The organism is Pseudomonas sp. PS02303 (assembly GCF_029959925.1).
GTDB lineage: Bacteria > Pseudomonadota > Gammaproteobacteria > Pseudomonadales > Pseudomonadaceae > Aquipseudomonas > Aquipseudomonas mandelii.
This window is the reverse complement of sequence record NZ_JASCOM010000002.1, coordinates 1-53,411: the sequence shown is the minus strand read 5'-3', so window position 1 is coordinate 53,411 and position 53,411 is coordinate 1. Positions and strand designations below refer to the sequence as shown.

Here is a 53,411-nt window from a genome sequence, read left to right as displayed (position 1 = left end):
TTGTTCCGGCTGGAAAACCACCCCCCTCTAGAGTCATCCCCAAGGCGATCAGCGAGCGAGGCCTGACCTCGGTCAGTTCAGTACTGCCTGCTTTTGTCACCGCAGAGACTATCGACTGATCCACGAGCCTCCCTTCGTCGAGCACTCTGAAAAATTCCCCCCGCACTTCCGGCCCGCGAAACGAGGAAACCTGGTCGCCAGTACTCCATCCGCCGTCCATGGAACGCTGTTTTTCCAGGTAAACCATTCCTGATCTTCGGGCGTGGTCCCAGAGCCATGGCCATTCATCTCGTTTTAAAAGCTGACCATTCAATGCGCCGTAACCGCCTGGGCTGAATTCAATCGTGGTCTCAAATACGGGACGCCCCAGCGGCGTGCTGTCGAAGCGCCCAACCGGCCACCAGCTTCCCGCTCCATCACTGCGCAAATGCCACCAATCCCCCGCGCCCATGAGCACCAGGAAGGGGTAGCCGGCGGGGTTCAGATGAGTATGGAATTTCAGGGTGTCTTTGCCTTTGGCCTTGATGACTAGGCGGTTGATGCTGTTGTCTTTGCGGTGAACTATCACATCACGTTTGCCTAGCTTCGCGTCAGCTGACGGAAGTTGAATCGTCAGTGCGCCCGCTGTGGCGTTGATCAACACCATTCCCATTTCTTTTGCGGTCAGCGTTCGTGATGACGACACCGATGTGAATACCGACCCGGCATTGATCGAGCGATCCACATAGTCGCGGGTGGCGAGCACCACGGAGGGGTCGATCTTGAGCTGAATGTTGGCGGTGCCATTGGTGATGATGTGCATCCGCACCACCTGGTTTCGCCCCGTGCCTTGAGACAGCAGTGGTTTGTAGCTGGGTGCGAGGTTCGCGACCGCTGAAAACACACCGTCCTTATCCTCAAGGGCCAGCTCGCGCATCCACCAGCCACCGACCTCCGGTGGCAACACCACTTCGGCAATCAACACGTTCGGGTCGGTGGGGGAGACGCGCAGTTGATTGAGGGGAGCTCGATGCACCTGATTGATCAATTGGGTCTGCGATGGATGGGGCACCGGATCGTCGTCGTCCGCGTCACCGATCAGCATGTAGCTCGGTTCCCAGGGGATGCCGAGGGCGTCGCAGTTGGTTTTTTTGGCGGCTCCGAGGTGGGTGAGCATGCCGCCGAAAAGGGTGTTCTTATCAACCATGAAGGTACACGTCCAGTTCGTCGAGGGTGTAAAGGCGGGCGCCACTGTAGCCTTGAATGAATGCGTCGATGTCCGGGTTGGCCCACGGATAGACGTCGATTTCGTCGCCGTCATCGATGGCCATTGCCGCATGGGAATCGACGCGGGTTTCCAGAATGATGTCGAGGCTAATCAGGTGGCGGGTGAGGGGCTTGGCGTCGTCGATGAGCCAGGTCAGCTCCTGGTACATCTGTTCGGTGATGCCGGTTTCGGACACGCTGATGTTCAGGGCAAATGTCGCGCGAGGGCCGAGCGGGAGGGTCTGCCACCATTCCACGACGTCAATCACATAACCCAAAGGCTCGACGATGCGGCGCAGTGAGCCAAGAGTGCCTTTGCGCGAGTGAATGTAGTACGCGGAGCGTATGGCTGAACGCTTGGCTGACTCGGGCCATTGGCTGTCCCAACGGTCTACCGAGAAGGCCCAGGCCAGGTAGGGCAATAGTGGAAGCGGGCAGAGGTCCGGGTTGTACAGTTGTCGTAGCGGAATGGGGACGCGTTGGATCTGGGCCAAGGCGCTAGCGGCTTGATGTTCCAATGGAGTGGCGTTGGACGGGAGCAGTGACAGGTCAGCCATCATCAAGCCCGAGTGACAGGTCGATGTGCGTGCAGTACGGCGCCTGGTAGGGAGTGGCGACAATGTTGGCCCAATCGTCCAGCACCACCTTGCGCACTCCCTCCACGTGTAGAGCGGCGTGAAGAACGGATTCGGAAATCTCCAGGCCCAAACGACGGCGTTGATGCACAAATTTTTGCAGCCGTTCTTTGGCCGCTTTCAGGATTAGCTCCGACTCGGGTCCCGAGGTCAGCAGGTAAAGCTCGGCGCTGATTTGATAGTTGATGATCTGCGCGCTCTGGACAGTCAGGCGATCACCTAACGGACGGCGGTCATCGTCGCTCAGGTAGGCTTTAACGGTGGTCAGCAGATCCGCCGACGCGCTGCCATTGCCCAGTGCCGATTGCACAGTGATGACCGCTTCTGCTGGTTCGGGACTTTCGGCGGTGGCGTCGGCCACGCGACCGTCGGCGGAGCGTGCGTGGAAGATGTAGCTGTTGCGCGGGCCTGCGGTGCTGAGACCTTCCCAGGCCATTTGGGCGCGTTCGCGCAGGCTGTCGTCGCTTTCCATCAGTTTCGGAATGGGCGGTACGGCTGATGGGTTGGCGACCTGAATGACCAACCGTTGAACGTTGTAATTAGCGGCCAGGTTTTCCAGATCGGCGCCCTTGGCCAGAGCCAGCATGTTGGCCACCGATGCTTCATTGACCCGCTGCCGCCAGATCATTTCGCGGTAGGCGTTCTCCTCGAGCAGTTTGGTGAGCGGCTCCGATTCCATGCTGAGGCGTGCGGCGATTTCTGCCTGTTCGTCGGCCGGCCAGAGACGGATGGCGTAGGCCTTGCGCTCGGCAAGGATCTGCTCGTAATCGATCTGTTCGACGATCTCCGGTGCCGGGAGTTGGTTCAGGTCGATGGCAACGAAGGTGTTCATGCGCTGCCCCCCAGTTGTAGGGGAACGCTGAGACTCAGCGGTTCGTTGGTATCGACGATGCTGCCCTCAAGCTCCAGGGTTGATTGGCCTGCCAATGTCGCGCCGAAAAACTGCACGCGGCTGAGGCTGATGCGAGGCTCCCAACGCATCAAGGCCATGACGGTGGCGGCGTAGACCTGCAATCGGGTGAAGTCGTTGAAAGGTTGGTCCACCAGCTCGGGCAGCAAGCTGCCGTATTCGCGACGCATGACGCGGGTGCCGAGGCGGGTGGTCAGGATGTCGGTGATGGACTGGGTGATGTGGTCGACCCGATTGATGGCGGCGCCTGTTTTTCGGTTCATTGCGGCTGGCCTGTGATACCGCTGCCAGGCATGACGCCGCCGTGGGGGTGTTTGACGAGGCTGATGCCGGCCGCGACCACGTCCTCGGATACGGTGACCTTACCGGTGACGGTCTGATTGCCGGTCTGGGTGTAGTCGCCTTCGTGGGTGATTGGGCCGACGATGTGGATGCCGCCCGTGCTGGTCAGGTTGGTGGTGCCACCCTCGACCAGCGTGACGTTGAGGTGGTGCGCGATGCTGTCGTACTCGATGACGGTACCGTCGCGGTAGGTACAGCGGTGCAGGCCTTCGCGGTCGCCGTTCGCCGGGACGTGGTCACTGAATAAGCCGGTCAGGACGACCCCATTTCCGAGCTGGCCGGAGGGGCTCAATAATATGACCTGCTCTTCGACCGAGGGAGGATTCCATTCTCGATCTACACCCGCTCGCGGGGCGATCCAAGGCAACCAACCAGTGGTTATCGATCCGGTTTTCACCTGTACACGCGAAGGCTTCATCTGCACAGCTGCGATGGTGCCGAGACGGATCAAGTTTTCGACGAGACGGGCGAGGGTGGCTAAATCGTTCATGCCTAAAGAATGGGGTTTTACGGGTATCCCACCAACTTTCTGGACTTGTAGCAGTTTGCTTTACATGGCCGAGATTTAGGCCTTTAATCGTGCTAGGCAGATTTTAATCTGCTGTTGCTCTCAATTATTCAAAGGATGTGAAATGTCAGGTATTTTGGAGATTTATGAGTTTGGGCAAAACTGGCGTGGCACTGATAATTTTCAGGTCATGCCAGTGGGGAATTTTCTTTTTGGTGCTCGTATTACGTATATCTCAGATAAACGTGGTACCGAAAGGGAAAGCTGTACGGTAATGATGGTAAGGAACGGAATTCAAGACGGTGAAATTAATATCTACGAGAAAGGCGTTCTCACTGCGAATACGCATCACCTTGGGTTGAAGTCGCAGTTTCAAAACTATATTTATGATAAAAATGATGGGGCTTTTGTGATATCTGGAGCATCAAAAAAAATGGGGGAGTACTCTATTAGAATTTCGCCGAATGGAACTGTTCCGAGTTTTACCTAATAGTTGGCGCGGCAAGGGGCAGATCCCGATTTCAAGGTGAAATCACGTCTATTCCTATTGTCGCGCTATTATCTCTTGGACATAGCTAGTGGTTGAGATGGAAGTGGGTTTTTTGGTTTCATAGTCGCTGCAGATTCTAATCTTATTGGGGTGATATAAAATGATAAAGACGACTCATTTTTCAATACAGTGTCCACAGTGCGGCGCCGTAGACTTTCAGCAGCCTGATGATGTTCAGGATGACGATCTCGTAACCTGTGATTTTTGTGGCCTTCAAATCAAACTTTCCGAATTAAAGGAGGTTGGGCTTGAGCAAGCTAAAAAAATTGCAATACCAGAAGCGAAAAAAGTCATTGAGGATATGCTAAAAAAAGCATTTAAGGGGCGGCTTAAATGAGTTTGTTCGAAACTTTAACGCTGCTAATTTCAGTATTGGCAATAGTGGTTTCAACGGTATCTCTCGTGAGAACACGTAAAATTAGCGAGGAGCAGCTTAAGCTGGAAAGGATTACGGCTGAGCTTTCGGCTCATCAGATCAAAGAAATTGAAGAGCAGCAGAGTCTCAAAAACAAGGCCGGTATTAACGTAAGAATTAATAAGCTCGGAGATAATTCTGAATTTGTTATAGCAAACAATGGCCAAGGCAGTGCCTATGATGTTGATTTTGAACTGGTTGATTGTGATGATAACCCGTTGTATGACGCGCAATATAAGCTCCCGCACCCGGTGTTGAAACCTCGGTCTGTTATTAAGCTGAGAGCGGCATTTCATATGAGTAGTGACATGAAGTATCAAGCAAAAGTAAGCTGGCGTGATGAAGAAGGTGCTATGCAAAACGAAATTTTTTGGGTCTCACGATAATTTTTATATCTGTGCTAGGGCTCGAAAAGATGCCCCTGTAATCCGTTGCGGATCAGATCAAGATCTGCCTTTTTAAATCCTAACACCTCCCGCTGCTCGTACTTCACATCCGGTGCTCCGCGTTCGGCACGCCCGTTCAGTCCGTACTGGTGAACTTTGGCAATCCGGGCGTTACGCCCGGTGAATCCAATGCTAAGCGTATTGCCATTGCTCTGTGTTTTCAAAAACCTCACCGTGCGCAGCCTCCGAAACATGTGCACCTTCCGCCTCACACGCCCCTGTAAATCCCGAAGATTGCGCCGTTTTCGTGGAGCGTACTTGCTGCCATCTCGATTTCGCTGGGTACTTATTCGTTGTTGCTGACTTTTCCGTAAAGCCCGGCCAAGGTTTTGGGCCAGTCTATTGCGCGATTCAGGTTCAAGTTGCTTGAGGAGGCCCGCCGCCCAGTATTCCAGCGCTTCCAGCTGATTGGTCATGTAGGCAAAACCCATTCTCTGCCGTTGCTATCGGTGGGGGGCATCCAGTTTTTGTCGAGGAATATGGCGACTCGCTGTGGTTCCCCCGGATGGCGAATTGTGGTGTTGCCTTGGTCGTCCTCGCCAATCACCACACGCTCAGTCAGCGGCAGCGTCAAACTCATATCCACTTTGCTGTTATCGAGAATGTCCGCCTCGAACTGGATGCCGTCGGCGGACTTGTTCAGGTTCTCCAGCAATTCAGACTGATGCACGCTCAGCCAACCGAGCAGCGGCAAAATGACGCTGTCGGGATGCCCGGCATAGTCGGTCAGGATGATCTGCAAATCAAAGCTGTATTCGAACGACAGGCTCGCCGCAGCAGTACAACGAACCTTGCCGTTGTCGATGAACATCAGCAACCGGTCAGGGTTGTGCTTGAGTTCGGCAATGGTGCTCAGCAGATGAGTACGCAGGCTATCGGGTTTGTTCATGGCAGCCTGTGGCGTTGATGTCTGGGTTAGCGATGGAGGATCGGATCATGCGGCCACCAACTGACCACAACCGCAGTTCTCATGTCGTTCGTAGGCGCGTTGAAGCTTGATGTCGTACAGGTTTCGCTGATAGTCAGGCCCATTGTAGAGCCTGGCGAACTCGGCCCATTTGCGTGCCTTTAGTGCCTTGTACAACGCCGATTCGGTTTCAATGAAACGCACGAACGCATCAAACTGCTGCGATTCATCCACACTCATGGTTGCAACGAAATCCTGCACGCTGGCATATCCCAGTCGTTCCCAGTGAAAGCCCATGATCTGAAAGGCGCCCCATGACGCGGATTCCAGGGCGGCAACGTCGTGAAGCACGCGAGCACTGCCCAGTCGCTGATGTTCGGCGCTACCGCCGACGTAGCCACCGGCTTTCGGGTTGACGATGGCCGGGTGAGCGGCGGCGAGTTGATCGGCGCGGCGTTTGAGGTCGGCGTGGTTCTCGCTTTCGTGTCGAACCTTCGACAGTTGGCGGTACATGATGTGGCGTTCGAACAGGATCACTGGTTTGCCGATGTCGAGAAAACCTCGGCCTTTCGACTCGACTTCGTTGACCGCGTAGATAGCTGCCAGCGGCACATCGAGACGTCGCGCGGCGTTGACCAAGTCGGTGTTTTTCAGCAGTTGCTGGCAGTCATTGCCGGCGAGCGCGCCCTGCGTTTTGTGGCCGGCGATGCCATCGGCCACCAGGCCGATGCGCAGCTGATAAGCCCGCACGGCCGCTTCGGTGGTGTCGCCGTAGTGCCCGTCAACGATCAGGCGGGCTCCGTTGTTGTTCAGGGTGGTTTGCAGATGGCGCACTGCTTGCGAGCGGTCGCCGTGACGTAATGGAATCATTGTGAGGCTTCCTTGCGAATGAAAAATTTCCTGGCTGCTGCGCGGGTTCCTTCCACGCCGAGCAGGCCGATAATACCGCCGAAAAAAGGCGCGGTGGACGCGGAAACACCGAGCAACGGAAGGCCGTGGCTGGCTGCCATTGCCAACGCGCCGCAGAGCGGGGCTTCAATGGCGATGCGGCGTAACGTGCCACCGCCGTACATGATTCGAAGGGCGGCGATGATTAGTGCCAGCAGGCCGGCGTACAGGGTGGGCCAGTGCTGTTCGAGCCAGGCAGCGAGCCAGGCCCAGGTGTCGGGGCGTTCAGGCATGGGGTTCCTTCCATGGTTCAGAGTGGGTTCAAGGACACGGTGCCAATGGGTCAATCCCACAGGTTCACCATCTGCCGTTGCGGGGCGCTTGTTTGTGCTTCGGGCATTTGCACAGCCAGGCCTTGGGGCAATGTCGGTCCGTGGTCGGCCAGACCGGGATTGGCTTCCAGTACGGCTTCGGTCACGCCAGCGGTGCGGCCGTAATGTCGCCAGCACAGGGCATCGACGGTGTCGTTTTGTTGGGCGCGGACGGTGACGGTCATCAGATCAATTCCACGGTGGTGCGACCGATGCCGAGGAAGTCGCGCACGGCCCAACGCTGGTCGCGGCGCAGTTCGTCGATGCTTGGGGTGAGGTCGTCGGCGTTCTGGTGGCCGCTGTTGGTGCTGTCATAGGAGCGGTAGCGCTCGCAGATTTCCGCACCGGCCGCAGCGTAGATCGCCCGCTGGTAAAGGTGGACGTAGTGCGACATGCCTTCGACCTGATCGGCCGGGACATCGATGAGGGTGGTGTGGCCCTCGGCTTGTCTAGTGCGGCGCCACTCGGCGAACTCGCGGTTAACGCTGATGGCGGCAGAGAGGGTTGCGGTTTTCAGTCGGATCGCCGTGACGCTGGCGTCGATCCTCAATGTGCCGCGCACGTCGTCCAGATTGATCGATGGCCAGAAAGCGTCGGTGTGGAGGTGGCCGGCGGGGGCTTTGCCGGTCGCTACGAATCCGCTCATGGTTCTGCGCTCTGTGGTAGGTCGCCGGTGGTCGGTTCTTCACGTTCAGGTGCGTGGCCTGGCCGATCCGCCCCGAGCCGGCGGGGTGCGTGGGGACGCTCGGTTAGCCGCCAGTGGCGGCGAGTTTGTTGAGCTGGCGTTCGGCCCGCTCCAGATCCTTTTTGCCACCGCAGGCATCGTGCCGTTCGATGGCTTTTTTCAGCAGGTCGATGCCAGCCTGAACTTGACCGGGTTGGCGGGGTAGTTCTTCTGTGATGCCTTCCAGCGTGGCGCGGCCCATGGCGAGGAACAGCTTGGCACGGGCCTGATCGGGCATGTCTTCGGCGTCGGTCAGTTCGGCGGCACGATGCAGGGTAGCCAGGTCGAACGGTTCGTTGATCTTCTGGGCACTCAAGGCCGCCGTGGCGATGTCTTCGGCGACCAGGCAACCCAACGTGCGGGCGAAGCGGTCAGGCATGACCATCTTGTGCTTCAGCACGTACTGGGCGATGTCGAGGCCGCCGTTAAAGTCGCCGGCATCGAAACGCCAGACCATGACGGTGGTCATCACTTCGTCTTGGGCGCCCAGACCAGCTTCCAGGACACCTTGCACATAGGGCACGTAGTCGGGCAGCAACTGGCGTTTGAGGTCGGCCTTGCCCTGATTCGACTGGATCTGTTTCAGGCGTAGGCGATCCTGCAGCAGTTGGTTGAGCTGATGTTCGTAGGCGGTGGCGCCGGCCATGGTTTGGTTGGGTTCCACCGCAGCCGCCTCAATGGCGGCCGTGACGCGCAGGAAGTGATGACGGCAGGGATTGGTCATGGGCGTCTGCCTTACGATGCGATTTCGATGTTTTCAGCGAGGGCCGCGCATTCCAGATCCTCGATCACATAGGCGTCGTTGACCGACTCGTAGTTTTCGATGCGGTCGCGTTTGGCGTTGTCGAGGACGGTGCGACGGCGGCTGCCTTCCTGCCAGTAGATCGACAGGTTTTCCAGCTTGGTGACCAGCAGGCCGCGCGCGGGGAAGTACGGCACACGCACCGCCGGCAAGTTGCCCAGGCGTTTCTGGCTGGTGACGATGTCGGCGGCCAGCATCTCGGTCGGGGCGTTGTCTTTGTTGATGATGGGGAAGTATTTGTCGGCGAGCAGTTGGCGGCCGCAGATGACGACCAGGTCCGGGTCTTCCTGATACCAAGGTGCGATGAATTCTTCGACCATGCTGAACACCAGGGCGTCGAGGTTGGTGAAGTCCTTGCCGGCACCGATGGCGATTTTGTCTGTGCCTTCTTTGATTTCCTTCATGACCCGCGCGGCATTTTCGGTGCGCATCTTTTGCAGCCAACCAATGTTGACGTCCTGGCGCAGTGGATTCGTCGCCGGGTTTGAGGTAGAGGCGCGGCTGGTGCCGTTCCAGCCGATCAGGATGCGGTCCAGTGCCTGGCGTTTCAGGATCGCGTCACGGATGCGTGCCTGGAAGTCGGGGAATTTGGCCCAGGCGTCCAGCTTGCTGTAACGCAGGTGGGTGTCGAAGTTGGTCTGTGAGCAGAAGTAACCGCGGTCATCTAGGGTAGTGATGTCGCTGGTTTCACGGTCTTTCTGGGTGGTATCGGTGGTGCCGGCGTTGGGTCCGCCGATCCCCATGCCGATCTTTTCGCCCATCTGTTCGGTGACGCCGTAGATGTTGATCGCGCTGAGGAACTGACTGGATTCCTGCATGCGGGTTTCCAGCGTTTGGGTGACGCTGGGCGAGGTGGCGAATTTGGTGGTGACGTCGGGTACGCCGTGCAGTTTGGTCAACTGGCCGAGGTAGGCGTTGAAGAGGTTGCGGGTGTCGTTGCGCATGGAGGTCGTCCTTGGTTACTCGGGGGTGGGTTCAGCAGTCGGTCATGACCTGGTTTCCGCCGCCGGTGACCGGAGGGCGTGTCTTTTGGTTGGGGTCTTGGGTGGTCGAGAGTCTGGTTTTCAGCTCGGTGAAGTCTTTGCTCAGTTGGTCGAGTTGGGTTTTCAGACTTGTCGAAAGCTGCTTCTCGGCGGCTAGTTGGTCGGGTAGGTCTTTGACGTGTTCGGCGAGGGTTTCGACGGCTTGGCCGAGCTGGGCGAATTCGCTGTCGTCCTTGGCCTGTTTGCCTTTGAGCAGGGTTTGGACTCGGCTAAAGAGTTGCGCGCCGAGGCTGGGTTTTTCTTCGAACTCTTCAAACGTGAGTTCGGCTTCGACGGCTTCGGTGAACATTGAGGTTGCGGAGTAGTGCCGGTCTTTGAAGGGGCTGACGTCGGGTTTCTGAGCCGAGAAGGCTAGGACATCGGTGCCGAGGCTGGCTGGGGAATCCGTCACTGCCAGGCCGACGATGTAGGCCTCACCGGTGTCGGCGAAGCTGTCGTCGATTTCGATGGATGTGTAGATCTTCTGCTTGGCCTTGTTCATGGCGATCAGTTCGAGGGTGGGCTCGACTTGGGCGAACAGGGCCAGTTTCTTCTGACCGTTGATGTCGATTTCTTCGGTCTTCACGGCGAGGACATCGCCGTAGGCTTTGAATGGACTGTCCGGCAGCAGGCTGCGGAAATGCTCGAGCCAGATGCGGGCGCCGTAGGTGGATGGGTTGAAGTTCTTGGCGGCCTGTTCCAGCCAGTCGCGTTTGATGGTGCGTTTGTCCGAGGTCGCGCCTTCGACGGCGACGCGGAACCAGTTGCTGCGAAATTTTTTCATGCCGGGAATGCTCAGTGCGTTGCAATGAGGGGCATGGTCGGGTCGCGCGCGGGTGGGGGCAATGAGGCGGGACTGTGGGAGGGCTGGTTACAAGGAGCTGCGGGTGAACTTCGTTTAGTGATGCTTATGTGCCATTATCAAGGCGCAAGAGTTGGGATAGGACTTCCGTAATATTTTTTTATCAGAAAGGGATTTTTAAATGGCCGCGTCAGTTAACTCAGAAAGCAATCGTATAAAATTCGCGTATTACCTACCTGGATGGGTATATGGGGTCGGGGACAAGACTGTTCTTCGTGCATCAGCTAAGTCAATTCTCACATCGGAATACCAAAACGAGATGAAGGGACATATTTTTTGCCCTGAGTGTTGCGTGGGTTTATTTCGATCTCCCGAAGAAGGCGAAAAGGACTCTAACGGTCGAGCGGCTTATTTTGCTCATAGCAGAAAGCACCGTCCACCTTGTGGCCTCCGTGTTAAAAAACGTGATGGACAGAGATTTACAAACGAAGAAGAGGCCAAGCAAGCTGTCGATGACGAGTTATTAGTAGTAGTCAAAAGTTTTATGAAGCAAAAGCCAGTTGTTCCCCAGTTACCAGGGCAAACCTACATTGGTCCTGTGGTCGAGGATATAGATGGTGAACTCGCCGATGTCCCGATTCACCGGCATAATGGTGAGCAAATAAAGCTTCCCAGCAGGATCACAACTGTGCGAGGCCTGTGTATAAAATTCGATAAAAACTACCATAAATATTACTTCCTGCCTGAGGCCCAGTATCCACAGTTGCTGAGTGATGCATTGGTCAATGTGTCAAAGGTTAAAGATGTTAATGAGAAGCCCAGGCTGTATTACGGGCGCATAAAAACAGTTAGGCGGATGGGGGAAGGTACTCCCTCGAATATCCAGATGACCAGGATTGAATATGAGAATGATAGCGAATATCAAGACTTTACGTTAAAAATGACGGTGCGCGATTCTGTCGAACATGGAATCACAGAGGCTACCGTTGGGCGAGTAGTAATGATGTATGGCGCTGTTTCGGAAAGTGGAACTGGATTGGCAATAAGTGGGTTGGGATGGGGTGAATTTGCATTGCTTCCGTCTAAATATGATTCGGTATTGTATCCTGTAGAGGGAGCGCGCCACCAAGAAACCTTCGAGGAACTGTTGGCTGATGCGACGGGACTTAGTGTTGAGAATCTTGAGGAGTGGATGGAAAGTGAAGAGCCAGAATATACACGTGATGAGATGCTAGTCGGGCATATCGTGAATTTTCGAGATGACACTCCAGAAAGTATAATGAGTCAGGTTTCGGGCAGAACCGGTGATTACACTGCCAATGTTGGAATTATTTATACGGATGATGAGGAGCCGGAATAATTTAGTGTGTTAATGCTTGCGAGGCTGGTCGGCATTTAAAATTAAGCGACTGTTGATATGTTGGTGATTGGCTTTGATGTATTTGTTAAGCCAAGAGCTACAAGAATCGGACTACTGGGTCGTGGTTGCGGGCGGCAACATCGCGGCCATGACTGTAACCGCGCTGTTGCCCATCGATCCCCGCCGCCAATCCAAGTTTTTGTACTGGATGGGTTGGCGTGTCTGCGAGATCGCTGACGCTACGGGGGAAAAGGAGAAGACGCTACATAGCTGGAAGGCCCGCGACGCCTGGGACCGGGCGGACAACGTCGAGCGTATCGGCGGAGCGCTGGAAGCGCGGTTGGTGCAGCTGATCCTCAAGGAAGGTAAGAGCAGCGGCGACTTCAAAGAGATTGATCTGCTGCACCGGCAACTGGAGCGGCAGGCCCGAATTCAGCGCTTCCAGGGTGGCGGTACCGAGACCGATCTCAATCCGAACCTGGCCAAGCGCAACGAAGGGCCAAAGAAGAAAACCCCGAAAAACGATATCAGCGAAGACCAGGTCGAGCTGCTGCGTGAAGCGTTTATTGATGGGTGTTTCGACTACCAGAAGGATTGGTATCGGGCAGGGAATCAGCGGACCCGCGTCATCCTCAAAAGTCGACAGATCGGTGCGACGTATTACTTTGCGCGTGAGGCGTTTATCGATGCCCTGGACACGGGGCGGAATCAGATTTTCCTGTCAGCTTCGAAGAACCAGGCCTACCTGTTTCGAGGCTACATTCTGGCGTTTGCTCGGGAAGTGGTTGGGGTTGATCTGACGGGTGACCCCATCGTCCTGCCCAACGGTGCCGAGTTGTATTTTCTCGGGACCAATGCCCGCACCGCCCAGGGTTATCACCGTAATTTCTACTTTGATGAGTTTTTCTGGACGTTCAAGTTCGAGGAGCTGAACAAGGTCGCCTCGGGCATGGCGATGCACAAGAAGTGGCGCAAGACCTACTTCTCCACGCCATCCAGCATGGCCCATGAGGCTTACACCTTCTGGACCGGGGAGCGGTTCAACAAGGGCAAGCCTGCGGCGCAGCACACGAAGGTGGACGTGTCTCACGGTTCGCTCCAGCAGGGGCGGTTTTGTGAGGACCGGTTGTGGCGGCAGATCGTCACGATCCTGGACGCGGAGCGGGGTGGCTGTGATCTGTTTGACATCGAAGAGCTGCGCCGCGAATACAGCCCTGAGGCCTACGCCAACCTGCTGATGTGTGAGTTTGTCGATGACGGGGCGAGCATCTTTCCGCTCGCGTTGTTGCAGTCGTGCATGGTCGATAGCTGGGTTGAGTGGGCTGAGGACTACAAGCCGTTTGCCATGCGGCCGTTTGGTGACCGGCAGGTGTGGGTGGGGTATGACCCGGCTGAGACGGGCGACTGTTCGGGGTTGGTGGTGGTGGCTCCGCCACTGGTACCTGGCGGGAAGTTTCGGGTGCTGGAGCGGCATCAGTTTCGCGGGATGGACTTCGCGGCGCAGGCGGCTTTTATCAAGGGTGTGTGCGATCGGTATTGGGTGACTTACATCGGCATTGATGTCACTGGGCTGGGTAGTGGTGTGGCGCAGTTGGTGCGCCAGTTTTTCCCGGCTGTGACCACTTTCAGCTATTCGCCCGAGGTCAAAACCCGGTTGGTGCTGAAGGCCTATGACGTTATTCACAAGGGGCGGCTGGAGTTTGATGCTGGTTGGACTGATATGGCGCAGGCGCTGATGGCGATTCGAAAGACGGTCACCGCTGGGGGGCGTCAGTACACCTATACCGCTGGGCGGAATGACAACACTGGGCACGCTGATCTGGCGTGGGCGCTTTTTCATGCATTGCATAACGAACCGCTTGAGGGGCAGACGGCTGCCAATACTGGGCGGATGGAGATTTATTGATGGCTAAACAGCCCGATAACCAGACACTACTACTCGCGACCGCTTCTGACGGTGCAGGAACGCAGGTTTTTAGCTTCGGTGAGCCGACGCCGGTTTTGGGTGGTCGGGAGGTGTTTGACTATCTGGAGTGCTGGTTTAACGGGCGTTGGTATGAGCCGCCGTTGTCGATGGATGGGCTGGCTCGGTCGGTGGGGGCGAGTGTGCATTTGCATTCGGGGTTGATGTTCAAGCGCAACTTGTTGAGCAAGATGTTTATCCCGCATCCGATGCTGTCCCGAGCGGCGTTTGAGCAGTTCTCGTTGGATTTTCTGTGCCTGGGGAATGGTTACCTGGAGCGGCGCCGCTCGGTATTGGGCGGCACTTGGCAATTGTTACCGCCGCTGGCGAAGTACATGCGGGCGGGGAGGGGCGGTTCTACCAGGTGCAGGGGTTCAAGAGTGAGCACGCGTTTGAATCGGGTAGCGTGTTTCATCTGAGAGAGGCGGATCTGCACCAGGAGATTTATGGGGTGCCGGAGTGGATCAGTGCGTTGCAGTCGGCGTTGTTGAATGAGTCGGCTACTTTGTTTCGTCGGAAGTACTACGAGAATGGGAGTCATGCGGGGTTCATTTTGTACATGACCGACGCGGCGCAGACGGAGGCGGATATCGATGCGTTGCGTAAGGCGCTGAAGGATTCGAAGGGGCCGGGGAATTTTCGGAATTTGTTTGTCTATTCGCCGACTGGCAAGAAGGATGGGATTCAGCTGATTCCGGTCAGCGAGGTGGCGGCGAAGGATGAATTCAACTCGATCAAGAATCAAACACGTGACGACGTGTTGGCCAGCTTGCGGATACCGCCACAATTGATGGGCATCGTGCCTCAGAATGCTGGGGGCTTCGGATCGATCAGGGATGCGTCGCAGATCTATGCGGCCAATGAGCTGGGGCCGGTTCAATCGCGCATGACTCAGTTGAATGACTGGCTGGGGGAGGAGGTGGTGAGGTTTAAACAATATGAGATCGCTGAGAGCGAATAAAGTCCTGCGCGCAAACAAGGCGACGGACCGGTGTTTCAACACGCGGGCGACGCCTTTAATTTTATACTGTCTATTTAGTTGCTTTATAATTCGACGTTGTCTGAAGGTTTCCAAAGTTCAGTAATGTTTTCGAATTTTACTGTCTTCCAGTTTTCCGACCATTTGGTGAAGAACTCAATATCAACGGAGTTTGGTTTTGTTATGCACTTGTCTATTTTAACCATGGAGGGAATGATAATTGCGTCGCCAATTATGAGTGCCTCTCCAGACTGTAAAGTGGGGAGGTTGGATATTAAATCTCCAGATGTGTCGGGGAGCAGCTTACGAACATAGCTTTGATCATCGGGGTTGGTGAGTCGCATCGCAATAAAATTGCTACATTGTGAAAATATAGTCTCGGAGACTTCGGATGGCCGCTGGCTAACGATAGCAAGAGTTACGCCATATTTTCGACCCTCTTTTGCGATCCTTTCAATTGCGTTTTTGGACGCGCGATAGCGGGTTAAGTCACTTCGGGGAACATATTTGTGCGCTTCTTCATAAACAAGAAGTATTGGTGTTTCACAGTCGGATACTTCGGATAAAAGCCTTTTGTAGTAATATCCGAACTCAAAAAGAATTCGAGAGATTAAGGATACAGTGATGCTGAGTACTTCAAATGGAATACCGCTAAGGTCGATTATAGTAACGTTAGCTTCTTTGTTCTCCTGATAGCCTAAAAACTGCTGTAGTACACCTTCGATAGTTAGTTCGTCAACGTCTTTAAATAAAAAGTCCAATCTTGAGTTGCTGATTGTATTATCTAGTCGCATCAGAAACCTTTCAAATTCTCCTGTATATGGGCCGTTTACAAAATCAGCAGTGAGCTTGTCGAATTCGTACTCTTCGTTGAAATACTCAGGAATTCTTGACTCAAACACCTTGTTGTCTTTATCTTCCGGTTTACGGGATTTCTTTTTATTGACAAGTTCGGCGTTAATATTTTTAACGTAACGAATGACCTCATGGATGTCAAAGCGAAGTGGCGAGTCAAAAAATACTTTTTTCCCTTTGTTGTGAGATTTTTTATTTTCTATAACGGCATGTCTGAACTGTGAAACTTGATTGTAGGAGTTGTTTTCTGAACTCTCAATGAAGAGTTCACTCAATTCATCTCCGTCAAATAGCCAGTATGGGATTTTTAGTTTTTCAGAGTTTAAATAGTTGCATCCAGGGAATGCGCTTTTATATTCGCCATGGATGTCAAATATGACAATGTGGGAGTTGTTAAGGCCGTCAAAGCTTTCATGTTTTGAGTCGGTTGCGGCTTGCAATAATTTCGCGACAGTGTGAGATTTTCCTGACCCTGTTGAACCTACAATAGCAAAGTGTTTGTTGAAGAATTTATTGCCGTTAATAGGCACTCGAGTGTTGTGGCTATTTACAAGTGATGAAAAAGTCAGCTTGTCTTTTTTTGTTAGGTCGGTGGAATAAATTTCATCAAGTTCATTTGATTCTAATATGCGTATGCTGTTGTTTGGAGGTAGGGGTATCCCGTGCCCACCTCTCTTGAAAATCATTCCCGTATCGGTCTCGTGAAGCATGCCAATTAATTTTACATCTAATAAAAAGGATGGCGATCTTGCAGGGGCATTGAAATCGCTTATATAGTGGTCTTTAACCTTGTAATTATCTATAACGCCGACCACATGCTGACCTGCATGCTCTCTACATGGCACACCAACATAACTGCCGATACTGAACTCTCCAGAGAATTTAGATGGATCGACTATTTCAATGATCAAGGCGTCTGAGGAGACACTTACAATTTTGAAGTTTTCCGAGTTCATATTCACCTCTTGAGTAACTGCCAGATCTCATCGCACGTGAGATCATTGATTTGAAAGGATGGGATGTCGGTGTACTCTATCAATGTATCGGTGTCGAAATAGTAAGCTCTGTCTGGAGTCGCACAGTCGGCAAAGCATCTATTGAAATTTGAGAGTGTGATGATGCGCACTTGGTATGAAATCTGGCCTAGTGACTCCAGCGCCCTGCCGTTGGCGTTGGTTTTCCTTAATGAAATATGTCGCCTGTTAAATTGCTTGCTGTTAAATTGAATGGCTTCATACCCATCGTTAAAGGTTATGTTTCTAAGTAGTAGGCCTTTTTTTATGTCAATGATATTGTCTAGGTTGATTACAAAAGTAATTGGGTGTACGTCGTAGGTTGGCTTCTTAAATTGCTGCTCAATCGTGGATGTTATTAAGTGGGTAAGTGGAAGTGTTTCTCTAGCTAGCTTGGTGCCTATGAAACAGACAACGTTTTGCTGGGGTGGCGGTTTTGGGAAATGTCTTTTTAATGTTTTTAAAAGTAGCTCTCTGCCGCTCATGTAAGCCAGCGTTGAGTAAAATATCTGATGTTTTTTGTCTGTAAGGACGGCGACTAACTCTTTTCTAGTGCATGTTCTTAGCTCAGGGTCTGCGTTTGAGATTACCAGTCGGCGTAAGTGATCTGCTAAATAACAGTAGTAGAACGATGCATCTGACGGAGAAGTGCAGAAGTGTTGGTCTGTAATGATTTGAAGGGCTCGTTCAAACTGAGCAGTATGGTTTGGGGCGAAAATAAGTTGAAAGTTGGCTGAGAATGAGTTCTTTACAGCGCTAGGGATGGATTTAATAGAGTCATATTTCTTCTGGTGTGCATCAGAACAGTTCTTGTGAAGCTTTATTTCTAGAATGTTTTCGATTCCAGTAATGTCAAAAGTTTTGATGGTTTCTTCTTGGTCTGAGAAGTAACAATAAAGAATGTAAATTTTTTTTGTTATGGCGGTAGTGAACTCATTGATAGGTTGTACTACAGGATCCCTTATTTTTGAGGCCGAGTATGTCTGCGTTTCTTTATATTTTACTTGGGTGACAAATGCGTCCGAGTTTAGATCCTGAATTCTCTCAATAGAGATCTCTTCTGTATCTAAGGAGGCAGAGAAAATCTCAATTATGGTTTTGTCTATTTGAAAGTCAAAGCCCTTGAGAGCGTAGTACCCGCCATCTTCCATAATTACTACCTTTTGATAGTCTCAGTGGCAAAATAATGGCACACAAACTGTCTGCGTTGAAGGTGCTATGCATTCTTTTCTCCCTGTTTTTCGACAGAGGGCATTATGGTCGCGCTCATAGCCAGTGAAAACTGGCGCGCGCCGTCATCCCCCCACCTCGCCTGCGTGCTAAATAGGCCTTCTTTTCTGCACTGCTGCACCAAACTCAGCGTGGCCAAGGCAGGGCGGAGCTATGATGTTCGGGGGTGGATAAAAACCTGCGAATCCCTGCATCGGGTAGTTAAAAAGCACTGGATCGCTGCGGCAGTCCAGAGCGTGCCCTGCGATGTCTGTCAGGAAAACATCGTTTTTCAGGAGGCTATCGGAAAAACGTAATGCTCTAAAACAAGACAGGCGAAATCTTTGATGACGCCGCATAGATTGACCTAGCGGGATTACGTCTAAAGGTAATCTAGAGTAATCGGAAACGTAATGTGATTATAAGTGATTGATTTATAAGGCATCTACGAAAGAGAAAATTACCTATCCGATAGGTAATGGTCTTACCTCAACCTTACTAACAAATTACTATTTGCCATTGCGCCGAAAGCCAATGAAATCGGGGCTTCGACGAAGGACAGGTTAGGGTGATACCAACATTACTGGTTTCCGAGGAGTTCCCGTAACCTGGCGGGTTCTGTGTGTCCGCGTGAAATTGATGCTCAAATGTACTAACAGACAATCTATCACTGGAATTGTCACCAGTCGCTATTGAATTTCCGTGAACTGCGCTGGAGGTTCTGAAATACGTGGAGCGGGCGAAGGGGATCGAACCCTCGATATCAGCTTGGGAGTTTTTTGGTTTTAGTTGGAGTATGCCTTATTAGACAGACGCCAATTTTAGATCATCTAACCATATCGGATAAGGGCGGGGGATAGTACGCACCGGGGCAGCTCGATATCTTTTCTTGCAGAGAGTAGATATCGAGCTATTCAATGAACGAATTACATATTAATCGAAGTCCGCCATAAATCGAGCAACGTCACGTTCAGCATTGTTGGCATTGAAAATTACTTCCTCATAAATAACTCTCATGTAGTTGTATTCATTTTCGTGATCGTATACTGAGAAAGGTGTTGAGCCATCACTTCCGTTCAGTCGAAACCAGAAACTACCAATTTCTCGATCAGGGTCGTATTCGGAGGAAATGTAAAGGCTCATATCGCGGTGAGATGCTATGAAAGAGCCGGACTCCCCATGCATCCATCTCAGCTTTCCGCTCCGTGTCTGAGTCAGCACAAATTCCATAAAAGTTTGAAACTGAACAGGTATCATACAACCTTCCTTTTATAGTCATTTTTCAATGCGGAATATCTTGAAAGATCGTCATGCATTCGGTTTAAAGTATCAATGGTCATCTGGTATGGATGCTCTTTCGCTCCCAGTTTTTCTAGTGGGTATTGAGGATTAATTATTTGGGTAGGGGCTTGGGTCTTGGATTTTCTTGGAGTAGTAACGTATTCGTACGAGTTTAATCGTAGAATGTTTTGCTTGTGGTCTTCAGTGCTTTCTTCGCCTGGAAATACCGAAAGATATACGTGTTTTATTCTTGATAAAAATATTACTGGAATTGCTTTTTTGTTTCTAAGCTCTGAAACAGAAGAGTTTATGATCTCTTGGCAGGATTTGACTTCTTGAAGCTCCATCTGAAGCTTAAGTCCGTTGTATGAGTTGTTTGCAGCCCTTAATGTACTGTCTGATACACTGCCTATTCTGGCGATCTCGAAAATAGCTACAGATAAACCATACAAGGTAACCCAGAAGCCCACAAATGCTAATATGTCGGTGGGCTTTTCAGTCAGATTTGGCCAGATTGATCTGGTAGTAACCGCTAAAGCAATAACAATAATAAGTGCAAATAGATGAACAAATCGACTCTGCAGTTTTTGTTTCATTTGTTGTTTTCTGCCCGCAGCAAGATTTGTTTTGTCTCGAATGAGATGCTCTTGGCCCTTTTTCTGAGAAATAGGGGGAGGAAAACTAATTTATCCATCGATTAACATGCTCCCTTTATAAACCGAACCGGTGAATTCCATGAGTGCGAGGCTATACGCCGTTCATTATAGGTATATTTACTCGTAAAATCTACTTTCGTACAAAACCTTACTTGAGCTAAATAAAGCGGCATATTTTTATGCCTAGACTGTCGGAGTTGAGCGCACGCTGCTCAAAATTGTGGCGGTATCGGAATAACTCCTACGGCCGTTTCGTGCGCTCAGGTTCAATTCCGTTACGTTTGTGGGGCCGGCGGGTTCTGCTTGGTATTCACGCCGAAAAACAGGTTGGGACGTCGTCGACGTGGCCAGTTTTAGCACTGTATGGTAACGGTTGCGACTTGGGTCATTGCAACCGAATCGGGGCGGGGTGGCCTATGCGCCAGGGTTCAGGGCAGTAGCGACAGTGCTCGGAGTTGGACCCGAAAACGGTTGTTTAGTATTTACTACGGATGTGAGGAGGTGGCGGAATTTAGAGGCGCGCGAATATTACTGATACGGAATTGGTACGGCGGATTCAGAACAGACCTGTTGGCCTTTATTTGCCGCGGCGGGACCGTTAGCACGCACAATCCATCATCGGACAGCTGGATTCTGCCGCTCACATTGGCATCAAATTTTTGCTCCGCAACCATCCTACTGAGCCCCGGAGAACAGGGCGTCTTAAAGGATTTTTTAACGTAGGCTTACGTAGCATTTAGTGAAATAAGTGTTTGAATAATAAAGAAAAATACCCGGACTTAAAATCCCCCGCTCGTAAGGGCGTGCCGGTTCGATTCCGGCTTCGGGCACCATACATATCAAAGGCCTGCATGAGGAAACTCATGCAGGCCTTTGTCGTTTCTGCTCCGCAATTCTTGATAGATGATCCTCGTCAACCTCAAGCCTGGTTCTGCCAGATTTTTGTAGCAGCGGTGCGCCGAACATAATCGCTGAAGTCGCGCGCGGGCCGGCCAAGTGCGCGCTGAACGCCATTGGCTAACGGCGTGTTGCGACCGTCGAGCACCGTGGTGAAGAGATAAAGCACCAGGTCAATCAACGGCGCAGGAAGTTGTGCCTGCTCCAGTGCCTGACGATATGCATCCGGCGGTACGGCGACGAAACTGATCTCGCGCCCGGTCCCTTGAGCAATCTCATCGACCGCTTGGGCAAAAGTCAGTGCCCGTGGCCCGGTCAATTCATAGAGTTGGCGTGAATGCCCCGGTTGGGTCAGTGCCTGGACTGCAATTTCGGCAATGTCCTCCACATCGACGAAGGGCTCCGCGATATTGCCGACGGGAAGGGCCAGTTCTCCTTCAAGAATGGGCTCCAGAAAATGCGCCTCGCTGAAGTTCTGGAAGAACCAGCTGGCCCGCAGGATCGTCCAGTCGACACCGCTGTTTTGAATGACGCGTTCGGCTTGTTCCGCTTCAACCTCGCCACGTCCGGACAGCAGAACCAATTTGCCGACGCCACGATCGACGGCCAGGTTGGTAAACGCCTGGATAGTATCGAGGGCGCCCGGAACGGCGAGGTCCGGTTGATAGGAAATGTAAACAGCGTGAACGCCATCAAGCGCCGCATCCCAGGTCCGTCGATTTTCCCAGTCAAAGGGAGGATTCGCGCCGCGAGAACCCAAGCGCACGGGCAATCCTGCGGCCTGGAGATGCTGGGTGATCCTGCGCCCTGTTTTACCGGTCGCACCGAGAACGAGGAGGGTGTCCTGAGTGGTTTTCATCGCGTTCATCTCCATCGGGTTAATGTGAGGAATACTCACGTTAAGAAGATGATAAACGCTCATGTTCTACCGTCAACCAATGTTAAGGAGGAAACCGACATACGGATGCAACCACTTGGGAGCGTTCGCGGGTGGTGCTAAGGTGAGTGCTTGTCATGTTATTGATCGGAATCACGCCAGTGCCAAAGAAAGCTGCCACCGGGCTCGAGCAACCTGTTACGGAGCCGACCCGCCGCAATCCCACGCAGCAACGCAGTCGCGAGCGGCAGGAGCGAATCCTGGCGGTGGCGAAGCAACTGATCGCAACCAAGGGCAGCGACCAGGTAAAAATGAGCGAAATTGCCGAATGCTCGGAGATCTCGATCGGATCGCTTTATCAGTACTTCCCTGACAAGAGCTCGGTCATTCGCACACTGGCCGAGCGCTATAACGCGGCAAGCCGTCGTTGTATCGAAGAGGCGCTGGTGACGGTGCAAGATGCGCAAGGGTTGGCGGATGCCTATTCGGACCTGCTGGATCAGTATTACGAGATCGTTCAGGCCGAACCTGCGATGCGTGATATTTGGTCAGGCATGCAGGCAGACAAGCAGTTGCTGGCGTTGGAGCTGGAGGAGAGTCGTGTGGCGGGCGGCTTGCTGGCCGATGCGATGCTGCGGGTGTTTCCAGGCAGCGATGCGCAGCGGGTTGCTGATTCTGCCTTTCTGATCTGGCAGCTAGGTGAAGCGACTATGCGACTGGCCATTTCTTGTGCGCCCGAAGAGGGCCGGCGGTTGTTTGAAGCCTTCAAGCGCATGTCGCTCGCTGAAATCATGGAGCCGGCGAACCTGAACACGTGCGACTCATCAACAGACCTGTCAGGGCCAATCCCCCGGTGAGAGCGAGCCGGCTCGCGATGGTTGAAGGTCAGTCACATCAATGTTGAATGTGCTGCCCTCATCGCGAGCGGGTTCTCTCCCGCATGAGATCTTTCCTGGCGCAGTTTTTAAACGAAAGGCTGGCCGGTAAAACCACGGGGTAACCTTTGCAATCCGGCCATGGCGGTCAACCGTTGTACCCAGGCGGCGCGCCAGTCATTGGCGGTGTGAGTGACTTTGGCCTTACGCGCAGCACGGCGTGCTGCGTTACGTTCGGCTTTGCGCGCGTCCTTGAACGCGTCGGTGTTGCGGCAGCTTCTGCACTTTACGCGGGTCAATTCGCTGGTTGATGTGAGATTGCTGCCTTTGTGACCGCAGGCCAGATGCCCGCTGACTTTGAAGTGAGTGACCATGGGACGTCTCCTTCGTGACGTGTGACTGTTTGACCTCCATCTAATGAAGACGTTCGTTGGCTGCCCAGCGGGCAAAAAAATGGCCTGCATGCGGGCAGGCCAAGGGGTTCATCAAAGGAGTGAACCCACTGTAGGGTGTGTGTTGTGAACGTTACGTGAAAAGAAGTCACAAAAAATCCCGGCGTCAGGCCAGGTGGGGTTTGGAGAAAAAGATAATCAGACAGGCAAGGACGCGCTGACGATGAAGTCGCCGTTCACACGTCCTGGATCAGGCCCTGTTCTTGAATCGCGCGCCCAGATCGAATCATCTGAACCGTGGAAGAGGCGGGTCGACAGGTTTTAACGAAGACAGAGTGTTTCGAATCAGTGGCGCGTCTTTTTCAATGTCGTTCAGGCGGTCACGAATTCTGAGGGCTGTCGGATGCCCTCCTTGATGGTCTACCCAATCGGCAATCTCCTTGCACGCAGCGGCAAGTCGAGCCTGGCGGGAGTCGAGCAGGGTAAGCAGGGTGGTGATGGACTCTTTTTCGGACATGGCAAACACCTCCGTTCAAGAAACCTGACAAATAGCAGCAAAAAGCCCGCTGGGTGCGAGCTTTCTGCCGATGGGGTCGCTGGTCCTTCAGCTGATTTCAGTATAGACCCGGACTTCAGGCTTGTCGGGCCGTCACTTGTGACCTGGTATTGAGCTGCCGGCATTCACGTCGGGCATCTTCTTCAAGATCGAAGCCGTCACCAATAAAGCCACGGGTGCGGGTATCTTCAATGCGATACCAGACGGCGGCGTCGGGTGGCGGGTGGCCGGCTTCTCCGGCCCGGCGGCCATGAATGATGATCTTGTTGCAACGCTTCACAACGAAAATGTCTTCCATGGCGTCACCGCAGCTGATTCATGTCCACATCAACTATAGAAGTTCTTTGCAATCGTGCAAAAAATGGACGGGTCATTTTGTCGATTCTGCCTCAGCGATCATTTTCTCCAGATACATGGCGAGCCCGACTTCTTCTGCCCTGAGACCTTTACGCAGTCTCGGCCGCGGCAGTTGGGCCAAGGCACCGAGCATAAAACCTTCGAGCACCGCCGGGTGGATGTAGCACTTGCGGCACACGGCCGGGGTGTTACCGAGTTGCCTGGCAACGTTCTTGACCATCTCGACCACATGCCGTTTCGCGTCCGACTCAGGCTCCCACTGCAACTCACGCAGCACCGACAACGCCAGGACGCTCCCGGCCCATGTCCGATAATCCTTGGCCGTGAAGTCGGCGCCGGTGAGGCTTTGCAGGTAGGCATTGACATCTGAGGAGCTGACGGTGTGTCGCTCGCCATTTTCGTCCAGGTATTGGAAAAGGTCTTGCCCGGGAATCTCCAGGCAGCGCTTGATAATTCGCGCCAGGCGTCGGTCTTTCACGGTGATCTGGTGTTCGACACCACTCTTGCCGCGAAACTGGAACAGGATCGCGCTGCCGTTGACCTCGACGTGACGGCTGCGCAGGGTGGTCAGGCCATAGGAGCGATTTTCCCGGGCGTATTGCGTGTTGCCGACTCGGATCAGCGTCGCATCGAGCAAGGTAATCACGGTGGCCATGACTTTATCTCGGCTGAAACCCGGAGCGTCCAGCAGCGTTTCAAGCTGTTTGCGCAGCTTCGGCAGTGCCAGGCCAAAGTCCCGCAGGCGTGAGTATTTATCGGCATCGCGCACTTCGCGCCAACGCGCGTGATAACGGTATTGCTTGCGACCGCGAGCGTCACGGCCGGTGGCTTGCAAATGACCACGTGGGTCGGCGCAGATCCACACATTGGTATAGGCCGGCGGCACGGCAAGGGCGTTGAGGCGCTTGATTTCGTCGGGATCGGTAATGCGCTGGCCCGCAGGATCGAAGTAGCAGAATTTGCCGCGCAAGCGTTTGCGGGTGATTCCAGGCTGCGTGTCGTCGACGTAGTGCAGGTCGGGTGGCAGCACATCGGGCAGCGCGGTATCGGGCATGGCAAAAAATCCTTGGCGACGAAGTCAGGGGGCCTGTACAGCCATTGACCGCGTCCATTCGCCGTGGTGCCGACGAATTTACGCCAGCACGGCCACCGCTTTGATCTGCGCCCAGAGTTGCTGGCCGGGGTGCACGCCCAGTTGGTCCCGGGAGTAGCGGGTGATGCGTGCCAGCAGCGGTGTGCCGGCCGCATTCAGGCGGATCAGCACGTGGGCGGCGTTATCGGCGCCGATTTCGCTGATCACCGTCACCGGCAAGCGATTGAGGATGCTGCTGTGCTCGACGCCTTGCAGGCTCAGGCTGACATCCCGCGCCTGGACCTTGCAACGCAGCGCCTGGCCTTGGGTCATCGGAGCGTGCGCCACGCGAATGCTCAGATCGGTATCGGGCAGCTGCAGCGTCAGCAACTGATAGTGCGGGTCATAGGCGCTGACATGGCCTTCAATCACCACGCCCGCATCGTCGCCCAGCGCCAGGGGCAAATCGAGACGCGCCAGGGTTTCACCGATTGGTCCGCTGGCCAGCGCCTTGCCGTCGCTGAGCAGGACGATGTGGTCGGCCAGTCGGGCGACCTCATCCTGTGAGTGGCTGACGTACAGCACCGGGATATCGAGTTCATCGTGCAGGCGTTGCAGATAAGGCAGGATTTCGTTTTTGCGCTGGCTATCCAGCGCCGCCAGCGGTTCGTCCATCAGCAACAGTTTGGGGCTGGTGAGCAGCGCGCGGGCGATGCCGATTCGTTGCCGTTCGCCTCCGGACAGGTGCTGCGGATGGCGGTCCAGCAGATGACCAATGCCCAACAGTTCAGTGGCATGCGCCATGTCAACCCGGCGTTGCTGCCTGGGGATGCGCTTCAGCCCGAACTCCAGATTGGCCAGCACCGAAAGGTGAGGAAACAGGCTGGCCTCCTGAAAAACATACCCCAGCGCACGTTTATGCGGCGGTACGAAAATCTTCTTGTCACTGTCCTGCCAGACTTCATCGTTGACCTGAATAAAGCCCTGTTCGGCCTGCTCCAGACCGGCGATACAGCGCAGGCACGTGGTCTTGCCTGACCCGGAATGGCCGTAAAGTGCCGTTACACCGCGGCCGGGCAATTGCAGATCCACCTCCAGGGTGAATCCTGAATAAGTCAGTTTAAGGCGCATATGAATCATCGATCAGCTCCAGCCCGCTTTGGTTTTACGGCTGGAATAGAGCGCCAGCAATACGGCAAAGGAGAACACCAGCATTGCCCCGGCGAGCCAATGGGCCTGGGCATATTCCATGGCTTCAACGTGATCGTAGATCTGCACCGAGACCACGCGGGTCTTGTCGGGAATGTTGCCGCCGATCATCAGCACCACGCCGAACTCGCCGACAGTGTGGGCGAAACCGAGAATGGCCGCGGTGATGAAGCCGGGGCGAGCCAGCGGCAGAATCACGCTGAAAAAGGTGTCCCATGGATTGGCGCGCAAGGTGGCGGCCACTTCCAGCGGGCGGGTGCCAATGGCGGAAAAGGCGTTTTGCAGCGGCTGGACCACGAACGGCATCGAGTACAGCACCGAACCGATCACCAGTCCCGCAAAACTGAATGTGAGCGTGCCGAGCCCCAGTGACTGGGTGAATTGGCCGACAAAGCCGTTAGGGCCGAGCGCCAACAACAAATAAAAGCCAATCACCGTGGGCGGCAGGACCAGGGGCAGGGCGACAATTGCCCCGACCGGGCCGCGCAACCACGAGCGGGTGCGCGACAGCCATAACGCAATCGGAGTGCCGATGATCAACAGGATAACCGTCGTCAGGGACGCCAGTTTCAGGGTCAGCCAGATGGCGGAAAAGTCGGCACTCGTCAGCGTCATTTAGAGTTGGTAACCGTAGGACTTGATAATGGCGGCGGCTTTCGGCCCCTTGAGGTAGTCAGCCAGTGCCTTGGCGGCCGGGTTGTCCTTGCCCTTGTTGAGGATCACCGCGTCTTGTTTGATCGGGTCGTGCATGTCGGCCGGGACGATCCAGGCCGAACCGCCGGTGACTTTGCCGTCTTTGTAGATCTGCGACAAGGCCACGAAGCCGAGTTCAGCGTTGCCGGTGGAAACGAACTGATAGGCCTGGGTGATGTTCTGGCCTTCAACGAGCTTGTCTTTGACCTTCTCGGTCAGGCCCAGTTTGGCCAGCACCTGAGTGGCGGCAAGGCCATAAGGCGCGGCTTTCGGGTTGGCGATGGAAAGGTGCTTGTATTCGTTCCTTTTCAACACATCGCCCCTGGCATCGACGTAATCCTCCTTGGCTGACCACAGTGCCAGCGTGCCTACGGCGTAGGTGAAGCGCGAACCCTTGACGGTGTCGCCTTCAGCTTCGAGTTTTTGCGGGGTGGTGTCGTCGGCAGAGAGGAACACTTCGAACGGCGCGCCATTCTTGATCTGGGCGTAGAACTGACCGGTTGCACCAACGGAGGTGACCAGTTTATGCCCGGTGTCTTTTTCGAAATCGGCGGCGATGGCCTGGATCGGCGCGGTGAAGTTGGCGGCGACGGCCACCTGGACTTCGCCTGCCTGAGCGGAGCCGAACGCGAAGACGGCGAGCAGGCTTGCGAGGCAGGCCGGGGCAAAACGTGAGGCACGCATGGGCATGAAACGGCTCCGTGATAGGCGAATGCAACGAGGGGGCGAAACGCTATATATCGAAATATATAGCGTAATGCCCGCAAACGGAATGTGTTGGAGCCGAGTCTGTGAAATTGCGTGATCCTGGAGCAGCAGGCTACAGCAGCGTGCTTCAGCGACGGAGCAACTTGGCCAAACCTTCCTCCGCCAAACGCCGAGTCAGCTCTGCCGTACTCACTTCAACGCCCAACGTGAATGCCTGCCCAGCCCAGAGATTGCTGAAATCCGCTTCGCCCTTGGCCCGCAACGGCATCAACGCACCACCGGCCAACGGGAAGGCCGGGGCTTTATCGCTCATGGGGCCGAGTTCGCGCATCACCCGATTGAGGATTCCTCGTGCTGGGCGGCCGGTGAAAAGATTGGTCACCGCCGTCTCGCTTTCCTTGGCCGTGCGCAACGCCTTGTGGTGAGACGCGCTGACCTTGGCCTCTGGCGTGAACAGGTAAGCCGTCCCCACCTGCACCGCCGAAGCGCCCAACAGAAAAGCTGCCGCCACCCCCCGCGCATCACTGATCCCGCCCGCTGCAATCACCGGCACTTTCACCGCATCGACGACCTGAGGCACGAGGGCGAATGTGCCGACCTGACTGCTCAAGTCATCGCTGAGGAACATTCCCCGATGTCCGCCTGCCTCGTAGCCCATGGCGATGATCGCGTCGCAGCCATGTTGTTCCAGCCAGACGGCTTCTTCGACGGTGGTCGCCGAGGAAAGAATTTTCGCCCCGGTGGCTTTTACCCGATCCAGCAGTGATTGTTCCGGCAGGCCGAAGTGAAAACTCACGACTTCGGGACGGAATTCTTCGAGCACTTCGCAGGCGGCGTTATCGAACGGCGCGCGATTGGATACCGGTGTGGGGGCCTCGAAATCGACGCCCAGTTCTCGATAATACGGTTCCAGAAGGTTTTTCCATTCCCGAGCCCGTTGCTCATCGGCAGCCGGGGGCTGATGGCAAAAATAGTTGATATTGAACGGACGCTGGCTCTGTTGGCGGATCGTCTTCAGCTCTTCGCGCAACTGCTCGATGCTCAGCATCGCCGCGGGCATCGAGCCCAGGCCGCCAGCGTTACTCGCGGCGATAACCATGGCCGAGCCGGTAGCGCCGGCCATAGGAGCCTGGATGATCGGCAGTTCGATGCCGAGCAGGTCAAGAATACGGGTGTCTGGCCATTGGCTCATTTCAATGATTCTCCGGCGGATAGAACCGGTTTTTTACCAGCAATGGTTGATGCAGAGCCAGTCGACTTTTGTATCCGGGACGTTTTCCGTTATTCAAGGGCCTTAAAAAAAGGCGTAACCGCACGTCATGGTAGCGCTCGGTGCATCGTAGGTTTGGCTAAAGTCTTGTACGGCGAGATGTTTCTTTGTGGTATTTCAATGCCCCCACAACCGGATCGATTGCATTGAGAGGCAATGATGTTCAAAGGTATTTTGATCGACAAAGACGACAGCGGTTACCGGGCCACACTGCAAGAGATCAATGACGATCAACTGCCCGAGGGCGATGTGACAGTGCGGGTCGCGTACAGCACGTTGAACTTCAAGGATGGCCTGGCGATCACCGGCAGCAGCCCGGTGGTCAGGAAATTCCCCATGGTGCCGGGGATCGACCTGGCCGGTACGGTCGAAGTCAGCGGGCATCCGGACTACAAGGTCGGTGACCAGGTCTTGCTCAATGGGTGGGGCGTAGGCGAAGGGCACTGGGGCGGGCTCGCCCAAAAAGCACGTCTGAAGGGCGACTGGCTGATCCCGCTGCCCAAGGAATTCACCGCGGCTCAAGCCATGGCAATCGGCACGGCCGGTTACACGGCGATGCTGTGCATCCTGGCGCTGGAACATAATGGTGTCACGCCTGAGCAGGGCGAAGTCCTGGTCACCGGGGCCAACGGCGGCGTAGGCAGTTTCGCCATCGCGCTGCTGAGCAAGCTTGGCTATAAAGTCGTAGCGTCCACGGGCCGCACCGCCGAGCACGATTACCTCAAGCAACTGGGCGCCAGCGAGATCATTGATCGCGTCACTCTGTCCGAGCCGGGCAAACCGCTGGCCAAGGAACGCTGGGCGGCGGTGATCGACTCGGTCGGCAGCCACACGCTGGCCAACGCCTGCGCCAGCACCAAGGCCAATGGCACGGTCGCCGCCTGTGGTCTTGCACAAGGCATGGATTTCCCTGCCTCCGTCGCGCCGTTCATTTTGCGTGGCGTGACGTTGGCCGGGATCAACAGCGTGACCCAGCCCAAAGCCAAGCGGATGGAAGCCTGGAATCGGCTGGCCAAGGATCTGGACTTCGCGTTGCTGCCACTGATCAGCCATGAAATCGGCTTGAGCGAAGCCATCGATGCCGCACCGCGCTTGCTCGCCGGACAATTGCGCGGGCGGGTGGTGGTCGATGTGAATCGCTGATTACACGGTTTCGCGTTCCAGCAACTGACGCTTGCGCTCGACACCCCAGCGATAGCCCGAGAGGTTGCCGTCGCTGCGCACCACGCGGTGGCACGGGATCGCCACTGCAATACTGTTCGCGCCGCAGGCCTGAGCCACGGCGCGCACGGCTTTGGGCGCGCCGATACGCTGAGCGATATCGGCGTAGCTGGCGGTGCTGCCTGAAGGAATCTCCCGCAGCGCCTGCCAGACCCGCTCTTGAAAAGCGGTGCCGCGCACGTCCAGCGGCAAATCCAGGCCAATTGCCGGGGCTTCGATAAAACCGACAACCTTGGCAATCAACTGCTCGAACGCGTGATCGGCGCCAATCAGATTCGCACGCCGAAACTTGTCCTGCAGATCGCAAACCAGTTGATGCGGATCATCCCCCAGCAGGATCGCGCAAACACCGCGTTCACTTTGCGCCACCAGAATGGCCCCCAGGGAACACTGGCCAACGGCAAAACGAATGTCGTTGTTCTGGCCCGCCGCACGGTAATCCCCCGGCTTCATGCCCAGCAGTTTATCGGCCGATTCATAGAAGCGGCTGTTGGAGTTGAAACCGGCGTCATACAGGGCGTCGGTGACTGAGCCGCCGTCGGCCAGGCGTTCGCGCACTTTGCGGGAACGATGGGCGGTGGCGTACCCCTTGGGTGTCAGCCCGGTCACGGCTTTGAACACGCGGTGGAAATGGAAGCTGCTCAGGCCCGCTGCCTGCGCCAGCTCACTTAACGCAGGCGGATTTTCGGCGGATTCGATGTGGCGGCAGGCGACAGCGACGGTTGCGGCGTGTTGTGCGGCGACATCGCTTTGATCCTTCGTGGCCCGTTTGCTGGGACGATAGCCCGCCGCCAGGGCTTGTTCTGCCGTGTCGAAAAATTCGACATTCTGCGGTTTCGGCAAGCGCGCCAGGCTGCTGGGGCGGCAATAGATTCCGGTGGTTTTCACGGCGTAGACAAACTGCCCGTCGGCACCGGGATCCCGTGCAACGACGGCGGCCCAGCGAGGATCGTCCTCGGTGGCAATCCTGGTCGAATGAGTTGTCATGGTTTCATGTCCGTTGCCCCGTTTTTTTCAGATTAACAAGCCCCCGACACCACAGCACTCCGAGTCTTGCGGTTGAATTCGAGGGCTTCATCCGGCGGTTCGAAAGGTGAAGTTGATCCGTTGTTCACCCAGGCGCGGGTGATGGCCGTCCTTGATCGGCAGCACGCCGTGATAACGCAAACGATCGACGCCACCCCAGACCACGATATCGCCATGCAGCAACGGTACACGCTGGCTTTTATCGCTTCGTTCAAACCCGCCGAACAGGAACATGGCCGGCAATCCCAATGACACCGACACGATCGGTGCGGCGTAGGAACCTTCGTTCTTGTCCTGGTGCAATGACATCTTGGCCCCGGGGACATAGCGGTTGATCAGGCAGGAGTCAGGGGCAAACCCGGCAAATCCCGCTTCCCGTGCCGCCGCTTGTGCCAGTTCGAAAAACACGTCGGGCATCTCGGGCCAGGGGCGTCCGGTCTGTGGGTCATTGCGCGTATACCGGTAGCCGCTGCGGTCGGTGGTCCAGCCCCAGGTGCCACAACTGCTCAAGGCCACCGACATGGTAAAGCCGCCGGGCGTGACCATCTGCCGAAACGGAGCGGCCGCCAGAACGGCTTCAAGTGCTGGCAACAATCGATCGAGCCGGGGTAGGGCATAGCCGCGCAAGACGAAGGACTGTTCACCGATCTGCTCACGTCTGGGCTCCTGCTCGGGTTCGGCATCGGCAAAAAGATCGAAAGTGGTCGGGCTCATGGGGTCATAACGCATCGTGAAAGATGATTCCAAGGGTATGCCGTTTTCCGCTGTGCAGGCGACTTACGCCGTGACGCATGGTCACTCGGTAATAGCCGCGAACGCCTTTGACCGGTCGCTGGCTCACAGCAAAGATCAGACCATCGCCTTTCTTCAGGCGGATCACCTGCGGGCGTGACTGCATCCGCGGGCGTTGTTCGGTTAGCACAAACTCACCGCCGGTAAAGTCTTCGTCCGGTTCCGACAGAAGAATCGCCACCTGCAGCGGGAACACGTGTTCGCCGTACAGATCCTGGTGCAAACAGTTGTAGTCCTGCGGGCCATATTGCAGCAATAACGGAGTTGGGCGTTCCTGACCGGCGGCATGGCAGCGTTGCAGAAATGCTTCGTGGGTTGCGGGGAAACGGGTTGGCAAGTCCATGCATTCATACCAGCGGTTGGCGATCGGCACCAGTCGAGGGTAGAGCGCACGGCGCAAGCGGGCGACTGTGTCCGGCAAGGGGTAGTTGAAATACTTGTACTCGCCACGGCCAAAACCGTGTCGCGCCATGATCACTTGAGAGCGGAAGGGCGCTGACTGGGTATAGAGCGCACTGACGTCATCGCACGCCTGCGCACTCAACAGCGACTTGATGACAGCGCAGCCATCCTGATCGATTTGTTGCCCCAGGGCTGCCCAGTCCAGCGCATCGAAGGTTTGCTCGCTCATCGCTGAGCCTCGCGATCCAGCAACTGCCGTTTGCGCTCCAGTCCCCAGCGATAACCGCCGAGGCTGCCGTCCTGGCGCAGCACCCGATGGCAAGGCACGATAACGGCCACCGGGTTGGCCCCACAGGCATTCGCTACCGCCCGGGAAGCGCTGGGCTGACCCAGACGCTGGGCGATATCACGGTAGCTGGCGGTTTCACCGACGGGGATTTTCCGCAGGACTTCCCAGACTCGCCGTTGAAATACGCTGCCGCTCAGGTGCAGTGGGAGATCGAGTGCGGTGTGTGGGTTTTCGAGGTGGCGCAGGGTTTGCTCCAGGGCCGGCATCAAACCTTCATCGCGCTGCGGCGGTGGCGGGCCAGGGAAGCGCCGCGCCAGATCGCGTTCGAGCGAGATCAAGTCTTCACCGAGCAGCAACGCGCACAGGCCCTCGGCGCTGAACGCCAGCAACAAGACGCCTAGGCTGGAAGTGCCGCTGATGTAGCGAATCGGGGAGGTAGACATGTTCTGACTCCTTAACCAAAGGTCGAGGTGGCCAGTCTAAGGGGCGCCAAGGGAGTGAACACTCCGGCGCTTGCGGTCGAATTCAAGACGGGCGCGGAGCATGACGTCCTTGTTGTCGCTCCGGGTGCCGGGTCGCGTTACAGTGCTTTGCTGACGGCAATGTCGCTGATGACGTCGTCGCTCGAACCATGAATGGCGTCCAGCGCAGCTTTGGCTTCTTCTTCAGTGCCTTTTTCGAGCTGGGCAAATTCGAAGCGGCGTTCGCCGTTGAGTTTGTATTTGATGACGTACTTGGTCGTTTGGGCCACGGTCATACCTGCTTTTATTCGTGTGGGAGCGTCACTCAGCTCAGTTTCGTGCTGGAGCGACGGATGATCTTGATCGAGTGCGTCAGGGTCGGTTTGCGGGTCACGCTGATCGGACGGCGGTTGACCGTATCGATGGTGATGTTCCAGAAACCGGTGCTCGGTGCAGTAATCCGGGCCGGGAAAGTATCGAACGCACCGCCGTGGTAAGTGTGACGGCCGCCGTTCTTGAAGCTGCGGAAGTTGGCGTCGTTCATCAAGCGGATGTTGCATGTTTGGGAGCACTGGATGACGACGATGTCGTCTTCGTTGAGGTGCTCGCGCTGGTGGATAAATTTCATGAGGCGCCTCCAGAAGGGCTTTTTCTACAAAATCAAAACGATAGCATGGGCGATTGGCGCAGTTTATCAGCCCGAACAGGTTATTATCCGGTCGTCGAGGTTCGCTTTGACAATTAAAAACAGTTATTCGGAATTCTATGAGCGATAAACGCAGCGAGCCTCGGAGAAAATCAGCATTTGTGCTGTCGGAGGGTCTTTATCGGAGGTTTTGTATGAAGTGGGGTGTGTTGGCCTTGCCGTTGGCATTGGTGATGAGTGGCTGTGCGAATGTCTCGGAGATTAATGAGACGTTGCCTACCATGAACGTGATCTCAGGCAAAAAGCCCAATGAATACGCGCAATGCCTGGTCGAAAAACTGGCCGACAGTCGTGGCGCCCTGCAACTGGAGTCAACCAAGGACGGGATGCGCGTCATCGTGCCGGCGAAATTCTCATCGGCCCCGGCAGCCGTGTTCGACATCGAAGACCGTTCGGGTGGCAGTGGTATAAAGCTGCATGAGCGTATGTCCAATGTGCCGGTGCGTCCTAAAGACGTGCAGAAAGCCGCCAACGCTTGCATTTCCGGCTGATAGACTAGCCACCGTTCACACCGATGCCGTCAAAGTCATGCTTTGGCGGCATTGTCTTTTCTGGAGTCGAGCATGAAGCGAGAGCAGGTACAGGAACGCCATGCAGAGGGACTGATCTCTGCCACCCACGTCATTCAAAATCCCGCGAACCCGGGGGAATGGATCGTGTTTTTCAAGAAGAGCGCCGGGCGCAGCTATTTTCTGGTGGATGATAACGATGAGGTCGAGTCGTTTGCTCGTCTCGACGATTTGATCGAGACCGTGCGTGGTCTCGGAATCAAATTTGCGGAAATTCACATGTAGGGCAGGGCGCCCTACTTGCAGACCACCACGACACTGCGGTTCTTGAAGTTGCCGACATCGACCCCCAGGGTTTTGTCGCTTTCCTTGGTGGAAGGCGATCCGTCGGTGCCGACGATCCGGTAGCCGGTCCCCGCGCAAGAGGCATCGGCTTTTTCATAGCACGTGGCCCAGGAGTTGGCTTCGCCGGAGCAGTCGATTGCCAGGCCTTGCTCTCCGTTGTTCAGGTACATTTTCTCGGAAGTGGCGCAGCCGCTCAGGGCCAGGATTGCAATCAGGGGCAAAAATTTAGTCATGTCGTTGTCGTCGTCAGGATGATGGGGCTAAGCCTGTGACAGCGCAGGCAGCAAAAGGTTATAGCGAATGGCCACTTGTTTGTACCTGGCCACAAAAAAGCCCTGCTCAATGGCAGGGCTCAGCGAGTGCCGCAGGATATCAGTCCTGACTCTTGCCGCGTCGCTTCGGCGCGGGGGGGGTGTAGTCAAGCACCGACGCCACTTCAACCGCCATCGCTTCGCTGGGTAACGGCCCGGAAACATCTTCGCCATTGGCGGCGGTAATGTGCCACTGGCCATCTTTTCCTTTGTCGACCGTGTACCCGTTGATGATTTTTGCTACGGTCATCTATCTGTCTCGTTCACTGGTTCAAAGTCGCCATGATACCGGCAAATGCTCGCATTGGGGGACGATAAGCGTATGGTGGTCGAGTTTGTCGGCCTCTTTGAGCTACGCTGATTTGACCGCGTGAAAATGTGGATTGAACTATCCGCGGGAATATTTCTCTATGATGGCATCGGTTAGCCAGCGCGGGGCATTGTAAGGTGCACGCCGCCTGATTAGACTGCGCCGAAACTCGTACACACAGCCCTTTCAAGGACTTATATGATCAAGAAATGCTTGTTCCCAGCAGCCGGTTACGGTACTCGCTTCCTGCCAGCGACTAAAGCCATGCCCAAAGAAATGCTGCCGGTGGTAAACAAGCCACTGATCCAGTACGGCGTCGAAGAAGCACTGGACGCTGGTTTGACTGAAATCTCCATCGTCACCGGTCGCGGCAAACGCGCCCTGGAAGACCACTTCGACATCAGCTACGAGCTGGAAAACCAGATCAAGGGCACCGACAAAGAGAAGTACCTGGTCGGCATCCGCAAGCTGCTCGACAACTGCTCGTTCTCCTACACCCGCCAGACCGAAATGAAAGGCCTGGGCCACGCGATTCTGACCGGTCGCCCACTGATCGGCGACGAACCGTTCGCCGTGGTGCTGGCGGATGACTTGTGCGTCAACCTCGAAGGCGACGGCGTACTGACCCAGATGGTCAAACTGTACAAGCAGTTCCGCTGCTCGATCGTTGCCATCCAGGAAGTCGACCCGCAAGAAACTCACAAGTACGGCGTGATTGCCGGTGAGATGATCCGCGATGACATCTACCGTGTTCACAGCATGGTCGAGAAGCCAAAGCCTGAAGATGCACCGTCGAACCTGGCGATCATCGGTCGTTACATCCTGACGCCGGACATCTTCGACCTGATCGAACAAACCGAGCCAGGCAAGGGTGGTGAAATCCAGATCACCGACGCCCTGATGAAGCAAGCCCAGAACGGCTGCGTCATGGCTTACAAGTTCAAAGGCAAGCGTTTCGACTGCGGTGGCGCTGAAGGCTACATCGACGCGACCAACTTCTGCTTCGAGAACTTCTACAAGACTGGCAAGGCTTACTGATAGCGCTTGACCTGCTTGTATTGAAAAGCCACCTTCGGGTGGCTTTTTCATTTGCCGCCCCCCGATATCGCTTGCAGCGCTTGCCCAACGGACGTCTGCGGGTATGCTGGTTGCCTGCCGAGGAGATTGAAAATGGCCTACGATTTTGACCTTTATGTGATTGGCGCCGGTTCCGGCGGTGTACGGGCTGCGCGTTTCGCTGCCGGTTTTGGCGCGAAAGTGGCTGTGGCTGAAAGTCGTTACCTGGGTGGTACGTGCGTGAACGTCGGCTGCGTGCCGAAGAAATTGCTGGTCTACGGCGCGCACTTCGCCGAAGACTTCGAGCAGTCTTCGGGCTTTGGCTGGACGTTGGGTGAAGCGAAGTTTGACTGGGCGACGCTGATCGCCAACAAGGATCGCGAGATCAATCGCCTGAATGGCATTTACCGCAACTTGCTGGTCAACAGCGGTGTGACCTTGCATGAAGGCCACGCCAAGATCGTCGACCCGAACACCGTCGAAATCAATGGCGAGCGTCACACCGCTAAAAACATCCTGATTGCGACCGGTGGCTGGCCGCAGATCCCGGAGATTCCGGGGCATGAACACGCGATCAGTTCCAACCAGGCGTTCTTCCTCAAAGAGTTGCCCAAGCGCGTTCTGGTGGTGGGCGGCGGTTACATCGCTGTCGAATTCGCCGGGATCTTCCACGGGCTGGGCGCCGACACTACGTTGTTGTATCGCGGCGAGCTGTTCCTGCGCGGCTTCGACGGTGCGGTACGCAAGCATTTGCAGGAGGAGCTGACCAAGCGCGGCATGAACCTGCAATTCAACGCCGACATCGAGCGCATCGATAAACAGTCCGATGGCAGCCTGAAGGTGACGCTCAAGGATGGTCGCGAGCTGGAAGCGGATTGTGTGTTCTACGCCACCGGTCGCCGGCCGATGCTCGACAACCTCGGGCTGGAAAATACCGGCGTCAAACTCGACAAGAAAGGTTTCATCGCGGTCGATGATCAGTATCAGACTGCGGAGCCGTCGATTCTGGCGCTTGGCGATGTGATCGGCCGTGTCCAGCTGACCCCCGTCGCTTTGGCTGAGGGCATGGCCGTGGCGCGTCGCTTGTTCAAGCCTGAGCAATATCGTCCGGTGGATTACAAGATGATCCCGACCGCCGTGTTCAGCCTGCCAAACATTGGCACTGTCGGCTTGAGCGAGGAAGATGCGCGCGAAGCTGGCCACGAGGTGCAGATTTTCGAAAGCCGTTTCCGGCCGATGAAGCTGACCCTGACCGAGTGCCAGGAGCGCACGCTGATGAAGTTGGTGGTCGATGCCAAGACCGATAAGGTTTTGGGTTGCCACATGGTCGGGCCTGATGCCGGTGAGATCGTTCAGGGCTTGGCGATTGCCTTGAAGGCTGGTGCGACCAAGCGCGATTTCGACGAAACCATCGGCGTGCATCCTACTGCCGCCGAAGAGTTCGTCACCATGCGCACGCCGGTTGCCGGTTAATCGCTCTTTTCACTCTCTGATGCGTCTGGCGCTGTTGCAATGACAGCGGCCAGGCGCAGGCTTTCGTCGAGGCTCGCCCGAGTCTTGAGCAAATCGATTTCCAGCGCTTTGTTTATCTGCGACTGCTCGTCGACGCTTTGCTTGAGCGACTGACTTTCCAACAGTGCGGCACGCAAGCGTTCCTGGAGGAGGGTGCGTTCACTGTCGATGCGGTTGACCTGCTCCAGCAGTTGATCCTGGCGGCTGTGGGTGTGTTTGAGTTGCTCCTGTAGCAGCCCAAGTTCGCGTAGCGTTCCACGGTTCTCAGTGAGCAGGCGCTCGTTGTCGCGGTGCAATTGTGTGATTTCGTCCTGACGCACCAATGCGCTTTGCTGGGCCTGGCGCAATTCCATCTGAATCTGTTGCAACTGGCCTTCGTGGCGGCTCTGTTCCTGCTCGCGCTGTTCCTTGATGGCGTTGCGGTAGTGTTCCAGTGCATCGCGTGCGTGCAGGTGCTTTTCTTCCAGTGAGCGGATCTGCACATCCTTGTCTTGCAAGCGTAAATCGAAATCGGCCAGTGCCTGGTTCAATCCGGCGTTGCGGGTTTGCTCGGTCTGCAGCATGGCGCGGGTTTCGTGCAGTGCTTCGGATTCTTGAGTCAGGGCAAGGCTTTGAATTTCGTATTGCTGGTGCAGTTCAGTGTTGGCTTGCCGGGCTTCAGTCAGCTGGATTTCCAGTTCCTTCCGTTGCTGATCGAATTGCGTGCGTGCCTGGTCGATGGGTTCTTGCGCCTGCTCCTTGAGGCGCTGCGCCAGACGCGCGACCAAGCCTGCGAGCTCATCATCGATGGGTTCAGAGGGCGTTTCAGCGCGCTCGCTGCCGTCGTCCAGCTCCTTCAAATAGCGGTGAATGGTGGTTTTTGAGCCGGTATTGCCCATCTCGATCCGTACTGCATCGATGCTGGGGTTTTCGCCACGGGCAAGGATTGCCAACCGTGCCGCCTGCACCACTGCTTTGTTTACGCCGCCACGAGCCATGTCTTCTCCTACGATTTCGTACTGTGGTACATGCCACTAAAGTACGCAGTGTACCATCATCAATAAAAAGATAAAAAATGTAAGTTATTGAGGCGGGATATACTGGTATTACCCCGCGTGATACGCCGTATTACATGTTTTACTTCACCAAAGCGGTACATTTTCGAGAGATAAGCCCATGACCGATCTGGATCGCTACCTGCAAGCCGCCACCCGCGACAACACGCGTCGCAGCTACCGGGCAGCCATCGAGCATTTCGAAGTCAGTTGGGGTGGTTTCCTGCCTGCGACGAGCGACAGCGTGGCGCGTTACCTGGTGGCCCATGCGGGCGTGCTGTCGATCAATACGTTGAAGTTGCGTTTGTCAGCGCTGGCGCAGTGGCATAACAGCCAGGGATTCGCCGACCCCACCAAGTCGCCGGTGGTGCGCAAGGTCTTCAAGGGCATACGGGCGCTGCACCCGGCCCAGGAGAAACAGGCCGAGCCATTGCAGCTTCAGCATTTGGAGCAAGTGGTGGCATGGCTGGAGCAGGAGGCCAAAACCGCCAAGGCGCAAAACGATCAGCCAGGATTGCTTCGCGCCAAACGTGACACCGCGCTGATCTTGCTGGGCTTCTGGCGTGGCTTTCGCAGTGATGAATTGTGCCGCGTACAAATCGAACACGTACAGGCGATCGCCAGTTCAGGCATCACCCTCTACCTGCCCCGCAGCAAGAGTGATCGCGAAAACCTCGGCAAGACTTACCAGACCCCGGCCCTGCAGCGCCTCTGCCCGGTGAACGCCTACATTCAATGGATCACGGAAGCTGCGCTGGTCCGCGGGCCGGTGTTTCGCGGAATCGACCGCTGGGGTCACTTGAGCGAGGAGGGCTTGCACGCCAACAGCGTGATCCCTTTGTTGCGCCAGGCCTTGGAACGTGCCGGCATTTCGGCGGACCACTACACCAGCCATTCCCTGCGCCGCGGCTTTGCCAGTTGGGCCCATCAGAGTGGTTGGGATCTGAAATCGTTGATGAGTTATGTGGGTTGGAAGGATGTGAAGTCAGCCATGCGCTATGTTGAAGTCAGCCCGTTTCTCGGGATGGCGCGAGTCGCTGAAAAGCCATTGGTGAGCTAGATACCGTTTTCTTCTATTAATACTGTCCGCTAATAGCGAAAACCAATCAGCAGCATGAGCTTTGCCAATGAGCCAGGCGGCGATCGAGTGGGTAGGATTCACCCCATCAACTTCTCAACCAAACTTTTCAACCCTGACGGAGAGTCATCGATGCCTATCATCAACAGCCAAGTTAAACCGTTCAAAGCTGACGCCTTCAAAAATGGCGACTTCGTAAAAGTGTCGGACGCTGACCTGAAAGGCAAGTGGTCTGTCGTGTTCTTCTACCCAGCCGACTTCACCTTCGTTTGCCCGACCGAACTGGAAGACCTGGCTGACAACTACGACGCGTTCCAGAAACTGGGCGTCGAGATCTACAGCGTTTCCACCGACACCCATTTTGCCCACGCTGCCTGGCACAACACTTCGCCAGCCATCGGCAAAATCCAGTACACCATGATCGGCGACCCGACTCACGCCATCTCCCGCAACTTCGACGTGCTGATCGAAGACGCTGGCCTGGCTGACCGTGGCACCTTCGTGATCAACCCTGAAGGCCAGATCAAAATCGTTGAACTGAACGATGGCGGCGTTGGCCGTGACGCTTCCGAGCTGCTGCGCAAAATCAAGGCTGCCCAGTACGTCGCTGCTCACCCAGGCCAGGTTTGCCCAGCCAAGTGGAAAGAAGGCGAGGCCACTCTGGCTCCGTCCCTGGACCTGGTCGGCAAGATCTAAGTCTGTGAAAGCACTATCAGGGCGGGTTTCCGCACCTCAGTAAGCTGCAACCGCCCTCAAAAACGCCCGGGCGAGATTCGCTCGGGCGTTTTTTTTCGTCTCAAGTAAAAGGAAATCGCCCGTATGTTGGACGCCAATCTTAAAGCCCAGTTGAAATCGTACCTGGAACGGGTCACCCAGCCGATCGAGATCATTGCTTCCCTCGACGACGGTGCGAAATCCCAGGAAATGCTCGAACTCCTGAAAGACGTTGCCAGTCTTTCCAGCCAGATTACTTTGTTAGATAACGGTGACGATGCACGCAAGCCATCGTTCTCGATCAATCGCCCGGGTGCCGATATCAGCCTGCGTTTTGCCGGCATCCCGATGGGCCATGAATTCACTTCGTTGGTGCTGGCCTTGCTGCAAGTGGGCGGTCACCCTTCGAAGGCCAGTGTCGAAGTGATCGAACAGATCCGTTCGCTCAAAGGCGAGTTCAGCTTCGAGACCTACTTCTCGCTGTCCTGCCAGAACTGCCCGGACGTGGTCCAGGCGCTGAACCTGATGGCGGTACTGAACCCGAACATCCGCCACGTCGCCATCGACGGCGCGTTGTTCCAGGCCGAAGTCGATGATCGTCAGATCATGGCCGTGCCAAGCATTTACCTCAACGGCGTGAACTTCGGCCAGGGCCGCATGGGCCTGGAAGAAATCCTCGCCAAGATCGACACCAGCGGCATCGAGCGCCAGGCCGAGAAAATCAGCGCCAAGGAAGCCTTTGACGTATTGGTCGTCGGCGGTGGCCCGGCCGGTGCTTCGGCAGCGATCTACGCTGCTCGTAAAGGCATTCGCACCGGTGTGGCGGCTGAGCGTTTTGGTGGGCAGGTGCTCGACACCATGGCCATCGAGAACTTCATCTCCGTGCAGGAAACCGAAGGCCCGAAACTGGCAGTAGCGCTGGAAGAACACGTCAAGCAATACGACGTCGACATCATGAACCTGCAACGCGCCGACAAACTGGTGCCGGGCAAGAACGGTGAGTTGCACGAGGTCCATTTCGCCAGTGGCGCGACCCTGAAAGCCAGGACCGTGATCCTCGCGACCGGTGCGCGGTGGCGTGAAATGAACGTCCCGGGCGAGCAGCAATACCGCAACAAAGGCGTGGCGTACTGCCCGCACTGCGACGGTCCGCTGTTCAAAGGCAAGCGCGTGGCGGTGATTGGCGGCGGTAACTCCGGCGTCGAAGCGGCCATCGACCTGGCGGGCATCGTGTCCCACGTCACATTGCTGGAGTTTGACGTACAACTGCGCGCCGACGCGGTCTTGCAGCGCAAGTTGCACAGCCTGCCGAACGTCACTGTGATCACCAGTGCGCAAACCACTGAAGTGTTGGGCGACGGTCAGAAGGTCAATGGCCTGCGTTACAAGGATCGTCAGTCTGACGAGCTGCGTAACGTAGAGCTGGAAGGGATCTTCGTGCAGATCGGTTTGCTGCCCAACACCGATTGGCTCAAAGGCACCATCGAGCTGTCGCCTCGCGGCGAGATCATCGTCGATGCCCGTGGTGAAACGTCGATGCCGGGCGTGTTTGCTGCCGGTGACGTCACCACCGTGCCGTACAAGCAGATCGTGATTGCAGTGGGCGAGGGCGCCAAGGCTTCGCTGAGCGCATTCGATCACCTGATCCGCACCTCCGCGCCGGCTTAGACACCAACGCTGAAACACAAAACCCCATGAGCGATCATGGGGTTTTTGTGTGCGTGATACTGATCGTTCCCACGCTCTGCGTGGTAACGCCTACCGGGCTGAATTCCACACAGAGCTTGGCAGCGAATGTTTTACATCGGTGCCGGTTGGATGATCTCGACCCAGTACGCATCCGGGTCTTTGATAAAGGCCAGGCTCTTCATGCGCCCGTCGTTCAGGCGTTTCTGGAAATCGCAGCCCAGCGCTTCGAAACGTTCGCACGCCGCACGGATGTCCGGCACGGAGATGCAGATATGGCCGAAGCCGCGCGGGTCGGTGTTGCCGTTGTGGTAGGCGAAATCCGCGTCGTTTTCGGTGCCGTGGTTGTGGGTCAGTTCGAGAATGCCGGGGATCGATTTCATCCATTCGGTACGGGCGGCGGCGTCGGCCGGAATCTGGTTTTTATCAACCAGCGCCAGGAAATACAGACTGAACTCGGCTTCCGGGAAGTCGCGCTTTTCCACCAGCGAAAAACCCAGGATGCGCGTGTAGAAATCCAGGGACTTGGTGATGTCCTTGACCCGTAGCATGGTGTGGTTGAAGACGAACTTCTGGGTGGCGGTGCCAGGTTGAGCGGTCACGCCGGGGAAAGTGTTCAATTCGTGCAGGCTCATGGGCCCTCCGGAAAATAAGTGGGGCTAACGAATGGCGACAATGATACGCAAGGGCTGGGACATCACCAAACGCTAAGAGTCTGCTATTGCCTGACGGACGGGTGAGGCTCAGACTTTACGGTTCAATCCGTGAGTGCTCATTGCAATGATCCGATTCTGTAAATCGACGTGGGTCCTGATTTTCCTGTTGTCAGGTGTCGCCAGCGCTCAAGCGGATGCACCGGTGGTGACCTGGCCGAAGGGCTGGGAGGTGGAAGCCGTTCCGCAAGATGATGCCAAACCAGGGGTTTCCCGACAGCGCGCGGTGAAAGTCGACCAAGGCGGCACGCCGGTAATGGTGATGGAATTGACCATGACTCAAGTAGAAAGCGGTCATCAGGTCAATCTTGAGGGTGTGCTGCTGGAAATGCGCAAGTCGGTGCAGAAGGACTTCTTTCAAGGCGGCTATCAAAGTGTCTGCAACAAAATTCATCCGGCGACCTTGAGCCGCTTATCGGGATTGGAAACTACCTGCACGATTACGCAGAATGGTCGACATGTGCTGTCGCAAACATTGGTCGCAGCGGTGGATGCCGATAAGGCCTATGTTCTTTCCTACGCGGGGCAGGCCGAGGCTTATAAGGCAAGTGAGGATGAAATTGCGGCGGCTCGTAACAGCTTGAAACTTTAGTTGCGGGTTTGCGTGACTGCAGATTTCAGCGCGATCTGAAATCTTTAGATACCCAAACGGATTAAGCATAAAGTTTAGTCGGCAAGTAGCGAGTTGAACGACTCCCTTCGTTGCATTGAGAGGCCGGCCATAAAAAAAGCCCTGCATTGGCAGGGCTTGTTTATCACGGCGAGTGCTTAGCCTCGCAGCCAGGAATCTACGGTGGCGGCACCGTATTGTTCCTTCCAGGCTTTCAGGCCACGGTGGTTGCCGCCCTTGGTTTCAATCAGCTCACCGGTATGCGGGTTGTGATAAACCTTGACCACGCGGGCGCGACGGGTTTTAGGGGCTGCTGCCTGCAGACCGGATTTTGCCGGGTTCGGATCGAGGATGGCGATGATGTCGCGCAGGCTTTTGCCGTAGGTTTTCATCAGCCCCTGGAGCTTTTCTTCGAATTCGATTTCTTTCTTGAGCCCGGCATCATTCTTCAGCGATTCCAGCTGCTTGAGCTGTTCTTGAAGGGCCTTTTCAGCGGCACGAAATTCAGCGAGTCTGGACAAATTCATTACTCCAATAGTGTGTTTGGCTGATACCAACCGCAAACAAAGCTATAAGCCAAGAGCCTTGAAGCGACTCGGTGATAGTGGCTCACCTGCCAATCTTGCGCAGGCATGAAAAATTGTAGTAGTTAATTGGCCAAGAGTAAATCCTGTCTTTTTCTTCATGTAACTACAGTAGTCTTTTGATTCAATTTGGTGCGCTGCTTCGTTTCCTCGTCGCTTAAACCGCAGGTTAATGGTGCCTTAATGCATTAATGAATTCGGCTCCTGGCATCGGTCGACCGAACAAATAACCTTGCAGAAAGTTCACGCCGTGTGCGGCCAGATAGTCACTTTGCTCCTCGGTTTCCACGCCTTCGGCGACGATGCCCAGATCAAGCTTGGCCGACAATTCGATAATGCTGTCCAGAATGTGCCGGGAAAGCGCGTCAACGCCGATCATCGCGACAAAACTCTGATCGATTTTCAGAAAGTCCACATTGAACTGACGCAGATAACCGAGGCTTGAGTGACCTGTGCCAAAGTCATCGATAGCGATCATTACGCCCAAGGTGCGAAGCTGCTCGAACAGCAGGTGCGTAATGGCCGTTGGTTCAATCAGTTCGCGCTCGGTCAATTCCAGCACCAGGTGGATGGCCCCTGGTGCGAAGGCACTGAGAAACTCCCGGCAGTCTTCGACCAGGTCCAAGTCCTTGCAATGACTGGCGGTGATGTTGATGCCAATGTGAAATGGCCCATCGAACGAAGCAGCGGCAGGCGCCAACAGCGCCGCGGTGTGTCGCATCAACGAGCGGGTCATTGGCACGATCAACCCGGAATGCTCGGCAAAAGGAATGAACAGGTCCGGGCGTACCAGGCCTTCCTTCGGGTGATTCCAGCGCATCAACACCTCGGCGCCGGACCAGGTTTTAGTATCGCCATGCACCACGGGCTGAAAGTACGGAACAAACTCACCTGCCTCCAGCGCACGCTGCATTTCATGGCTGGGGGACGACGAGCGTTTTTGCAGGACATGTCCGATTGCGCCCGAGACCACGCCGAAGAAGATCAGCAAACTGAACAGCGGTGGGTACTCGCTGTTCATGTAGCGCCAGGTTTCACCCTCGGGGAAACCGGCTGCGACCGTAAAGCCATAACGCGTGGACGTCAGTTTGCTTTCGGCTACGGGCGGGACGGGAAGGGCGACATCGTGAACCTTGCCGTCGGCGGATATCCAGTTGGGACCGACTTGCAGCAATAGGATCGTCTTGCGACCAATCATGCGCAGCACGTTGCTCAGGTGATAACCGTCCAGCGTACTTAAAGCGCCCTGTTTTCCTTCGCCCAGTCGATACACCAGTATCGCAGTGTCAGGCGTGACCATGTTGCCTTTCATCAGTAGCAACCGGCCTTTGGAGTAGTCGCCGGCACTGAGCTTTTCGTGGTAGTCACCGAACAAAGAACTGCAATAAATGCTGTCGTCCCACACCAGATTCGTCGCGCGCACGAATGGACCGCGGGTGACCTGTTCACGCAGGGCCAATTTGACGTCTTTGCAGCTTTGGCCGGCCAGCGGCAGCAGTTCTCGTGCCGCCTGGGCGTTACGGTCGAGCATCAGTTCGAATTGGCGGATGGCTTCTTCGGCCGTCAGCTCGGTGCTCTGCTTGAGCGCACGCTCGGCCTGCATATAGAGAATGACAACCCCCAACAGCACCGGGAGTACCCCGCTCAAAACGGTTACAGCCATTCGTTTGCCGCGTTTGTGGGTCTTGGCGTTTAGTGGCATTCACAAAGCCTGTGACGAAGGGATACGGCTCTCAAATGCAGGGAGGACAACGGCACGCCTCCCAAAAAAGAGTTCAGGTATTGGGCATGATAGATGGCTGTCGGTACTTATGCCGGTCAACGATAGTCAAGGTTTGAAGCCATTTGGATAAACGCCAGCGTTGCGGGCGACGACTGACGCTGGTCGAGCACCGCCAGACCTACCTGCCGATTGACGGATGGAGACAGCGGTTTTTTCACGTAGCGGCTGTCGTTGTCGTCGGGCAACGATCCTTCGGCGACCACGGTCACGGCATCGCCTCGGCCTACGGTGTCGAGGGTGCTGAGCAGCTGCGAGCAGCGATAACGGATGTTCGGTGTCAGCCGGGCAGCCGTGAACAGCCGTGAAACCAGCTCCGAAGACCCGGCTTCGGTCAGCACGAACGGGTCGTGACACAAGTCGCTCAAACTCAGGCTGTCGCGACCGGTCAGCGGGTGATCGGAGGGCAACAGCGCGACCATCCGGTCTTCGATCAGCCTGAAGGTATCGAAGCGATCTTCGGGCAGCACCACGAAACCGATATCGATTCGTCGTTCTTCCAGCCACTGGATAATCTGCCGGTCCGGACCTTCGTCGATGTGCACTTCGATACCGGGGTGAGCGGCGCGGTAGTGCGCCAGGATCTGTGGCAGCAGTTTGATCGATGAGGTGGGGCCGAACGAGCCGATGCGCAGGGTGCCGCGCTTCATCCCGCGAGCGTCGGCGGCTTCCTGGCGCAAGGTGTTGGCCAACCCGAGCATGGCCCGGGCGCGCGACAAGAGCTGTAGGCCGATGTCGCTCGGCTCGACTTGGGACTGGTGGCGCCGGAACAACTCGACACCCAATTCCTGTTCCAGCGACTTCAAGGCATGCGACACCGCCGATTGGGAGATCCCCAGCCGATTGGCCGCCGCCGTGAACCCGCGCAGTTCGGCGACCAGCGAAAAAATCTCGAGTTGTGTCAAGGTCATGAGTCTTTACTCATTTTACGATGATCATGCATTAGTCAAATGATACGTCATCTTCCCTGACTGAAGTCCTTGCACCTCATGAATGCTTACGCGCAAACAACCTCATCGGATGTGCCGGTTTATTTGAAACTCGCCGCCGTCACCATGATTTGGGGCGGGACGTTCGTGGCTGGCCGGTTTCTCGCGGACAGCCTCAGTCCATTGTTCGCCGCCAGCCTCAGATTCCTCCTGGCCAGCGTGGCATTGCTGCTGTTTTTGCTGCTGGCCCGCGTACCACTGGCGAAGCCGAGCCCCAGGCAGTGGCTGCAACTCGCCCTACTGGGGTTCTTCGGCATCTTCTTCTACAACCTGTGCTTCTTTTATGGACTGCATTACATCAATGCATCGCGTGCGTCATTGATTGTGGCGCTGAATCCCGCCGTGATCGGACTGGCGTCGTGGCTGCTGTTCAAGGAGCGCTTGAGTCGGGCGAAGGTTATCGGGATCGCGATCTGTATCGCCGGGGCGAGTCTGGTGATCGTCAGTCGCAACCCGCAGTTACTGGTCGACAACGCCGACGCGTGGATCGGTGACCTGCTGATTTTCGGCTGCGTGCTCGGCTGGGGGATTTACTCGCTGTTCTCCAAAGAACTGAACCACTCGCTGGGGCCGGTGCAGACGGTGGCGTATTCGATTCTGCTCGGCACCCTGATGCTGTGGGTGGCAAGTGCGATACGGGGTGAACTGAGTGTTAGCGCGCTCATGAGCCTCGGTCCGCAGCAATGGATGAGCCTGATGTACCTGGGTGTATTGGGCTCGGCGCTGGCCTACATCGGCTATTACGATGGCATTCGCCAAATCGGCGCGACACGTTCGGGGGTGTTCATTGCCCTGAATCCGCTGACGGCGGTGATCCTCGGCGCGTTACTGTTGGGCGAGCAGTTGACGCTGACGATGTGCCTGGGAGGCGGGCTGATTCTCGCGGGGATTTTCCTGTGCAACAAACCCCTTGCGCGAGCAGGGAAAAAGGGGATTTGATACAGAAGGCGGACAAACCTATTTACGCTGTGTAGAATCGGGTTACGCATACAATAATAATCGTCTTCTGCCAGCAGAAGCCTCGCCCGCATCAGCCTTGGGTCGACAATGAAAAGTTTTGGGTTTCAATTGATCTACGGTGACTTCCTCGCCCGCAGCGTGCGGGGCATCTCCTGCGCGCCACCCGCCGGCTTCAGCATTCTTAGCAACTAACGTTCCGTTAATTCTAAAAAATGATGAGGCGCCAAAATGGCAGATTTATACGAAAACCCAATGGGCCTGATGGGCTTTGAGTTCATCGAGTTCGCATCGCCGACTCCGAACACCCTGGAGCCGATCTTCGAGATCATGGGCTTCACCAAGGTCGCGACCCATCGCTCCAAAGACGTGCACCTGTATCGCCAGGGCCAGATCAACCTGATCCTCAACAACGAACCGCACAGCGTTGCTTCGTACTTCGCGGCCGAGCACGGCCCGTCGGTGTGCGGTATGGCGTTCCGCGTCAAGGATTCGCAACTGGCCTACAAGCGCGCGCTGGAAATCGGCGCCCAGCCCATCCACATCGAAACCGGGCCGATGGAACTGAACCTGCCGGCGATCAAAGGCATTGGCGGCGCGCCGCTGTACCTGATCGACCGTTTTGGTGAAGGCAGCTCGATCTACGACATCGACTTCGTGTTCATCGAAGGTGTTGACCGCAACCCGGTCGGCGCCGGTCTGAAAATCATCGATCACCTGACCCACAACGTGTATCGCGGTCGCATGGCGTATTGGGCCAACTTCTACGAGAAGCTGTTCAACTTCCGTGAGATCCGTTACTTCGACATCAAGGGCGAATACACCGGCCTGACCTCCAAGGCCATGACCGCGCCGGACGGCATGATCCGCATCCCGCTGAACGAAGAATCGTCCAAGGGCGCCGGGCAGATCGAAGAGTTCCTGATGCAGTTCAACGGTGAGGGCATCCAGCACGTGGCCTTCCTCAGCGATGATCTGATCAAGACCTGGGATCACCTGAAAAGCATCGGCATGCGCTTCATGACCGCGCCACCGGAAACCTACTACGAAATGCTCGAAGGCCGCCTGCCGAACCACGGTGAGCCGGTCGATCAGCTACAATCGCGTGGGATCCTGCTGGACGGTTCGTCCGAGTCGGGCGACAAGCGTCTGTTGCTGCAGATTTTCTCGGAAACCCTGATGGGGCCGGTGTTCTTCGAATTCATCCAGCGTAAAGGCGACGACGGTTTCGGCGAAGGCAACTTCAAGGCACTGTTCGAATCGATCGAGCGTGATCAGGTTCGCCGCGGTGTACTCGCCACCGATTAAGCCGCTTCACCGCTAAAACTGTAGGAGTGAGTCTGCTCGCGATAGCGTCGTCAAATTCAACATCATTGTTGACTGAAAGATAGCTATCGCGAGCAGGCTCATTCCTGCATTTGGTTTTGTGTAGGGCTTAAGGTTTGCGATGCCGAACCAGGTGCTTGAACCCTTCAAACACCAGCACTACCACCGCCAGCCAGATCGGAATATAAGTCAACCATTCCCCGGGCTTGATGCTTTCCCCAAGCAGCAACGCAACGCCCAGCAGCAACACCGGTTCTACATAACTCAACAGCCCGAACAGACTGAACGGCAACAACCGGCTGGCGATGATGTAGACCACCAGCGCCGACGCGCTGATCACTCCGAGTATCGGGATTAGCAGCGACAACCACGGGTGTTGATCAAACACGCCGAAACCCTGTTCGCCACTCTGCACGAACCAGAACGCCACCGGCAGCGTCAACGCCATGTCCAGCCATAAACCGCCAAGGTTGTCGGCGGCCAGGCGCTTGCGCAGGATGAAATACAAGGGATAGCCGATGCAGACCAGCAAGGTTGCCCAGGAAAAACCACCGACCTGATACACCTCGTTGATCACCCCAAGGCAGGCCAGCACCACGGCGATTTTTTGCAGATACGAGAGGCGCTCGCCATAGGCGATCCGCCCGGTCAGGACCATGGTCAGCGGCAACAGGAAATAGCCGAGCGACACATCCAGGCTGTAGCCGTTGAGCGGCGCCCACATGAACAGCCAAAGCTGCACGCCGAGCAGGGCAGAGGAGGCGATCAGGCCGGCGATCAGTTTGCGATTCCCGGCGATGCGCCGAAAAATCTCGACCACGCGTTTCCATTCGCCGGACACCATCATGAACACGGTCATGCACGGCACGGTCAGCAGCATGCGCCAGCCGAAAATCTCCACGCCGCTCAAGGGGGTGAGCAGCGAGGTGTAGTAATACATGACGGCAAACAGCACCGAGGCCGAGACCGATAAAGCGATACCTTTAGACAAACTGCCCTCGCGAGGTTGAACGTGAAACGGGCGCAGAGGATACGTGGTTTTCACGTTCAGTATTGACCAACATCGATCGAGTGCGAGAGCGGCGCTTCGGTCCTAGCTCAGAAGGCGAATCGGCTCACCCGCCGACCACGCTTGAATGTCCTCGATCATTTGCGAAAAGAACTGATGGTAGTTCTGTTGGCTGACGTACCCGACATGCGGCGTTGCCAACACGTTGTCCAGCGTTCTGAACGGATGATTCACCGGCAATGGCTCGATGTCGAACACATCCAGTGCCGCCCCCGCGAGTCGATTCTTTTGCAAGGCCTTGATCAGCGCAGCCTCATCGACAATCGGTCCGCGGGCGGTGTTGACCAGCAGCGCCGAGGGTTTCATCCAGTCCAGCGCCTGGGCGTCGACCAATCCCCGGCTGCGATCACTGAGCACCAGATGAACTGACAGCACATCGGCCTGCTCGAACAGTTCCTGCTTGCTAACATAGGTCACGCCCACTTCAGCGGCACGTTCGGCCGTGAGGTTTTCGCTCCACGCGATCACCCGCATCCCGAACACCTGACCGAACTGCGCGACCCGTTGGCCGATGCTGCCAAGGCCGAGGATCGCCAGTGTCTTGCCGTGCAAGTCGCCGCCCAGGCCTTGCTGCCATTTCCCGGCGCGCAAGGCATTGGCTTCGGCCACGAGATTGCGGGTCGCGGCCATTATCAACGCCCAGGTCAGTTCTGGAGCGGCGTGTTTGTAGCTGTCGGTGCCACTGACCTGGATACCCAGTGCCGCAGCGGCCTTGAGATCCAGCGCAGCATTACGCATACCACCGGTGACCAGCAGCTTGAGTGTCGGCAATTGGCGCAGAAGATCTTCATCGAAGCGGGTGCGTTCGCGCATTACGCAGATCACTTCGAATTTACCCAGACGCTCCGCCAGGGTTGCGTTGTCGGCGGGGTAATCATGGATGAAACTCACCTCGCCGAGGCTGTCCAGCACTGACCAGTCGACCACGTCACGGGCCACGTCCTGCCAATCATCGATCACCGCAATCTGCACCGCCATCAGCCTTACCTCATTAACGCACGGGATTGGTTTTGTTCAGCCAGTCGAGCAATGCCTGGTGGAATTTCGCCGGTTCTTCCATCTGCGGCGCGTGGCCCATGCCGGGGAATTCAACCAGTGTGGACTGCGGAATCAACTTTGCCACTTGCTTGCCGAGCACGTCGTAATGACCGAGCCTGGCCTTGACCTCCGGGGAGGCAATGTCACTGCCGATGGCCGTGGTGTCGGACGTGCCGATCAGCAACAGCGTCGGCATCTTCAGGTCCTTGAACTCGTAGTACACCGGCTGGGTGAAGATCATGTCGTAGATCAACGCCGAGTTCCAGGCCACCTGCGTGTGCCCCGGGCCTTTGTTCAAGCCGGCAAGCATATCGACCCAGCGATCGAATTCAGGCTTCCAGCGGCCACCGTAATAGGTGTTGCGTTCATAGGTGCGGATGCCGTCGGCGCTGAGCTTGAGTTCGCGCTCGTACCACTGATCGACGGTGCGATAGGGCACGCCAAGGGCTTTCCAGTCTTCCAGGCCAATGGGATTGACCAGCGCCAGTTGCTCGACCTGATCGGGGTATTGCAACGCATAGCGTGTGGCGAGCATGCCGCCGGTGGAGTGCCCGAGTACGCTGGACTTCTGGATGCCAAGCGCTTTGAGCAGTTGCTGGGTATTGGTCGCCAGTTGCTGGAATGTGTACTGATAGTTGTCCGGTTTACTGGAGGTGCAGAAACCGATCTGGTCCGGCGCAATCACCCGGTAACCGGCTTCGCTCAGGGCTTTGATCGAACTGTCCCAAGTGGCGCCGCAGAAGTTTTTGCCATGCATCAACACCACGCTGCGCCCGTTGGCCTTGCCGTGGGCGGCGACGTCCATGTAACCCATCTGCAAGGATTTGCCTTGGGACTCGAACGAGAAGTGCTTGACCGTATACGGGTACTCGAACCCTTGCAGTTCCGGCCCGTATTCCGGGCCTTCGGCGTGAGCGAGAACAGGCAGTGCAGCGGTCAGAAACAGGCCGGGCAGCCAACGGGAGAGGGGAAGGGACATGGGTGAACTCCATAGAAAACCCGCCGATGCTGGATCGGCATGATTAGGGCGACATTAAAGACAGGCAATCGCCGCCGCCGATCGTTCAACCGATCCAGCCGAGCGTGGCCAGGGCCAGCACGCCATAACGAGCACCTTTGGCGAGCGTCACGATCAGCAGGAACCGCCCAAGCGGCTCGCGCATGACGCCGGCCACCAACGTCAGCGGGTCACCGATGATTGGCACCCAACTCAGCAGCAATGACCAATGACCATAGCGTTGATATTGTTTTCGGGCCTGTTCCAGATGGCGCGGGCTGACCGGAAACCAGCGCCGGTCGCGAAACCGCTCGATGCGACAGCCGAGCCACCAATTCACCACCGAACCGAGGACATTACCCAGCGTCGCGACGGCCAGCAGCAACCATAGCCAATACTGTTCGCTGAGCAACAGCCCCACGAGCAGCGCTTCGGACTGCAACGGCAGCAAGGTCGCGGCACCGAACGCCGCGAAGAACAGCCCGATGTAGGCGCCACCCATCAATGGGCCGGGTAGTCCGCCACCACCACATCAGTGCCGTCCTTTTTCAGGCCGATCACTTGATAGGCATCGCTCATGCCGTCCATTTCCATGCCCGGCGAACCCATAGGCATGCCCGGTGCCGCAACACCCAGCAGGTCATTGCGTTTGCTCAAGGCCAGGACTTGATCCGCAGGCACATGGCCTTCGACGAATTTGCCGTTGATCAGGCCGGTGTGGCAGGACGCCAGGCGTGGAGGCACGCCGTGCTGCTGCTTGAATTCGCTCATGTTGGATTCGACGTGGTCTTCAACCTTGAAGCCGTTGGCCTCGAGGTGGCTGATCCATTTTTTGCAGCAGCCGCAGTTGGCGTCACGGTGGACTTCGATCGGGACCAGGTCGGCGGCCTGGGCCATGGAGGAGATAAAAAGGGCGCTCAGGGCGACCAGACGCAGGTGGATTCGCATGGGGGATATCGTCTCGGGTTGCGGCCAAAAAAGATGCATTTTGACCATTTTTTGCCGGGAAGAGATACGAGGTTGTTTCGAAGTAATACAGGTACGCCAAGCTGTCGTGGGGGGGGGGGGGGGGGGGGGGGGGGGGGGGGGGGGGGGCGGGGCGGGGGG

At 56.0% G+C, this 53,411-nt stretch carries 62 protein-coding genes and 1 pseudogene (1 of these 63 running past the window's edge); 18 read left to right on the top strand and 45 right to left on the bottom strand.

The genetic code is table 11. The features are described from left to right. The 5 genes in view from QMX98_RS01055 to QMX98_RS01035 are tightly spaced (each overlapping or abutting the next) and all read right to left on the bottom strand, a layout consistent with a single transcriptional unit that may run on beyond the window. On the bottom strand, window positions 1-1,186 hold the 5' portion of the coding sequence (locus QMX98_RS01055) for a phage tail protein (protein ID WP_282410079.1). It extends 314 nt beyond the left edge of the window; the window shows 1,186 of its 1,500 coding nt (coding positions 1-1,186); the start codon lies at window positions 1,184-1,186; the stop codon falls past the left edge of the window. Further along, window positions 1,179-1,802 carry a phage tail protein I gene (locus tag QMX98_RS01050; protein ID WP_282410078.1) on the bottom strand — a complete coding sequence of 208 codons (624 nt, stop codon included), beginning with the start codon at window positions 1,800-1,802 and terminating at the stop codon, window positions 1,179-1,181. The genes QMX98_RS01055 and QMX98_RS01050 overlap by 8 nt, the downstream gene beginning before the upstream one ends. Further along, complete coding sequence (locus QMX98_RS01045; protein ID WP_282410077.1) at window positions 1,795-2,712, bottom strand: baseplate assembly protein; 918 nt, start codon at window positions 2,710-2,712, stop codon at window positions 1,795-1,797. Before QMX98_RS01045 ends, QMX98_RS01050 begins: the two co-directional genes overlap by 8 nt. Continuing rightward, entirely contained in the window at window positions 2,709-3,053 is a 345-nt protein-coding gene (locus QMX98_RS01040; RefSeq protein ID WP_282410076.1) for a GPW/gp25 family protein, read from the bottom strand. Before QMX98_RS01040 ends, QMX98_RS01045 begins: the two co-directional genes overlap by 4 nt. Then, complete coding sequence (locus tag QMX98_RS01035; protein ID WP_282410075.1) at window positions 3,050-3,622, bottom strand: phage baseplate assembly protein V; 573 nt, start codon at window positions 3,620-3,622, stop codon at window positions 3,050-3,052. The genes QMX98_RS01040 and QMX98_RS01035 overlap by 4 nt, the downstream gene beginning before the upstream one ends. Window positions 3,623-3,764: 142 nt before the next feature. Here QMX98_RS01035 and QMX98_RS01030 point away from each other — a divergent pair, with 142 nt between their 5' ends. From QMX98_RS01030 to QMX98_RS01020, 3 genes are all read left to right on the top strand, one after another. Further along, window positions 3,765-4,130 (top strand): hypothetical protein, encoded by a 366-nt coding sequence (locus QMX98_RS01030; protein WP_282410074.1) that lies wholly within the window; start codon window positions 3,765-3,767, stop codon window positions 4,128-4,130. Between the two features lie 160 nt (window positions 4,131-4,290). Beyond that, the gene (locus QMX98_RS01025) at window positions 4,291-4,527 is read left to right on the top strand and encodes a hypothetical protein (protein ID WP_282410073.1); all 237 of its coding nucleotides are present in this window, start codon (window positions 4,291-4,293) and stop codon (window positions 4,525-4,527) included. Beyond that, window positions 4,524-4,991, top strand: a complete 468-nt coding sequence (locus QMX98_RS01020) for a hypothetical protein (RefSeq protein WP_282410072.1) — start codon at window positions 4,524-4,526, stop codon at window positions 4,989-4,991. The genes QMX98_RS01025 and QMX98_RS01020 overlap by 4 nt, the downstream gene beginning before the upstream one ends. 14 nt (window positions 4,992-5,005) lie before the next feature. Here the strand turns inward: QMX98_RS01020 and QMX98_RS01015 are convergent, their stop codons facing one another. From QMX98_RS01015 to QMX98_RS00975, 9 genes are all read right to left on the bottom strand, one after another. Beyond that, window positions 5,006-5,467 carry a phage virion morphogenesis protein gene (locus QMX98_RS01015; RefSeq protein ID WP_282410071.1) on the bottom strand — a complete coding sequence of 154 codons (462 nt, stop codon included), beginning with the start codon at window positions 5,465-5,467 and terminating at the stop codon, window positions 5,006-5,008. Beyond that, a complete protein-coding gene (locus QMX98_RS01010) occupies window positions 5,464-5,940 on the bottom strand; it encodes a phage tail protein (RefSeq protein ID WP_282410070.1) in 477 nt (158 codons plus the stop codon). The genes QMX98_RS01015 and QMX98_RS01010 overlap by 4 nt, the downstream gene beginning before the upstream one ends. Before the next feature lie 45 nt (window positions 5,941-5,985). Next, window positions 5,986-6,828, bottom strand: coding sequence for an N-acetylmuramidase family protein (locus QMX98_RS01005; protein ID WP_282410069.1), 843 nt, complete (start codon window positions 6,826-6,828; stop codon window positions 5,986-5,988). Next, window positions 6,825-7,139, bottom strand: coding sequence for a phage holin, lambda family (locus QMX98_RS01000; RefSeq protein ID WP_282410068.1), 315 nt, complete (start codon window positions 7,137-7,139; stop codon window positions 6,825-6,827). Before QMX98_RS01000 ends, QMX98_RS01005 begins: the two co-directional genes overlap by 4 nt. 50 nt (window positions 7,140-7,189) lie before the next feature. Next, entirely contained in the window at window positions 7,190-7,402 is a 213-nt protein-coding gene (locus tag QMX98_RS00995) for a tail protein X (RefSeq protein ID WP_282410067.1), read from the bottom strand. After that, window positions 7,402-7,863 (bottom strand): head completion/stabilization protein, encoded by a 462-nt coding sequence (locus QMX98_RS00990; RefSeq protein WP_282410066.1) that lies wholly within the window; start codon window positions 7,861-7,863, stop codon window positions 7,402-7,404. The genes QMX98_RS00995 and QMX98_RS00990 overlap by 1 nt, the downstream gene beginning before the upstream one ends. Before the next feature lie 103 nt (window positions 7,864-7,966). Then, complete coding sequence (locus QMX98_RS00985; protein ID WP_282410065.1) at window positions 7,967-8,665, bottom strand: terminase endonuclease subunit; 699 nt, start codon at window positions 8,663-8,665, stop codon at window positions 7,967-7,969. Between the two features lie 11 nt (window positions 8,666-8,676). After that, a complete protein-coding gene (locus QMX98_RS00980) occupies window positions 8,677-9,687 on the bottom strand; it encodes a phage major capsid protein, P2 family (RefSeq protein ID WP_282410064.1) in 1,011 nt (336 codons plus the stop codon). A gap of 31 nt (window positions 9,688-9,718) precedes the next feature. After that, window positions 9,719-10,549 (bottom strand): GPO family capsid scaffolding protein, encoded by an 831-nt coding sequence (locus tag QMX98_RS00975; protein WP_282410063.1) that lies wholly within the window; start codon window positions 10,547-10,549, stop codon window positions 9,719-9,721. Between the two features lie 199 nt (window positions 10,550-10,748). On the opposite strand from QMX98_RS00975, the gene QMX98_RS00970 reads away from it, so the two are divergent. The 3 genes and pseudogenes from QMX98_RS00970 (at window position 10,749) to QMX98_RS00960 (ending at window position 14,851) form a co-directional block, all read left to right on the top strand. Then, window positions 10,749-11,927, top strand: coding sequence for a hypothetical protein (locus QMX98_RS00970; protein ID WP_282410062.1), 1,179 nt, complete (start codon window positions 10,749-10,751; stop codon window positions 11,925-11,927). Window positions 11,928-12,075: 148 nt separating this feature from the next. Continuing rightward, entirely contained in the window at window positions 12,076-13,833 is a 1,758-nt protein-coding gene (locus QMX98_RS00965; protein WP_282410125.1) for a terminase ATPase subunit family protein, read from the top strand. Beyond that, window positions 13,833-14,851, top strand: a pseudogene (locus QMX98_RS00960) (phage portal protein). The gene QMX98_RS00965 and the pseudogene QMX98_RS00960 overlap by 1 nt, the downstream one beginning before the upstream one ends. An 83-nt stretch (window positions 14,852-14,934) precedes the next feature. Here QMX98_RS00960 and QMX98_RS00955 read toward each other — a convergent pair. From QMX98_RS00955 to QMX98_RS00935, 5 genes are all read right to left on the bottom strand, one after another. Continuing rightward, window positions 14,935-16,680 (bottom strand): ATP-binding protein, encoded by a 1,746-nt coding sequence (locus QMX98_RS00955; RefSeq protein WP_282410061.1) that lies wholly within the window; start codon window positions 16,678-16,680, stop codon window positions 14,935-14,937. A gap of 2 nt (window positions 16,681-16,682) precedes the next feature. After that, window positions 16,683-17,888, bottom strand: a complete 1,206-nt coding sequence (locus QMX98_RS00950) for a hypothetical protein (RefSeq protein WP_282410060.1) — start codon at window positions 17,886-17,888, stop codon at window positions 16,683-16,685. Between the two features lie 991 nt (window positions 17,889-18,879). After that, entirely contained in the window at window positions 18,880-19,203 is a 324-nt protein-coding gene (locus tag QMX98_RS00945; protein WP_282410059.1) for a hypothetical protein, read from the bottom strand. Continuing rightward, on the bottom strand, window positions 19,200-19,823 hold the full coding sequence (locus QMX98_RS00940; RefSeq protein WP_282410058.1) for a hypothetical protein: 624 nt from the start codon (window positions 19,821-19,823) through the stop codon (window positions 19,200-19,202). The genes QMX98_RS00945 and QMX98_RS00940 overlap by 4 nt, the downstream gene beginning before the upstream one ends. A gap of 979 nt (window positions 19,824-20,802) precedes the next feature. Beyond that, complete coding sequence (locus QMX98_RS00935; RefSeq protein ID WP_282410124.1) at window positions 20,803-21,639, bottom strand: NAD(P)H-binding protein; 837 nt, start codon at window positions 21,637-21,639, stop codon at window positions 20,803-20,805. A gap of 155 nt (window positions 21,640-21,794) precedes the next feature. Between QMX98_RS00935 and QMX98_RS00930 the strand changes: the two genes are divergently transcribed. Beyond that, entirely contained in the window at window positions 21,795-22,514 is a 720-nt protein-coding gene (locus tag QMX98_RS00930; protein ID WP_282410057.1) for a TetR/AcrR family transcriptional regulator, read from the top strand. Between the two features lie 107 nt (window positions 22,515-22,621). Here the strand turns inward: QMX98_RS00930 and QMX98_RS00925 are convergent, their stop codons facing one another. From QMX98_RS00925 to QMX98_RS00890, 8 genes are all read right to left on the bottom strand, one after another. Continuing rightward, window positions 22,622-22,906 carry a hypothetical protein gene (locus QMX98_RS00925; protein ID WP_010460748.1) on the bottom strand — a complete coding sequence of 95 codons (285 nt, stop codon included), beginning with the start codon at window positions 22,904-22,906 and terminating at the stop codon, window positions 22,622-22,624. 304 nt (window positions 22,907-23,210) lie between these two features. Further along, on the bottom strand, window positions 23,211-23,441 hold the full coding sequence (locus QMX98_RS00920; protein ID WP_010460746.1) for a hypothetical protein: 231 nt from the start codon (window positions 23,439-23,441) through the stop codon (window positions 23,211-23,213). Window positions 23,442-23,556: 115 nt separating this feature from the next. Continuing rightward, window positions 23,557-23,778, bottom strand: a complete 222-nt coding sequence (locus QMX98_RS00915; protein ID WP_077747731.1) for a hypothetical protein — start codon at window positions 23,776-23,778, stop codon at window positions 23,557-23,559. A 72-nt stretch (window positions 23,779-23,850) separates the two neighbouring features. Next, window positions 23,851-24,891, bottom strand: coding sequence for a DNA topoisomerase IB (locus QMX98_RS00910; RefSeq protein WP_282410056.1), 1,041 nt, complete (start codon window positions 24,889-24,891; stop codon window positions 23,851-23,853). Window positions 24,892-24,969: 78 nt separating this feature from the next. Next, complete coding sequence (gene modC, locus QMX98_RS00905) at window positions 24,970-26,049, bottom strand: molybdenum ABC transporter ATP-binding protein (RefSeq protein WP_282410055.1); 1,080 nt, start codon at window positions 26,047-26,049, stop codon at window positions 24,970-24,972. Window positions 26,050-26,052: 3 nt separating this feature from the next. Continuing rightward, complete coding sequence (gene modB, locus QMX98_RS00900; protein ID WP_077747734.1) at window positions 26,053-26,733, bottom strand: molybdate ABC transporter permease subunit; 681 nt, start codon at window positions 26,731-26,733, stop codon at window positions 26,053-26,055. After that, window positions 26,734-27,501: a molybdate ABC transporter substrate-binding protein gene (gene modA / locus QMX98_RS00895; RefSeq protein WP_282410054.1), complete on the bottom strand. Its 768-nt coding sequence runs from the start codon at window positions 27,499-27,501 to the stop codon at window positions 26,734-26,736. Window positions 27,502-27,646: 145 nt separating this feature from the next. Further along, window positions 27,647-28,711, bottom strand: a complete 1,065-nt coding sequence (locus QMX98_RS00890) for a nitronate monooxygenase (RefSeq protein WP_221106103.1) — start codon at window positions 28,709-28,711, stop codon at window positions 27,647-27,649. 237 nt (window positions 28,712-28,948) lie between these two features. Here QMX98_RS00890 and QMX98_RS00885 point away from each other — a divergent pair, with 237 nt between their 5' ends. Further along, window positions 28,949-29,932, top strand: coding sequence for an MDR family oxidoreductase (locus QMX98_RS00885; protein ID WP_282410053.1), 984 nt, complete (start codon window positions 28,949-28,951; stop codon window positions 29,930-29,932). Here the strand turns inward: QMX98_RS00885 and ada are convergent, their stop codons facing one another. The 6 genes from ada to QMX98_RS00855 form a co-directional block, all read right to left on the bottom strand. Beyond that, entirely contained in the window at window positions 29,933-30,997 is a 1,065-nt protein-coding gene (ada, locus tag QMX98_RS00880) for a bifunctional DNA-binding transcriptional regulator/O6-methylguanine-DNA methyltransferase Ada (RefSeq protein ID WP_282410052.1), read from the bottom strand. It lies immediately after the preceding gene. Window positions 30,998-31,084: 87 nt separating this feature from the next. Beyond that, window positions 31,085-31,765, bottom strand: coding sequence for a DNA oxidative demethylase AlkB (gene alkB / locus QMX98_RS00875; protein ID WP_282410051.1), 681 nt, complete (start codon window positions 31,763-31,765; stop codon window positions 31,085-31,087). Continuing rightward, the gene (locus QMX98_RS00870) at window positions 31,755-32,459 is read right to left on the bottom strand and encodes a 2OG-Fe(II) oxygenase (RefSeq protein ID WP_154504839.1); all 705 of its coding nucleotides are present in this window, start codon (window positions 32,457-32,459) and stop codon (window positions 31,755-31,757) included. The genes alkB and QMX98_RS00870 overlap by 11 nt, the downstream gene beginning before the upstream one ends. Beyond that, the gene (locus QMX98_RS00865; protein ID WP_282410050.1) at window positions 32,456-32,962 is read right to left on the bottom strand and encodes a methylated-DNA--[protein]-cysteine S-methyltransferase; all 507 of its coding nucleotides are present in this window, start codon (window positions 32,960-32,962) and stop codon (window positions 32,456-32,458) included. The genes QMX98_RS00870 and QMX98_RS00865 overlap by 4 nt, the downstream gene beginning before the upstream one ends. A gap of 137 nt (window positions 32,963-33,099) precedes the next feature. Then, a complete protein-coding gene (locus QMX98_RS00860; RefSeq protein ID WP_010460725.1) occupies window positions 33,100-33,276 on the bottom strand; it encodes a hypothetical protein in 177 nt (58 codons plus the stop codon). A 29-nt stretch (window positions 33,277-33,305) separates the two neighbouring features. Next, a complete protein-coding gene (locus QMX98_RS00855; protein ID WP_007946189.1) occupies window positions 33,306-33,608 on the bottom strand; it encodes a DUF1883 domain-containing protein in 303 nt (100 codons plus the stop codon). 212 nt (window positions 33,609-33,820) lie between these two features. On the opposite strand from QMX98_RS00855, the gene QMX98_RS00850 reads away from it, so the two are divergent. Together QMX98_RS00850 and QMX98_RS00845 are read left to right on the top strand one after the other, a co-directional pair. Next, on the top strand, window positions 33,821-34,177 hold the full coding sequence (locus QMX98_RS00850; RefSeq protein ID WP_083376633.1) for a hypothetical protein: 357 nt from the start codon (window positions 33,821-33,823) through the stop codon (window positions 34,175-34,177). Window positions 34,178-34,249: 72 nt separating this feature from the next. Beyond that, on the top strand, window positions 34,250-34,480 hold the full coding sequence (locus tag QMX98_RS00845; protein ID WP_010460721.1) for a hypothetical protein: 231 nt from the start codon (window positions 34,250-34,252) through the stop codon (window positions 34,478-34,480). Window positions 34,481-34,491: 11 nt separating this feature from the next. Here the strand turns inward: QMX98_RS00845 and QMX98_RS00840 are convergent, their stop codons facing one another. Then, window positions 34,492-34,773, bottom strand: coding sequence for a hypothetical protein (locus QMX98_RS00840; protein ID WP_010460719.1), 282 nt, complete (start codon window positions 34,771-34,773; stop codon window positions 34,492-34,494). Window positions 34,774-34,912: 139 nt separating this feature from the next. Continuing rightward, on the bottom strand, window positions 34,913-35,101 hold the full coding sequence (locus QMX98_RS00835; RefSeq protein WP_010460717.1) for a hypothetical protein: 189 nt from the start codon (window positions 35,099-35,101) through the stop codon (window positions 34,913-34,915). A gap of 258 nt (window positions 35,102-35,359) precedes the next feature. On the opposite strand from QMX98_RS00835, the gene galU reads away from it, so the two are divergent. Both galU and gorA read left to right on the top strand, forming a co-directional pair. After that, entirely contained in the window at window positions 35,360-36,199 is an 840-nt protein-coding gene (gene galU, locus QMX98_RS00830) for a UTP--glucose-1-phosphate uridylyltransferase GalU (RefSeq protein ID WP_010460715.1), read from the top strand. A 132-nt stretch (window positions 36,200-36,331) separates the two neighbouring features. Further along, the gene (gene gorA, locus QMX98_RS00825) at window positions 36,332-37,690 is read left to right on the top strand and encodes a glutathione-disulfide reductase (RefSeq protein WP_102594163.1); all 1,359 of its coding nucleotides are present in this window, start codon (window positions 36,332-36,334) and stop codon (window positions 37,688-37,690) included. Here the strand turns inward: gorA and QMX98_RS00820 are convergent. Next, window positions 37,687-38,706, bottom strand: coding sequence for a DNA-binding protein (locus QMX98_RS00820; protein WP_010460711.1), 1,020 nt, complete (start codon window positions 38,704-38,706; stop codon window positions 37,687-37,689). The two genes, gorA and QMX98_RS00820, sit on opposite strands and share 4 nt — an antisense overlap. A gap of 178 nt (window positions 38,707-38,884) precedes the next feature. Here QMX98_RS00820 and QMX98_RS00815 point away from each other — a divergent pair, with 178 nt between their 5' ends. The 3 genes from QMX98_RS00815 (at window position 38,885) to ahpF (ending at window position 42,223) form a co-directional block, all read left to right on the top strand. Beyond that, window positions 38,885-39,823 (top strand): site-specific integrase, encoded by a 939-nt coding sequence (locus QMX98_RS00815; protein WP_282410049.1) that lies wholly within the window; start codon window positions 38,885-38,887, stop codon window positions 39,821-39,823. Between the two features lie 150 nt (window positions 39,824-39,973). Beyond that, on the top strand, window positions 39,974-40,537 hold the full coding sequence (gene ahpC / locus QMX98_RS00810; protein ID WP_010460707.1) for an alkyl hydroperoxide reductase subunit C: 564 nt from the start codon (window positions 39,974-39,976) through the stop codon (window positions 40,535-40,537). Window positions 40,538-40,660: 123 nt separating this feature from the next. Then, window positions 40,661-42,223 carry an alkyl hydroperoxide reductase subunit F gene (ahpF, locus tag QMX98_RS00805; protein ID WP_077747745.1) on the top strand — a complete coding sequence of 521 codons (1,563 nt, stop codon included), beginning with the start codon at window positions 40,661-40,663 and terminating at the stop codon, window positions 42,221-42,223. A gap of 131 nt (window positions 42,224-42,354) precedes the next feature. Here the strand turns inward: ahpF and gloA are convergent, their stop codons facing one another. Then, window positions 42,355-42,876, bottom strand: coding sequence for a lactoylglutathione lyase (gene gloA, locus QMX98_RS00800; RefSeq protein ID WP_282410048.1), 522 nt, complete (start codon window positions 42,874-42,876; stop codon window positions 42,355-42,357). A 145-nt stretch (window positions 42,877-43,021) separates the two neighbouring features. Here gloA and QMX98_RS00795 point away from each other — a divergent pair, with 145 nt between their 5' ends. Continuing rightward, complete coding sequence (locus QMX98_RS00795) at window positions 43,022-43,546, top strand: DUF4946 domain-containing protein (RefSeq protein ID WP_077747746.1); 525 nt, start codon at window positions 43,022-43,024, stop codon at window positions 43,544-43,546. A gap of 176 nt (window positions 43,547-43,722) precedes the next feature. Here the strand turns inward: QMX98_RS00795 and QMX98_RS00790 are convergent, their stop codons facing one another. The 3 genes from QMX98_RS00790 to QMX98_RS00780 form a co-directional block, all read right to left on the bottom strand. Then, window positions 43,723-44,085 carry a histone-like nucleoid-structuring protein, MvaT/MvaU family gene (locus tag QMX98_RS00790; protein ID WP_077747869.1) on the bottom strand — a complete coding sequence of 121 codons (363 nt, stop codon included), beginning with the start codon at window positions 44,083-44,085 and terminating at the stop codon, window positions 43,723-43,725. Window positions 44,086-44,317: 232 nt separating this feature from the next. Then, on the bottom strand, window positions 44,318-45,850 hold the full coding sequence (locus QMX98_RS00785; protein WP_282410047.1) for an EAL domain-containing protein: 1,533 nt from the start codon (window positions 45,848-45,850) through the stop codon (window positions 44,318-44,320). A gap of 116 nt (window positions 45,851-45,966) precedes the next feature. Then, on the bottom strand, window positions 45,967-46,839 hold the full coding sequence (locus QMX98_RS00780; protein ID WP_221106095.1) for a LysR family transcriptional regulator: 873 nt from the start codon (window positions 46,837-46,839) through the stop codon (window positions 45,967-45,969). Between the two features lie 78 nt (window positions 46,840-46,917). On the opposite strand from QMX98_RS00780, the gene QMX98_RS00775 reads away from it, so the two are divergent. Further along, window positions 46,918-47,856, top strand: a complete 939-nt coding sequence (locus tag QMX98_RS00775; RefSeq protein WP_282410046.1) for an EamA family transporter — start codon at window positions 46,918-46,920, stop codon at window positions 47,854-47,856. Between the two features lie 249 nt (window positions 47,857-48,105). Then, window positions 48,106-49,182, top strand: a complete 1,077-nt coding sequence (gene hppD / locus QMX98_RS00770) for a 4-hydroxyphenylpyruvate dioxygenase (RefSeq protein ID WP_010460695.1) — start codon at window positions 48,106-48,108, stop codon at window positions 49,180-49,182. Window positions 49,183-49,309: 127 nt separating this feature from the next. On the opposite strand, the gene rarD is transcribed toward hppD, so the two are convergent. From rarD to QMX98_RS00745, 5 genes are all read right to left on the bottom strand, one after another. Further along, window positions 49,310-50,191 carry an EamA family transporter RarD gene (rarD, locus tag QMX98_RS00765; protein WP_010460694.1) on the bottom strand — a complete coding sequence of 294 codons (882 nt, stop codon included), beginning with the start codon at window positions 50,189-50,191 and terminating at the stop codon, window positions 49,310-49,312. Between the two features lie 102 nt (window positions 50,192-50,293). Further along, window positions 50,294-51,247: a D-2-hydroxyacid dehydrogenase family protein gene (locus QMX98_RS00760; RefSeq protein ID WP_083376639.1), complete on the bottom strand. Its 954-nt coding sequence runs from the start codon at window positions 51,245-51,247 to the stop codon at window positions 50,294-50,296. 13 nt (window positions 51,248-51,260) lie between these two features. After that, window positions 51,261-52,286: an alpha/beta hydrolase gene (locus tag QMX98_RS00755; protein WP_083376640.1), complete on the bottom strand. Its 1,026-nt coding sequence runs from the start codon at window positions 52,284-52,286 to the stop codon at window positions 51,261-51,263. Window positions 52,287-52,371: 85 nt separating this feature from the next. Next, window positions 52,372-52,806: a YqaA family protein gene (locus tag QMX98_RS00750; protein ID WP_282410045.1), complete on the bottom strand. Its 435-nt coding sequence runs from the start codon at window positions 52,804-52,806 to the stop codon at window positions 52,372-52,374. Continuing rightward, window positions 52,806-53,252, bottom strand: a complete 447-nt coding sequence (locus QMX98_RS00745; protein WP_010460685.1) for a DUF411 domain-containing protein — start codon at window positions 53,250-53,252, stop codon at window positions 52,806-52,808. Before QMX98_RS00745 ends, QMX98_RS00750 begins: the two co-directional genes overlap by 1 nt. Window positions 53,253-53,411 lie beyond the last annotated feature (159 nt).

Bases quoted from the DNA above. Each gene is read 5' to 3' on its own strand.
- QMX98_RS01050 (WP_282410078.1), bottom strand. From the start codon at position 1,802: ATGGCTGACCTGTCACTGCTCCCGTCCAACGCCACTCCATTGGAACAT.
- QMX98_RS01045 (WP_282410077.1), bottom strand. From the start codon at position 2,712: ATGAACACCTTCGTTGCCATCGACCTGAACCAACTCCCGGCACCGGAG.
- QMX98_RS01040 (WP_282410076.1), bottom strand. From the start codon at position 3,053: ATGAACCGAAAAACAGGCGCCGCCATCAATCGGGTCGACCACATCACC.
- QMX98_RS01035 (WP_282410075.1), bottom strand. From the start codon at position 3,622: ATGAACGATTTAGCCACCCTCGCCCGTCTCGTCGAAAACTTGATCCGT.
- QMX98_RS01030 (WP_282410074.1), top strand. From the start codon at position 3,765: ATGTCAGGTATTTTGGAGATTTATGAGTTTGGGCAAAACTGGCGTGGC.
- QMX98_RS01025 (WP_282410073.1), top strand. From the start codon at position 4,291: ATGATAAAGACGACTCATTTTTCAATACAGTGTCCACAGTGCGGCGCC.
- QMX98_RS01020 (WP_282410072.1), top strand. From the start codon at position 4,524: ATGAGTTTGTTCGAAACTTTAACGCTGCTAATTTCAGTATTGGCAATA.
- QMX98_RS01015 (WP_282410071.1), bottom strand. From the start codon at position 5,467: ATGACCAATCAGCTGGAAGCGCTGGAATACTGGGCGGCGGGCCTCCTC.
- QMX98_RS01010 (WP_282410070.1), bottom strand. From the start codon at position 5,940: ATGAACAAACCCGATAGCCTGCGTACTCATCTGCTGAGCACCATTGCC.
- QMX98_RS01005 (WP_282410069.1), bottom strand. From the start codon at position 6,828: ATGATTCCATTACGTCACGGCGACCGCTCGCAAGCAGTGCGCCATCTG.
- QMX98_RS01000 (WP_282410068.1), bottom strand. From the start codon at position 7,139: ATGCCTGAACGCCCCGACACCTGGGCCTGGCTCGCTGCCTGGCTCGAA.
- QMX98_RS00995 (WP_282410067.1), bottom strand. From the start codon at position 7,402: ATGACCGTCACCGTCCGCGCCCAACAAAACGACACCGTCGATGCCCTG.
- QMX98_RS00990 (WP_282410066.1), bottom strand. From the start codon at position 7,863: ATGAGCGGATTCGTAGCGACCGGCAAAGCCCCCGCCGGCCACCTCCAC.
- QMX98_RS00985 (WP_282410065.1), bottom strand. From the start codon at position 8,665: ATGACCAATCCCTGCCGTCATCACTTCCTGCGCGTCACGGCCGCCATT.
- QMX98_RS00980 (WP_282410064.1), bottom strand. From the start codon at position 9,687: ATGCGCAACGACACCCGCAACCTCTTCAACGCCTACCTCGGCCAGTTG.
- QMX98_RS00975 (WP_282410063.1), bottom strand. From the start codon at position 10,549: ATGAAAAAATTTCGCAGCAACTGGTTCCGCGTCGCCGTCGAAGGCGCG.
- QMX98_RS00970 (WP_282410062.1), top strand. From the start codon at position 10,749: ATGGCCGCGTCAGTTAACTCAGAAAGCAATCGTATAAAATTCGCGTAT.
- QMX98_RS00965 (WP_282410125.1), top strand. From the start codon at position 12,076: ATGACTGTAACCGCGCTGTTGCCCATCGATCCCCGCCGCCAATCCAAG.
- QMX98_RS00955 (WP_282410061.1), bottom strand. From the start codon at position 16,680: ATGAACTCGGAAAACTTCAAAATTGTAAGTGTCTCCTCAGACGCCTTG.
- QMX98_RS00950 (WP_282410060.1), bottom strand. From the start codon at position 17,888: ATGGAAGATGGCGGGTACTACGCTCTCAAGGGCTTTGACTTTCAAATA.
- QMX98_RS00945 (WP_282410059.1), bottom strand. From the start codon at position 19,203: ATGATACCTGTTCAGTTTCAAACTTTTATGGAATTTGTGCTGACTCAG.
- QMX98_RS00940 (WP_282410058.1), bottom strand. From the start codon at position 19,823: ATGAAACAAAAACTGCAGAGTCGATTTGTTCATCTATTTGCACTTATT.
- QMX98_RS00935 (WP_282410124.1), bottom strand. From the start codon at position 21,639: ATGAAAACCACTCAGGACACCCTCCTCGTTCTCGGTGCGACCGGTAAA.
- QMX98_RS00930 (WP_282410057.1), top strand. From the start codon at position 21,795: ATGTTATTGATCGGAATCACGCCAGTGCCAAAGAAAGCTGCCACCGGG.
- QMX98_RS00925 (WP_010460748.1), bottom strand. From the start codon at position 22,906: ATGGTCACTCACTTCAAAGTCAGCGGGCATCTGGCCTGCGGTCACAAA.
- QMX98_RS00920 (WP_010460746.1), bottom strand. From the start codon at position 23,441: ATGTCCGAAAAAGAGTCCATCACCACCCTGCTTACCCTGCTCGACTCC.
- QMX98_RS00915 (WP_077747731.1), bottom strand. From the start codon at position 23,778: ATGGAAGACATTTTCGTTGTGAAGCGTTGCAACAAGATCATCATTCAT.
- QMX98_RS00910 (WP_282410056.1), bottom strand. From the start codon at position 24,891: ATGCCCGATACCGCGCTGCCCGATGTGCTGCCACCCGACCTGCACTAC.
- modC (WP_282410055.1), bottom strand. From the start codon at position 26,049: ATGATTCATATGCGCCTTAAACTGACTTATTCAGGATTCACCCTGGAG.
- modB (WP_077747734.1), bottom strand. From the start codon at position 26,733: ATGACGCTGACGAGTGCCGACTTTTCCGCCATCTGGCTGACCCTGAAA.
- modA (WP_282410054.1), bottom strand. From the start codon at position 27,501: ATGCCCATGCGTGCCTCACGTTTTGCCCCGGCCTGCCTCGCAAGCCTG.
- QMX98_RS00890 (WP_221106103.1), bottom strand. From the start codon at position 28,711: ATGAGCCAATGGCCAGACACCCGTATTCTTGACCTGCTCGGCATCGAA.
- QMX98_RS00885 (WP_282410053.1), top strand. From the start codon at position 28,949: ATGTTCAAAGGTATTTTGATCGACAAAGACGACAGCGGTTACCGGGCC.
- ada (WP_282410052.1), bottom strand. From the start codon at position 30,997: ATGACAACTCATTCGACCAGGATTGCCACCGAGGACGATCCTCGCTGG.
- alkB (WP_282410051.1), bottom strand. From the start codon at position 31,765: ATGCGTTATGACCCCATGAGCCCGACCACTTTCGATCTTTTTGCCGAT.
- QMX98_RS00870 (WP_154504839.1), bottom strand. From the start codon at position 32,459: ATGAGCGAGCAAACCTTCGATGCGCTGGACTGGGCAGCCCTGGGGCAA.
- QMX98_RS00865 (WP_282410050.1), bottom strand. From the start codon at position 32,962: ATGTCTACCTCCCCGATTCGCTACATCAGCGGCACTTCCAGCCTAGGC.
- QMX98_RS00860 (WP_010460725.1), bottom strand. From the start codon at position 33,276: ATGACCGTGGCCCAAACGACCAAGTACGTCATCAAATACAAACTCAAC.
- QMX98_RS00855 (WP_007946189.1), bottom strand. From the start codon at position 33,608: ATGAAATTTATCCACCAGCGCGAGCACCTCAACGAAGACGACATCGTC.
- QMX98_RS00850 (WP_083376633.1), top strand. From the start codon at position 33,821: ATGAAGTGGGGTGTGTTGGCCTTGCCGTTGGCATTGGTGATGAGTGGC.
- QMX98_RS00845 (WP_010460721.1), top strand. From the start codon at position 34,250: ATGAAGCGAGAGCAGGTACAGGAACGCCATGCAGAGGGACTGATCTCT.
- QMX98_RS00840 (WP_010460719.1), bottom strand. From the start codon at position 34,773: ATGACTAAATTTTTGCCCCTGATTGCAATCCTGGCCCTGAGCGGCTGC.
- QMX98_RS00835 (WP_010460717.1), bottom strand. From the start codon at position 35,101: ATGACCGTAGCAAAAATCATCAACGGGTACACGGTCGACAAAGGAAAA.
- galU (WP_010460715.1), top strand. From the start codon at position 35,360: ATGATCAAGAAATGCTTGTTCCCAGCAGCCGGTTACGGTACTCGCTTC.
- gorA (WP_102594163.1), top strand. From the start codon at position 36,332: ATGGCCTACGATTTTGACCTTTATGTGATTGGCGCCGGTTCCGGCGGT.
- QMX98_RS00820 (WP_010460711.1), bottom strand. From the start codon at position 38,706: ATGGCTCGTGGCGGCGTAAACAAAGCAGTGGTGCAGGCGGCACGGTTG.
- QMX98_RS00815 (WP_282410049.1), top strand. From the start codon at position 38,885: ATGACCGATCTGGATCGCTACCTGCAAGCCGCCACCCGCGACAACACG.
- ahpC (WP_010460707.1), top strand. From the start codon at position 39,974: ATGCCTATCATCAACAGCCAAGTTAAACCGTTCAAAGCTGACGCCTTC.
- ahpF (WP_077747745.1), top strand. From the start codon at position 40,661: ATGTTGGACGCCAATCTTAAAGCCCAGTTGAAATCGTACCTGGAACGG.
- gloA (WP_282410048.1), bottom strand. From the start codon at position 42,876: ATGAGCCTGCACGAATTGAACACTTTCCCCGGCGTGACCGCTCAACCT.
- QMX98_RS00795 (WP_077747746.1), top strand. From the start codon at position 43,022: ATGATCCGATTCTGTAAATCGACGTGGGTCCTGATTTTCCTGTTGTCA.
- QMX98_RS00785 (WP_282410047.1), bottom strand. From the start codon at position 45,850: ATGCCACTAAACGCCAAGACCCACAAACGCGGCAAACGAATGGCTGTA.
- QMX98_RS00780 (WP_221106095.1), bottom strand. From the start codon at position 46,839: ATGACCTTGACACAACTCGAGATTTTTTCGCTGGTCGCCGAACTGCGC.
- QMX98_RS00775 (WP_282410046.1), top strand. From the start codon at position 46,918: ATGAATGCTTACGCGCAAACAACCTCATCGGATGTGCCGGTTTATTTG.
- hppD (WP_010460695.1), top strand. From the start codon at position 48,106: ATGGCAGATTTATACGAAAACCCAATGGGCCTGATGGGCTTTGAGTTC.
- QMX98_RS00760 (WP_083376639.1), bottom strand. From the start codon at position 51,247: ATGGCGGTGCAGATTGCGGTGATCGATGATTGGCAGGACGTGGCCCGT.
- QMX98_RS00755 (WP_083376640.1), bottom strand. From the start codon at position 52,286: ATGTCCCTTCCCCTCTCCCGTTGGCTGCCCGGCCTGTTTCTGACCGCT.
- QMX98_RS00750 (WP_282410045.1), bottom strand. From the start codon at position 52,806: ATGGGTGGCGCCTACATCGGGCTGTTCTTCGCGGCGTTCGGTGCCGCG.
- QMX98_RS00745 (WP_010460685.1), bottom strand. From the start codon at position 53,252: ATGCGAATCCACCTGCGTCTGGTCGCCCTGAGCGCCCTTTTTATCTCC.